The sequence below is a fragment of the Pseudomonas sp. Q11 genome (genome assembly GCF_024494355.1).
Classification (GTDB): Bacteria; Pseudomonadota; Gammaproteobacteria; order Pseudomonadales; family Pseudomonadaceae; genus Aquipseudomonas; species Aquipseudomonas hefeiensis.
Window position 1 is genome coordinate 285,127 of sequence record NZ_JAKNQY010000001.1, and the last position, 57,671, is coordinate 342,797.

The 57,671-nt window shown below is 61.1% G+C and carries 49 protein-coding genes and 1 pseudogene (1 of these 50 running past the window's edge); 23 read left to right on the plus strand and 27 right to left on the minus strand.

What is annotated here, in order from left to right; translation table 11 throughout:
• Positions 1-80: 80 nt before the first annotated feature.
• The 3 genes from MA884_RS01245 to MA884_RS01255 are packed head-to-tail and all read right to left on the minus strand — an operon-like array spanning position 81 to position 3,173.
• Positions 81-740: a TetR/AcrR family transcriptional regulator gene (locus MA884_RS01245; protein ID WP_256228579.1), complete on the minus strand. Its 660-nt coding sequence runs from the start codon at positions 738-740 to the stop codon at positions 81-83.
• Positions 740-1,711, minus strand: a complete 972-nt coding sequence (locus tag MA884_RS01250; RefSeq protein WP_256228580.1) for an alpha/beta hydrolase — start codon at positions 1,709-1,711, stop codon at positions 740-742. The genes MA884_RS01245 and MA884_RS01250 overlap by 1 nt, the downstream gene beginning before the upstream one ends.
• A gap of 19 nt (positions 1,712-1,730) precedes the next feature.
• Entirely contained in the window at positions 1,731-3,173 is a 1,443-nt protein-coding gene (locus MA884_RS01255) for a coniferyl aldehyde dehydrogenase (RefSeq protein ID WP_256228581.1), read from the minus strand.
• A gap of 422 nt (positions 3,174-3,595) precedes the next feature.
• On the opposite strand from MA884_RS01255, the pseudogene MA884_RS01260 reads away from it, so the two are divergent.
• Positions 3,596-3,760: pseudogene (locus MA884_RS01260) on the plus strand (GGDEF domain-containing protein); the annotation flags it as partial.
• A 96-nt stretch (positions 3,761-3,856) separates the two neighbouring features.
• Complete coding sequence (locus tag MA884_RS01265; protein WP_256228582.1) at positions 3,857-5,080, plus strand: zinc-dependent alcohol dehydrogenase; 1,224 nt, start codon at positions 3,857-3,859, stop codon at positions 5,078-5,080.
• An 86-nt stretch (positions 5,081-5,166) separates the two neighbouring features.
• On the opposite strand, the gene otnI is transcribed toward MA884_RS01265, so the two are convergent.
• From otnI to MA884_RS01290, 5 genes are read right to left on the minus strand one after another with little or no spacing between them, the layout of a single operon-like run.
• Positions 5,167-5,943: a 2-oxo-tetronate isomerase gene (otnI, locus tag MA884_RS01270; protein WP_256228583.1), complete on the minus strand. Its 777-nt coding sequence runs from the start codon at positions 5,941-5,943 to the stop codon at positions 5,167-5,169.
• A gap of 5 nt (positions 5,944-5,948) precedes the next feature.
• On the minus strand, positions 5,949-6,587 hold the full coding sequence (otnC, locus tag MA884_RS01275; protein WP_256228584.1) for a 3-oxo-tetronate 4-phosphate decarboxylase: 639 nt from the start codon (positions 6,585-6,587) through the stop codon (positions 5,949-5,951).
• Complete coding sequence (gene otnK, locus MA884_RS01280; RefSeq protein WP_256228585.1) at positions 6,584-7,855, minus strand: 3-oxo-tetronate kinase; 1,272 nt, start codon at positions 7,853-7,855, stop codon at positions 6,584-6,586. The genes otnC and otnK overlap by 4 nt, the downstream gene beginning before the upstream one ends.
• Positions 7,856-7,857: 2 nt before the next feature.
• On the minus strand, positions 7,858-8,766 hold the full coding sequence (ltnD, locus tag MA884_RS01285) for an L-threonate dehydrogenase (RefSeq protein WP_256228586.1): 909 nt from the start codon (positions 8,764-8,766) through the stop codon (positions 7,858-7,860).
• Positions 8,767-8,787: 21 nt separating this feature from the next.
• The gene (locus MA884_RS01290) at positions 8,788-9,504 is read right to left on the minus strand and encodes a FadR/GntR family transcriptional regulator (protein WP_256228587.1); all 717 of its coding nucleotides are present in this window, start codon (positions 9,502-9,504) and stop codon (positions 8,788-8,790) included.
• A 191-nt stretch (positions 9,505-9,695) separates the two neighbouring features.
• On the opposite strand from MA884_RS01290, the gene denD reads away from it, so the two are divergent.
• From denD to yghU, 6 genes are all read left to right on the plus strand, one after another.
• Complete coding sequence (gene denD / locus MA884_RS01295; RefSeq protein WP_256228588.1) at positions 9,696-10,652, plus strand: D-erythronate dehydrogenase; 957 nt, start codon at positions 9,696-9,698, stop codon at positions 10,650-10,652.
• Positions 10,653-10,711: 59 nt separating this feature from the next.
• Complete coding sequence (locus MA884_RS01300) at positions 10,712-12,118, plus strand: GntP family permease (protein WP_256228589.1); 1,407 nt, start codon at positions 10,712-10,714, stop codon at positions 12,116-12,118.
• A 263-nt stretch (positions 12,119-12,381) separates the two neighbouring features.
• Positions 12,382-13,152: an ABC transporter substrate-binding protein gene (locus tag MA884_RS01305; protein WP_256228590.1), complete on the plus strand. Its 771-nt coding sequence runs from the start codon at positions 12,382-12,384 to the stop codon at positions 13,150-13,152.
• A gap of 1 nt (position 13,153) precedes the next feature.
• Positions 13,154-14,497, plus strand: a complete 1,344-nt coding sequence (locus MA884_RS01310; protein ID WP_256228591.1) for a diguanylate cyclase — start codon at positions 13,154-13,156, stop codon at positions 14,495-14,497.
• 25 nt (positions 14,498-14,522) lie between these two features.
• A complete protein-coding gene (locus tag MA884_RS01315) occupies positions 14,523-15,257 on the plus strand; it encodes an ABC transporter substrate-binding protein (protein ID WP_256228592.1) in 735 nt (244 codons plus the stop codon).
• A 128-nt stretch (positions 15,258-15,385) separates the two neighbouring features.
• Positions 15,386-16,225 (plus strand): glutathione-dependent disulfide-bond oxidoreductase, encoded by an 840-nt coding sequence (yghU, locus tag MA884_RS01320; protein ID WP_256228593.1) that lies wholly within the window; start codon positions 15,386-15,388, stop codon positions 16,223-16,225.
• A 166-nt stretch (positions 16,226-16,391) separates the two neighbouring features.
• On the opposite strand, the gene dctM is transcribed toward yghU, so the two are convergent.
• The 4 genes from dctM to MA884_RS01340 all read right to left on the minus strand — a co-directional run bounded on the left by dctM (position 16,392) and on the right by MA884_RS01340 (position 20,408).
• Entirely contained in the window at positions 16,392-17,675 is a 1,284-nt protein-coding gene (gene dctM / locus MA884_RS01325; RefSeq protein ID WP_256228594.1) for a C4-dicarboxylate TRAP transporter large permease protein DctM, read from the minus strand.
• On the minus strand, positions 17,672-18,301 hold the full coding sequence (locus MA884_RS01330; protein ID WP_256228595.1) for a TRAP transporter small permease: 630 nt from the start codon (positions 18,299-18,301) through the stop codon (positions 17,672-17,674). Before MA884_RS01330 ends, dctM begins: the two co-directional genes overlap by 4 nt.
• A 58-nt stretch (positions 18,302-18,359) precedes the next feature.
• The gene (locus MA884_RS01335; RefSeq protein ID WP_256228597.1) at positions 18,360-19,367 is read right to left on the minus strand and encodes a TRAP transporter substrate-binding protein; all 1,008 of its coding nucleotides are present in this window, start codon (positions 19,365-19,367) and stop codon (positions 18,360-18,362) included.
• A 120-nt stretch (positions 19,368-19,487) separates the two neighbouring features.
• Complete coding sequence (locus tag MA884_RS01340) at positions 19,488-20,408, minus strand: LysR family transcriptional regulator (protein WP_256228598.1); 921 nt, start codon at positions 20,406-20,408, stop codon at positions 19,488-19,490.
• 182 nt (positions 20,409-20,590) lie between these two features.
• On the opposite strand from MA884_RS01340, the gene MA884_RS01345 reads away from it, so the two are divergent.
• From MA884_RS01345 to MA884_RS01360, 4 genes are all read left to right on the plus strand, one after another.
• Positions 20,591-21,793 (plus strand): CaiB/BaiF CoA-transferase family protein, encoded by a 1,203-nt coding sequence (locus MA884_RS01345; RefSeq protein ID WP_256228599.1) that lies wholly within the window; start codon positions 20,591-20,593, stop codon positions 21,791-21,793.
• 58 nt (positions 21,794-21,851) lie between these two features.
• A complete protein-coding gene (locus tag MA884_RS01350) occupies positions 21,852-22,766 on the plus strand; it encodes a hydroxymethylglutaryl-CoA lyase (protein ID WP_256228600.1) in 915 nt (304 codons plus the stop codon).
• A gap of 287 nt (positions 22,767-23,053) precedes the next feature.
• On the plus strand, positions 23,054-23,509 hold the full coding sequence (locus MA884_RS01355) for a (2Fe-2S)-binding protein (RefSeq protein WP_256228601.1): 456 nt from the start codon (positions 23,054-23,056) through the stop codon (positions 23,507-23,509).
• A gap of 42 nt (positions 23,510-23,551) precedes the next feature.
• The gene (locus MA884_RS01360) at positions 23,552-25,687 is read left to right on the plus strand and encodes a xanthine dehydrogenase family protein molybdopterin-binding subunit (protein ID WP_256228602.1); all 2,136 of its coding nucleotides are present in this window, start codon (positions 23,552-23,554) and stop codon (positions 25,685-25,687) included.
• 11 nt (positions 25,688-25,698) lie between these two features.
• On the opposite strand, the gene MA884_RS01365 is transcribed toward MA884_RS01360, so the two are convergent.
• Positions 25,699-26,607, minus strand: a complete 909-nt coding sequence (locus tag MA884_RS01365; protein ID WP_256228603.1) for a LysR family transcriptional regulator — start codon at positions 26,605-26,607, stop codon at positions 25,699-25,701.
• Between the two features lie 232 nt (positions 26,608-26,839).
• Here MA884_RS01365 and MA884_RS01370 point away from each other — a divergent pair, with 232 nt between their 5' ends.
• Positions 26,840-27,334 carry a DoxX family protein gene (locus tag MA884_RS01370; RefSeq protein WP_256228604.1) on the plus strand — a complete coding sequence of 165 codons (495 nt, stop codon included), beginning with the start codon at positions 26,840-26,842 and terminating at the stop codon, positions 27,332-27,334.
• Positions 27,335-27,341: 7 nt separating this feature from the next.
• Here the strand turns inward: MA884_RS01370 and MA884_RS01375 are convergent, their stop codons facing one another.
• The 7 genes from MA884_RS01375 to MA884_RS01405 form a co-directional block, all read right to left on the minus strand.
• The gene (locus tag MA884_RS01375; protein ID WP_256228605.1) at positions 27,342-28,661 is read right to left on the minus strand and encodes an NTP/NDP exchange transporter; all 1,320 of its coding nucleotides are present in this window, start codon (positions 28,659-28,661) and stop codon (positions 27,342-27,344) included.
• Positions 28,662-28,728: 67 nt separating this feature from the next.
• Positions 28,729-29,784 carry an oxidoreductase gene (locus MA884_RS01380; RefSeq protein WP_256228606.1) on the minus strand — a complete coding sequence of 352 codons (1,056 nt, stop codon included), beginning with the start codon at positions 29,782-29,784 and terminating at the stop codon, positions 28,729-28,731.
• A gap of 44 nt (positions 29,785-29,828) precedes the next feature.
• Positions 29,829-30,089: a DUF2790 domain-containing protein gene (locus MA884_RS01385; RefSeq protein ID WP_256228607.1), complete on the minus strand. Its 261-nt coding sequence runs from the start codon at positions 30,087-30,089 to the stop codon at positions 29,829-29,831.
• Positions 30,090-30,222: 133 nt separating this feature from the next.
• Positions 30,223-31,605, minus strand: coding sequence for a heavy metal sensor histidine kinase (locus tag MA884_RS01390; protein ID WP_256228608.1), 1,383 nt, complete (start codon positions 31,603-31,605; stop codon positions 30,223-30,225).
• The gene (locus MA884_RS01395) at positions 31,605-32,309 is read right to left on the minus strand and encodes a heavy metal response regulator transcription factor (RefSeq protein ID WP_256228609.1); all 705 of its coding nucleotides are present in this window, start codon (positions 32,307-32,309) and stop codon (positions 31,605-31,607) included. Before MA884_RS01395 ends, MA884_RS01390 begins: the two co-directional genes overlap by 1 nt.
• Before the next feature lie 178 nt (positions 32,310-32,487).
• Entirely contained in the window at positions 32,488-35,583 is a 3,096-nt protein-coding gene (locus tag MA884_RS01400) for an efflux RND transporter permease subunit (RefSeq protein WP_256228610.1), read from the minus strand.
• Positions 35,580-36,770, minus strand: a complete 1,191-nt coding sequence (locus MA884_RS01405; RefSeq protein WP_256228611.1) for an efflux RND transporter periplasmic adaptor subunit — start codon at positions 36,768-36,770, stop codon at positions 35,580-35,582. The genes MA884_RS01400 and MA884_RS01405 overlap by 4 nt, the downstream gene beginning before the upstream one ends.
• Positions 36,771-37,014: 244 nt before the next feature.
• Here MA884_RS01405 and MA884_RS01410 point away from each other — a divergent pair, with 244 nt between their 5' ends.
• The 3 genes from MA884_RS01410 to MA884_RS01420 are packed head-to-tail and all read left to right on the plus strand — an operon-like array spanning position 37,015 to position 39,885.
• Positions 37,015-37,836, plus strand: a complete 822-nt coding sequence (locus tag MA884_RS01410) for a MipA/OmpV family protein (protein WP_256228612.1) — start codon at positions 37,015-37,017, stop codon at positions 37,834-37,836.
• On the plus strand, positions 37,836-38,522 hold the full coding sequence (locus tag MA884_RS01415) for a response regulator transcription factor (RefSeq protein ID WP_256228613.1): 687 nt from the start codon (positions 37,836-37,838) through the stop codon (positions 38,520-38,522). Before MA884_RS01410 ends, MA884_RS01415 begins: the two co-directional genes overlap by 1 nt.
• Positions 38,491-39,885, plus strand: coding sequence for a HAMP domain-containing sensor histidine kinase (locus tag MA884_RS01420; RefSeq protein WP_256228614.1), 1,395 nt, complete (start codon positions 38,491-38,493; stop codon positions 39,883-39,885). Before MA884_RS01415 ends, MA884_RS01420 begins: the two co-directional genes overlap by 32 nt.
• Positions 39,886-39,924: 39 nt before the next feature.
• On the opposite strand, the gene MA884_RS01425 is transcribed toward MA884_RS01420, so the two are convergent.
• The 3 genes from MA884_RS01425 to MA884_RS01435 form a co-directional block, all read right to left on the minus strand.
• Positions 39,925-41,679 carry an acyl-CoA dehydrogenase gene (locus tag MA884_RS01425; protein ID WP_256228615.1) on the minus strand — a complete coding sequence of 585 codons (1,755 nt, stop codon included), beginning with the start codon at positions 41,677-41,679 and terminating at the stop codon, positions 39,925-39,927.
• Positions 41,680-41,736: 57 nt separating this feature from the next.
• On the minus strand, positions 41,737-42,978 hold the full coding sequence (locus MA884_RS01430) for a thiolase family protein (RefSeq protein WP_256228616.1): 1,242 nt from the start codon (positions 42,976-42,978) through the stop codon (positions 41,737-41,739).
• Positions 42,979-43,080: 102 nt separating this feature from the next.
• A complete protein-coding gene (locus MA884_RS01435) occupies positions 43,081-44,013 on the minus strand; it encodes a LysR family transcriptional regulator (RefSeq protein WP_256228618.1) in 933 nt (310 codons plus the stop codon).
• A gap of 122 nt (positions 44,014-44,135) precedes the next feature.
• On the opposite strand from MA884_RS01435, the gene MA884_RS01440 reads away from it, so the two are divergent.
• From MA884_RS01440 to MA884_RS01470, 7 genes are all read left to right on the plus strand, one after another.
• Positions 44,136-45,848: a dihydroxy-acid dehydratase gene (locus MA884_RS01440; protein WP_256228619.1), complete on the plus strand. Its 1,713-nt coding sequence runs from the start codon at positions 44,136-44,138 to the stop codon at positions 45,846-45,848.
• On the plus strand, positions 45,845-47,128 hold the full coding sequence (locus MA884_RS01445) for an aconitase X catalytic domain-containing protein (RefSeq protein ID WP_256228620.1): 1,284 nt from the start codon (positions 45,845-45,847) through the stop codon (positions 47,126-47,128). Before MA884_RS01440 ends, MA884_RS01445 begins: the two co-directional genes overlap by 4 nt.
• Positions 47,125-47,607: an aconitase X swivel domain-containing protein gene (locus tag MA884_RS01450; RefSeq protein ID WP_256228621.1), complete on the plus strand. Its 483-nt coding sequence runs from the start codon at positions 47,125-47,127 to the stop codon at positions 47,605-47,607. The genes MA884_RS01445 and MA884_RS01450 overlap by 4 nt, the downstream gene beginning before the upstream one ends.
• A gap of 31 nt (positions 47,608-47,638) precedes the next feature.
• Complete coding sequence (locus MA884_RS01455; protein WP_371134711.1) at positions 47,639-48,976, plus strand: FAD-dependent oxidoreductase; 1,338 nt, start codon at positions 47,639-47,641, stop codon at positions 48,974-48,976.
• A gap of 82 nt (positions 48,977-49,058) precedes the next feature.
• Positions 49,059-50,423, plus strand: a complete 1,365-nt coding sequence (locus MA884_RS01460; RefSeq protein WP_256228623.1) for an MFS transporter — start codon at positions 49,059-49,061, stop codon at positions 50,421-50,423.
• Positions 50,424-50,542: 119 nt separating this feature from the next.
• The gene (locus MA884_RS01465) at positions 50,543-51,772 is read left to right on the plus strand and encodes an OprD family porin (protein ID WP_256228624.1); all 1,230 of its coding nucleotides are present in this window, start codon (positions 50,543-50,545) and stop codon (positions 51,770-51,772) included.
• 52 nt (positions 51,773-51,824) lie between these two features.
• Positions 51,825-53,189, plus strand: a complete 1,365-nt coding sequence (locus MA884_RS01470) for an MFS transporter (protein ID WP_256228625.1) — start codon at positions 51,825-51,827, stop codon at positions 53,187-53,189.
• Positions 53,190-53,218: 29 nt separating this feature from the next.
• Here the strand turns inward: MA884_RS01470 and MA884_RS01475 are convergent, their stop codons facing one another.
• From MA884_RS01475 to MA884_RS01490, 4 genes are all read right to left on the minus strand, one after another.
• Positions 53,219-54,961: an OPT family oligopeptide transporter gene (locus MA884_RS01475; RefSeq protein WP_256228626.1), complete on the minus strand. Its 1,743-nt coding sequence runs from the start codon at positions 54,959-54,961 to the stop codon at positions 53,219-53,221.
• Between the two features lie 193 nt (positions 54,962-55,154).
• Entirely contained in the window at positions 55,155-55,850 is a 696-nt protein-coding gene (locus MA884_RS01480) for a tRNA (adenine(22)-N(1))-methyltransferase TrmK (protein ID WP_256228628.1), read from the minus strand.
• Between the two features lie 219 nt (positions 55,851-56,069).
• Positions 56,070-56,909, minus strand: coding sequence for an alpha/beta hydrolase (locus tag MA884_RS01485; protein ID WP_256228629.1), 840 nt, complete (start codon positions 56,907-56,909; stop codon positions 56,070-56,072).
• An 11-nt stretch (positions 56,910-56,920) separates the two neighbouring features.
• Positions 56,921-57,671: the 3' portion of a TonB-dependent siderophore receptor gene (locus MA884_RS01490; protein ID WP_256228630.1), read on the minus strand. The gene runs 1,631 nt beyond the window's last position; 751 of the gene's 2,382 nt are visible here — the last part of the coding sequence; the start codon falls outside the window, past its right edge; it ends in the stop codon at positions 56,921-56,923.

A 57,671-nucleotide genomic window follows, 5' to 3' on the forward strand; every position in this document is an offset into this window, starting at 1 on the left:
GTTGAATGTGCCTCAGTCATCGCGAGCAAGCTTTGCTCCCACAGGGGTCTTGTGGAGCGTGCAGCTGCCCCGGTGAGCGCTCACGGCTTGGGCACACGATGGATAAAGCAGCGGCCGAACAGGCCCAAGGTCACCTCGACCCGCTGCTCGATCTGCTCGTCGGACCAGCTCTGTTGCACCCCCAGGGTGAACAGCTTGAGCGGCTGGGAGATCAACAGCGAGTCGATCAACTCGACCGCTGACTCGACATCTTCGTCTGCCAGCAATCCCTTGCCGGCGGCCTTGCCCAGCCAGCCGCGCAACAGGCTCAGGCAGCGCTCGGCACCTTCCTGATACCAGATCCGGGCAAGGCCCGGCGCCGTCTCGCGCCCCTGGGCAGCCATCAGGTAGAGCCCCAGAGCTAAAGGCGACAGGGTCAGGCGCGCCCATAACGTCAGGTACATGCGCAACTCGCTGAGCAGATCCTCGGCGCAGTCGATGCCGCTCTCCAATAGCAGTTCCAGGGTAGACAAGTCCCTGGCCACCAGTTGCGAGAGCAATGCTTCCTTGCTCGCCACCAGCAGGTACAGGGTCTTCTTGGAGATCCCGGCGGTGCGGGCGATGGCATCCATGGTGACATTGGCAAAATTGCCGCTGCCAAGCGCCTGCGCCGCCGCATCCAACAGCGAGGTCATCTGCTCCTGACGGCTGCGTATCGGCGGACGACCGCGCCTGACGGGCTGCTCAGTGGTTTCAGTCATTACGGAGCCTGTTGATCAGCATGGTGCATATGTTCCGGTAGTGGTTTCACAGAGGTGCCCCGCTTAGCGCAGCCCGCCCTCGCAAACGCCTCGCGCAGGGAATCCTCGATGAGTTGCCAAGCCTCCTGCGCCGTGGCATCAGGCCCCAGATGGGTGAACATGTGGTCGCAGTCGGTGAACATTTTTTCGTTCACCACGACACCGGCCTGGCGCAATTTCTGCGCGTAGGCCTGACCCTCAGCACGCAGGATATCGTGCTCGGCGGTGATCAACGTTGTCGGGGGCATACCCTGCAATTGCTCGACCGTTGCCAGCAACGGCGATGCCAGAGGGTCGCGGGCATGGGCCGGATCGCTCAGGTAACAGCGATTGAAGAAGCGCATAAGGCCCGGGCCGAGCAAGGGTTTGTCACAAGTCGACAGCTTGAGTCCGGGATCCTCGGCTAAATCCAGGGCCGGATAGTCGATGACCTGATGCACCACCCGCAGCCGTTGGTGCTCCCGCGCGAGATTGGCCACACCGGTGGCCAGGTTACCGCCCGCGCTGTGCCCACCGACTGCAATGCGCTGTGGGTCGATGCCCAGGTTCGTGGCCTGTTCCGCCAGCCACTCAAGCACCGCAAAGCTCTGCCGCAAGCCGGCGGGAAAGGGAAACTCGGGGGCCAGGACATAATCCAGATTGACCACCAGGCAACCCAGGTTATGGGCCAACCGCCGGCAATAACTGTCGTCATGCTCCGGCACCCCGGCCACAAAGCCACCGCCATGCAGGTTCAGGTACACGGGCAGAGGTTCGCTGGACGGTGTCTGGGGCCAATAGAACAAGGCCCGGGCCGAGCCCCACGCCGTGGGGATGAGCTTCTCCTCGAACAGGCGCAACGGATACTGCGCCGCGTCGTAGGTGAACTTGGCTTTCATGCGCTTGGCAAAGGCGCGCAGCAGCCTGGCCTTGAGAGTTGGCAACACGTTCATGGTCAAACTCCTGGATGACTCAGTGGGCAGTCAGCAATTGGTCCAGCAGACCGTTGATCATTGCGCCGTAAGGCGCGCGCATCGCCAGGTTGGACTCACCGACCGCGCTCTGCACCACCACCGCTTTGGCATGGCTGAACGTACGGAAACCGTAGACACCGTGATAGGCGCCCATGCCGGAAGGACCGACACCGCCAAATGGCAGCGCCTCGAACAGCACATGACTCATGACATCGTTGACCACCACGCCGCCCGAAGTCGTGCGCTCCAGCACCTGCTGGCGTTCACCGGCGTCCTCGCCGAAGTAATAGGCGGCCAGAGGTCGAGGCTGACCGTTGACGTAGTCGATCGCCGTGGCGAAATCGCGGTAGGTCTTGATCGGCAACAGCGGACCGAAGATCTCCTCGCACAGCACCTGCATCTGCTCGGTGGCATCAAGCACCAACGTCGGAGCGATCTTGCGCGTCTGGCGATCGCCCAGGTCTTCCTGCGCCGGGTTGATCTCGATCAGCCGGGCGCCTTTGGCGCGGGCATCGGCGAGATAGCCCTGCAGGCGGTCGAAATTGCGTGGGTTGATGATGGAGGTGTAATCCGGGTTGCTGTGCAACGAGGGATACATGGCACCGACGAAACGCACCGCTTCGGCGACGAAGTCTTCCAGGCATTCTTCCGGCAGCAGCACGTAGTCCGGGGCCAGGCAGATTTGCCCGGCGTTGAAGGTCTTCACGGTCATGACCCGCTGTACCACCGTCGCCAGATCGGCGCTACGGGACACCAGCACTGGCGACTTGCCGCCCAGTTCCAGGGTCACCGGCACCAGATTGTCCGAGGCTGCACGCATGATGTGCCGAGCCACTGCCGTACCACCGGTAAAGATCAGGTGGTCGAAGGGTTGCGCACTGAACAGCGCGCCGACTTCGGCATCGCCCAGCACCGTGGTGAGTTCATTCTCGTCAAAATATCGGGCAATCAATTCGTCCAGCAATGCCGAGGTTCGCGGGGTCAGTTCCGAGGGCTTGAGCATGGCCCGGTTACCGGCGGCGAAGATACTCGCCAGCGGCCCGAACGCCAGGACGATGGGAAAATTCCACGGGCTGATCACGCCCACCACGCCCAACGGCTGGTACTCGACCCGCGCCTCGCTGCCAGGGAATGGTGCCGGATGCGATTGCGCTTGCATCCACTCGGCCAGGTGCTCACGACAATGCTTGAGGCTTGCCACCGAACCTGCGATATCGGACAGCAGCGTCTGCTCGCGACTGCGGTTGCCGAAGTCCGCCGACACCGCCGCGACGATGGCCTCACGATTATCCAGCAATAGTGCAATGGCCCGGTCGAGGCGATCGCGACGCAGCTCCAGGCTGGCCGGTCCGTCAACCAAGTGGGCCTGCTTCATCCGTGCGAGCAAGGCAGTGAGTTGTTCGGCGTCGATTGGCGCAGCGTGATGACCGGGAATGCTCATGGGGTGGGTTCCTGCTGGTTATATTGTTATTAGACAGCACTAAATACCAATTCGAGCAGACATCTTTGTCGACTCGCTGAGTGAGTATGCCAAAAAACAACGGAAAGGAAACCACTAGGTTTCTTAATTTACAAATACCACGACGCGTGGCTGAGAAGCCTATTAATAGGGGAGATTCCGATAATACCTGGTTAAGAGTGCCAAAAGACGCCCCCCCGGAGTGGATGTTCCTCATGGGCGGCGCAACACTGTTCACGACCAAAACTGCGGAAAAATTGGTTATCCATATCAATTAATACAGTTTTGATCGACGACCCTGATTTGCCTCAGCCCTACCCGCTCGGCCTGCTCCAGGATCTGCGCAGGTGTCGCATCCGCGGTGGGCATGATCAGGTTGTTCTCTGCATCTCCAAAATGCAGCTGTACAGGTGCTGTACAACGACCAGAGCATCCGCTTCACCATCAGCCTTGGGGTGGCTGACCTGAACCAACCCTCGACCGACCACGCCGACCTGATCGCCCGGGCCAACCAGGCGCTGTATACGTCCAAGAAAACCGGGCGCAATCGGGTGACGGTGCATCAGTAGGTAGACCGCCAGTCACGTGCCCCACTCTCTCTTCTGAACTTCCACCCACCCTCCCACCTCTGCCCTATATCACCACGCCACCAGAGGCAGGACATCATGAGAGCACTCACTTACCACGGCGCGCACAATGTGAAAGTCGACACGGTCCCCGACCCGGTCCTGGAGGACAGTGACGACATCATTCTGCGCGTTACGGCAACGGCCATTTGTGGTTCCGATCTGCACCTTTATCGCGGAAAAATCCCCGCTGTCGAGCACGGCGACATCTTCGGCCATGAGTTCATGGGGATCGTTGAAGAAGCAGGTTCAGCCGTGACCGCCGTTCAACCCGGCGATCGAGTGGTGGTTCCTTTCGTGATCGCCTGCGGCAGTTGTTTTTTCTGTCAGATGGATTTGTTCGCCGCTTGCGAAACGACCAACACGGGCCGTGGTGCGATTCTGAACAAGAAGGCAATCCCGCCCGGGGCGGCTCTGTTCGGTTTCAGCCATTTGTACGGCGGTATACCTGGCGGGCAAGCCGAGTACGTACGGGTGCCAAAGGCCAACACCGGGCCTTTCAAAGTGCCGGGCACCCTCTCGGATGAGAAGGTGCTGTTCCTCTCGGACATCTTGCCAACGGCTTTTCAAGCCGTCACCAACGCAGGGATCGGCAGCGGTTCGAGTATCGCTATCTATGGCGCCGGGCCGGTCGGCTTGTTGAGCGCCGCCTGCGCGCGGATGTTGGGCGCCGACCAGATTTTCATGGTCGATCATCACCCCTATCGTCTGGCCTATGCACAGAAAACCTATGGTGTGATTCCCATCAACTTTGATGAAGACGACGATCCGGCGGACACGATCATTCGTCAGACCGAGGGTATGCGGGGCGTGGACGGCGTGGTGGATGCCGTGGGTTTTGAAGCCAAAGGCAGCACCACCGAGACAGTGCTGGCTACGCTCAAACTCGAAGGCAGCAGCGGCAAGGCGTTACGCCAATGCATTGCAGCCGTCAGGCGCGGTGGGGTCGTAAGCGTACCGGGCGTCTATGCCGGTTTCATCCACGGCTTCCTGTTCGGCGACGCGTTCGACAAGGGCCTGACCTTCAAGATGGGCCAGACCCACGTGCAGCGATATCTTCCCGAGCTGCTTGGTCATATCGAGACCGGTCGCCTTAGCCCTGAGGTCATCATCAGCCATCGCATGTCCCTGGAACAGGCCGCCGAGGGCTACAAGTTATTCGACAAAAAACAGGAAGATTGCCGCAAGGTGATCCTGACACCCGACGAACCCGATATTGCCTTGCCGGTAGATGACGACCAGGCCGTTCTGCTGAGTACGTAAGCGCACTGATCAGGCGCCTGGGACGGGAGGGTCTGCATTCGTAGCATTCCCTCACGCCCTGCCTGGACGCCCCTCCCCCTCTCAGCTCAGCGCCACCGCGCAAACCAGCCCAGGCCATCCTCGGTCAGGCCGCGCGGGTTGTACTCGCAGCCGATCCAGCCGTCGTAGCCGGCCTCGTCGAGCAGTTTGAACAGGTACGGGTAGTTCACTTCACCCAGGTCCGGCTCGTGCCGATCCGGCACGCCGGCGATCTGGATATGCCCGACGCCGGCCTGGAAGCGCTGGAAACCGGCAATCAGATCGCCTTCCATGATTTGTGCATGGAACAGGTCCAGTTGCACGCGCAGATTCGGCTCGCCCAGTTCGGCCAGGATTGCATGGCCCTCGGTCTGGCGATTGATGAAGTAACCCGGAATCGAGCGGGTGTTGATCGGCTCGATCAGCAGCATCAGTTGGTGCTCGGCCAAACGTCGTGCGGCGTAACGCAGGTTTTCCAGATAGACCTCGCGCATGCGCGGACGCTGGCTCTCGTCACTCACCAGCCCGGCCATTGCGTGCAGCTTGGGGCAGCCCAGGGCGTGGGCATATTCAATGGCCCGGTCGACACTTTCGCGAAATTCCGCCTCGCGTCCCGGCAACGCCGCAATGCCGCGCTCGCCACCGGCAAAATCACCCGGCGGCAGATTGAATAGCACTTGGCTGAGCCCGTGCTCGGCCAAACGTTCGGCCAGCTCGGCCGGTGCGAACTCATAGGGAAACAGGTATTCCACGCCTTTGAAACCGGCCTTGGCGGCACGGCCGAAGCGATCCAGGAAAGGTGCGTCGTTGAACATCATGCTGAGGTTGGCAGCGAAACGGGGCATTGCAGTCACCATTGGGCGCCGAAGGTCTGGCGCAGTTCGTCGATTTGTTCGTCGTCCAACGCGCGTACCGGCTGCTGGCGCAGCAGCAAGTAGAGCTTGGCGGTTTCTTCGAGTTCTTCGATGGCGTAGGTGGCCGCCTCCAGGCTCTTGCCCGAAACGACCGGGCCGTGATTGGCCAGCAACACCGAGCTGTGCTGCCCGACCAGTCCGCGAATCGCCTCGCCCAGCTGCGGATCACCGGGCCGGTGGTACGGAATCAGCGGCAAGCGGCCGACGCGCATGACGAAGTAAGGCGTCAGCGGTGGCAGGCACGACGTAGCGTCCAGGCAATCCAGGCAGGACACCGCGGCCGAGTGCGTGCAATGCAAATGCACGATGGCACCCGAATCTTCGCGGCCTTCGTAGACGGCACGGTGCAGGAACGCTTCCTTGGAGGCAGGCTTGCCGGCCAGGTGGTTCCCTTGCCAGTCGAGCTTGGCGATGTCGGCCGGGTCCAGGCGACCGAGGCAGGCGTTGGTCGGTGTCAGTAGCCAGCCGTCGTCCAGTCGCACGCTGATATTCCCCGAGGAGCCAGGGCTGAGCCCACGAAGGTAGAGTGAACGGCCAATCTCGACGATCTCTTCGCGCAGTTGGCTTTCTTTCATGTCAGCATCTCCCAGGCCTTGATCATGAAGTCTGCGCTGCCAAAGTTACCGGACTTGAGCGCCAGGGTCAGCGGCCGACCGGATTGGCCGAGCGTCTGGGTCCAGGGCACGCCGGGGTCGATGCTCGGCCCGATGCGCAAACCTTCGATGCCCAGCGCGCCGACCACCGCGCCGGAGGTTTCGCCACCGGCGACCAGCAACTGGCCCACGCCCTGCTGTTCGACCAGCGCACGGGCAATCGCCGCCAGGGCCGATTCAATGCGCTCACCGACCTGCTGCGCACCGAACTGTTGTTGCACACGGCGTACCTCGTCGGCTGGACTGCTGGCATAGATCAACACCGGGCCCTGGTGGCCGGCAGCCCAGGCCAGGGCTTCAGCGACCAGTGCGTCACCGCGGGCCATCAGCTCGGCCGCCTCAAGACGAAAGGCGGGATAGAGCGCTGCCGCCTGCTCGATCTGGCCGAGGGTCGCTCGCGAACAGCTACCGCTGAGAATCGCCTGGCGCCCCCAACTCGCCTCCAGCCGACTGGCTTCGCCGTTGGCCTGCAACAGCCCCCTGGCCTGCCAATCCTGGGCCATGCCCAGCGCCAGCCCCGACCCAGCCGTGACCAGCGGCAGGTCGGCACAGGCGGCGCCGAGCACCTGCAAATCTTCATTATCGATAGCGTCGCTGATGGCGATGCCGACGCCCTCGGCGCGCAACGCGGCGATCCGCTGACGGGTCGTCTCGACGCCGGCGCGCAGGGTCCGGTAGTCGATCAGGCCGACCGGGTGGCGTGTTTGCGGTTGCAGCACGCGCAGCAGGTTGGCGTCACGCATGGGCGTGAGCGGATGGTCCTGCATCCCGCTTTCATTGAGCAGCACGTCATTGGCGAACAGGTAGCCGTTGAACACGCTGCGGCGGTTCTCCGGAAAGGCCGGACAGGCCACGGTGAAATCGCTGCCCAGGGCTTGAAGCAGGGCATCACTGACCGGGCCGATGTTGCCCTCGGCGGTGGAGTCGAACGTCGAGCAATACTTGAAGTAGAACTGTCGGCAGCCCTGCTGACGCAACCACTCCAGCGCCTGCAGCGACTGTGCGACAGCTTCCTCCGGCGCCAGGTTGCGCGACTTGAGCGCCACCACCAGGGCGTCGGCTTCGCCCACCGCCAAGGGGCCGTGTGGAACACCAATGGTCTGCACGGTGCGGGCGCCGCCACGCACGAGCATGCTGGCAAGGTCGGTCGCTCCGGTGAAGTCGTCGGCGATGCATCCGATCAGGGGCATGGTCAAATCTCCTCGTTGGCCGCGGCAGGCAGGCTGATACCGGGGAATATCTTCACCACGGCGATATCATCCTCGCGCCCCAGCCCGGAAGCCGACGCTTGCTTGAACATTTGGTGGGCGCTGGCGGTCAGCGGCAGCGGGAAGACCGCCTCCTGGGCGCTGTCGAGCACCAGGCCCAGATCCTTGACGAAAATATCCACCGCCGAACGCGGCCGGTAATCACCCGCCAGCAGATGCGGCACGCGGTTTTCGAACATCCAGGAATTGCCGGCACTGTGGCTGATCACCTCGTACAGCGCCTCGGGATCGCAGCCCTGGCGAATGCCATAGGCCATGGCTTCGGCCGCCGCCGCAATGTGAACCCCAGCGAGCAACTGGTTGACCAGCTTGATCTGCGAGCCCTGCCCGGCCTCTTCACCCAACCGATAGACCTTGGCGGCGACGGCGTCGAGTGCCGTCTGCGCCCGCTCGAAGCCCGCCTCCGGCCCGGAAGCCATGATGGTCAACTCACCCGCCTCGGCGCGCACCGCACCACCTGAAATCGGTGCATCGAGCATCAGCACCTGGTGCTCGGCCAAGCGCCCACTGATGCGCCGCGCAGCCGCCGCCGAAATGGTTGCACAGGCGATGACCACGGAACCCGGACGCAGCCGCGCGGCAATACCCTGCTCGCCGAACAGCAATTGCTCGGTTTGCGCGGCGTTGACCACCACGATGAACAGCAGGTCGCTGAGCGCGGCGCTGTCACTCAGGGCACTGACCGGCTGGCCACCCTCGGCGATGAAGGCCTGGCGCACGTCCTCACGGATGTCGTAGCCCCATACGGGCAGACCGGCGCGCAAAAGAGCGCGCGCCATGCCCAGGCCCATGGAGCCTAGGCCGACCACACCAATACTGGATATTGCTGTCACGGGTGAATCCTCTTGTGGTTGTTATCCGGACGCGTCGGCCTCGCTTCGCGCTTCGCGCAGGCGGACTTCGGCGTTGCGCAGGTGCGAGGAGGCCGCGGTACGTGCCGCCTCACTGTCACCAGCGGCGATGGCGGCGAGCAGCGCGTGGTGCTCCTGATCGACCTGACACATGTACTGGGCGTTACGCGCTTCGTTGCGACGGGTCACTCTGATCGCCTGTTGCAGCAGCTGGTGCAGAAAATCGATGGTTTCGAGAAAGTGCTGGTTACCGGTGGCGGCCACCACCGAACGGTGGAAGGCGAGGTCTTCGCGCACACCGTCTTCGCCGCGCTCGACCGCTTCGTCAAGCTCGGCCAAGGCGTTTTGCATCGCCCGCAGTTGCGCATTGGTGCGCCGCGCCGCGGCCAGTTCGGCGGCCTTGATCTCCAGCGCGCTGCGCAATTCGAGGATTTCCACCACGGCCTCGAAATTGCCCTGGGGCGGAGACAGGCGCAGCGCGACACTGGGATTGGGCACGACGAAGGTGCCGCTGCCCTGGCGCGAAGTGAGCATGCCTTCGCGCTTGAGCATCGAAATAGCCTCGCGCACCACCGTGCGGCTGACGCCGTACTGCTCGCACATCGCCTGTTCGGTGGGCAGGCGGTTACCGGCGGCCAACTGGCCGTCATGGACCGCCGCACTCAGGCGTTTGGCCAGCCGTTCGGCCAGCTTGGGGGTAACGTCGTTCAGACTGTCCACTCAGATTCTCCCGGCAATCGCCGCGCTGCCTTGCCACTCGCTGTGAGCAAGAAGAAAACACGCAACGGTTGCGTCCACGTTAAATTCATCATACAACATGACAACTGCTTGTCACCTGGTTCGTCAAATAACAAGAATACGGGGCGTTCGGCACCCTGCCCCGAATATTCTCCTTAAGCGGAGTGCAATACATGAAGATCCTGGTAACTGGCGGCGCTGGCTTTCTCGGCGCCCGCCTGATCGAAGCGCTGCTGGCGCCTACTGCAAGTGACTTGCTGCCCCCCGGCGCCAGCCTCGTCTCGGTCGACCTGGCACCCTGCCCCATCGATGACCCGCGGGTGGTGTCGCACACAGGCGACATCTGCGACCCGGCCTTTATCAAATCGCTGATCGGCCCAGAAACGTCCCTGGTCTATCACCTGGCCGCGATCGTCAGTGGTCAGGCCGAAGCTGATTTCGACCTTGGCATGCGGGTCAACTTCGATGCGACCCGCGCCCTGCTCGAAGCCTGCCGCCAGCAGGCCCAGGCACCGCGTTTCGTGTTCGCCAGCTCACTGGCAGTATTCGGCGGGCCGATGCCCGAGCAGATGCCCGAGGAACTCGCACCGCTGCCGCAATCGTCCTATGGGGCGCAGAAGGCAATGGCCGAACTGCTGATCAACGACTACTCGCGCAAAGGCTTCATCGATGGCCGGGTGTGTCGCCTGCCGACAATTTCCGTTCGCCCCGGCAAACCCAACGCAGCGGCCTCGTCATTTGCCAGTGGCATACTGCGCGAGCCGCTGGCCGGCGAGGCGAGCAACTGTCCAGTGCCGCTGGATACCCGCATGTGGCTGTCTTCGCCGCAGACCGTGGTCGATAACCTGGTCCACGCCGCGCGTCTGGACGGCCAGGCGCTTGGCCTGCGTCGGACCCTCAACCTGCCCGGCATCAGCGTGCGCGTCAGCGAAATGCTCGACAGTCTCGCTCGCGTCGGTGGCGAGGCCGCCCGCGCGCGGGTCAGCTTTGAGCCGGACGAGCGGATCCAGCGCATCGTCTGCAGCTGGCCCGGTGACTTCGACATCCAGCGGCCGCTGCAATTGGGCTTTCGCGGTGACGTCGATTTCGACAGCGTGGTAAGGGCGCACCAGCTCAGCATGAATCACTGACCCAGGCGGCACCTGGCGGTGCCGTCGTTCCATTCAATAACAACAAGAGTGATTACCCAATGGACGCAACTTCTATCGCCGGTCCCCAGCTGATGGTGAGCCTGGTCCTGGCCATCGTCATACTCATCGTGCTGGTTCTCAAGACCCGCATCCACGCCCTGCTGGCGCTGATCATCGCCGCCTCGATCGCCGGCCTGGGTGGCGGCATGGCGCCCGACGCGCTGGTCAAATCCATCACCACCGGCTTCGGTGCCACGCTGTCGACCATCGGCCTGGTCATCGGTTTCGGTGTGATGATGGGTCGCCTGCTGGAAGTCTCCGGCGCCGCCGAGCGGATGGCCTATACCTTCGTGCGCTGGCTGGGCAACAAGCGCGAAGAATGGGCGATGATGGTGACCGGCTACATCGTCTCGGTGCCGATCTTCTGCGATTCGGCATTCGTCATCCTCAACCCGTTGGTCCGTGCGCTGGCGCGCAACAGCGGCAAATCGATGCTGACCCTGGGCATCGCCCTGGCCAGCGGCCTGATGCTGACCCACCATGCGGTTCCGCCGACGCCGGGGCCGCTGGGGATTGCCGGTATTTTCAATATCGACGTGGGGTTGATGATTTTCTGGGGCGTGGTGTTCACCATTCCCGGCACCTTCGTGCTGGTGGCCTACGCCCGTTTTATGGGCCCACGCATCGAGGCGATGATCGCTCAAAGCGGTCAGAAGCCGGTCGAACCCGCCACCGCCTACCGTGAAGTGCTCGAACGTGCCGATGCCCGCGAGGCCGAGCTGCCGCCACTGTGGCTGTCGATGCTGCCCATCGTGCTGCCCATCGTGCTGATCTTCGCCAATACCCTGGTCGTCGCCCTCGGCAAACTCAACGGTGACAGCACCCTGACCCAGAGCCTGTTCGGTCAGATCATCGCTTTTGTCGGCAACCCGGTCATTGCCGTCGGCCTCGGGGTGGTCGCGGCGCTTTATGGCCTGGTGCCACGGCGCCCGCGTGAAGAAGTCATCGCGCATATGGAAAAAGGCGTGGAAAGCGCCGGCATCATCCTGTTGGTCACCGGCGCCGGGGGCGCGTTGGGTGCCGTGCTGCGCGACAGCGGTGCGGGCCAGTACATGGGCGAATGGGTCGCCACCTTGCCGCTGCCGGCCGTGCTGATCCCCTTCGTGATCGCGTCCTTGGTGCGTTTGATCCAGGGCAGCGGCACCGTGGCAATGATCACCGGCGCCTCGATTTCCGCACCGATCCTGGCCTCGATTCCCGACGTTAACATGGTCTTCGCCGCTCAGGCGGCGGCCATTGGCTCGATGGTCTTTGGCTACTTCAACGACAGTTATTTCTGGGTAGTCAACCGCATGCTCGGGGTCACCAACGCCAAGCACCAGATGCTGACCTGGTCCGTTCCGACCACGATCGGCTGGTTCACTTCCCTGCTCACCCTGTTGTTCTTCAACGCCATTCTCGGATAACCAAGCCGGGCACCGGGGCAGGAACTGATAAATCCTGCCCAGGTTTACCCCTTGCTCTTAGCGCCTGCTCATTCACCCACAGCCGTTGCGCAAGAACGTCCGCCATATTTACTCAACAGCTTCAGCGTCGGGACCCGCCCTGTTCAACACCCTCCCGGTTTCGACGGGTGACACTCAAGCGCCCACCGGCCCTGCCGATAACCATTGGAACGACGGTGCCTCCAGACCTCGTCGCCTCTGCCGGTTGCATAGGGTAATTCTCAATGACTTTGCCGCTTAACCGCCTTCTGATGTGCTGCGTCCTGATGTTCCTGGCTGCAAGCGGATCCGTGCCAGACGCTGCAGCAGAGGCGTCGCTGCGCATCGTTACCGAAGAACTGCCGCCCTATAACATGACGCAGAACGGGCGAGTGACCGGTATGAGCACCGAGGTGGTCCAGGCGGTGCTCAAGGAGGTCGGCGTGGAGGCGTCCATTCAGCCCATGCCTTGGGCGCGGGCATACGAACTGGCGCTCAATGAAAGTAACGTGTTGATCTATTCGATCGCCCGAACGCCTGCGCGCGAAGCACTTTTCCAGTGGGTCGGGGCCATCGCCCCGACCCAGTGGTACCTATACTCGCTGGCTGAGCGCCCGGTAAAACTCAACTCACTGGAGGACGCGCACGGTCACCAGATTGCCACCGTCAATCAGGACGTGGGTGAGCAATACCTGGTGTCAGAGGGTTTCCGCATTGGTAAAGACCTTCAGTCGAGCAACAAGTACGAACACAACTACCGCAAGCTCAAGGTCGATCATGTGGAGCTATGGATTTCCAATGAGCTCAACGCGCTGTACCTGACCCGCCAGAATGGCGAAGACCCGGATAAAGTGCTGGTCCGCTCGCTGGCGCTTCCCGAATTGAGCAGTCAGGATGGCTTGAGCATGGCGTTCAGTCGCAAGACGCCGGCCGCGACGGTCGAGAGATTCCGCTCTGCCCTTGAGACCATCCGCCGCAATGGCGTTTACGATGCCATCATGCGCAAGTGGTTATGACATGGCCGACGATTTTCGGACTGTCCCCATCCACCCGCCAAACACCAGGACGTTCAGCTCGCTGGGACGGCGTCTGGTTTTGGCTACGCTGTTGTTCTGCCTGTGCTTCACCCTGGCGATGGTCACGCTGCGTACCTGGCAGGCCTGGGAAAACAATCTGGCGCAGATGAATTCGGAGCTGGTCCTGATCGACCAGGTGTTCCAGAACACCTTGGCCCATGCCATTTGGGAAATGGACCGTGAGTCGCTGGACAAACAGATCACCAGCGTCGCGAAGGCGGCGCCGGTGGGTCGAGTGGTGTTGAACATTCTGCGGCCAGGACAATCGCCTGAAATCATCGAGTTCAATCGCTATGTCACCGATACATCTGGTGCGGCGCCGGTGGTGCATCGCCAGCTCGTCGCACAGCCCTACATCGGTGCCAACGAAAAGGTCGGTGAACTGACCATCGAGGGCGATAACAACCTGCTTTGGGAGCGTCTCTGGGACGAAGCACGCAGCATCGTCATCACTCAGGTGATCCAGTCGTTGCTGCTGGCCGGCCTGGTCATGACCATGTTCAACCGCCTGGTGACCGTACACGTTGTCCATATCGCCCGGCATCTGGGAAAACTCTCACCACAAACACTCAGCGTCCATCTCAAGCTGCTACGTTCGGTCCAGCGCCAGGACGAGTTGAGTCTGCTCGAGTCCAAAGTCAATGCACTGCAAGACAACCTCCACGCCCACTTGGAGCGCCAGCGCTCGGATGAACTGGCCCTTGCAGCCAACCGCGACCAGTTGGCCGAACTGGTCGAGGCGCGCACCTCGGAACTCAAGACCGCCAACCAGGCCCTCGAAGCGCTGTCGCGTCACGATGCCTTGACGGGCTTGGCCAACCGTCGTTATTTCGATGAACTGAAGGAGGTCGAATTCCGCCGTGCGATCCGCCACAACACCCCGCTGGCCGTGCTGATGTGCGATGTCGACTTCTTCAAGATCTACAACGACACCTACGGCCATATCAAGGGGGACGAGTGCTTGAAACAGATCGCCGGGGCCCTGCGCAGTGTATTCGGCCGCTCCGGCGAACTGACTGCTCGCCTGGGGGGTGAGGAGTTCGTCGTGGTGTTGCCCAATATCAACGCCAGCCAGGCATGCGAGGCAGCCCAGCGGCTTCGTGAAAGCCTGGCTGAACTTGAACTGCCCCATGGCGGCTCAGCGGTTTCGCCCTTTGTCACCTTGAGCATCGGCGTCGCCGAACTGGACACCGAAACCATGGACCACTTCGATCAAGTGCTGCAACGCGCCGACCAGGCGTTGTACCGAGCCAAACGCCAGGGACGCAATTGCGTCGCTTTATAAAACCATCGTGTGCAGCGAGGTCTGTATGCACTACCGCCTGATGCTCTGCTCTTGCATGCTCCTGACCCTGATCAGCGTGAAAAGTCACGCCGAGGCGATCGAAGTCGTGACCGAAGACTCCTTATACGCCTACCTGCGTGAAGGCGAGCTCGTCGGGCCGGGTACTCGAATAGCCGACGAGACGTTGAAGGGCGCAGGGATCAGCGATTATCGTATGTTGCTGTACCCATGGGCACGCGCCTACGAAAAGGCCTTGCATGAACCCAATGTGATGATTTTCCCGCTTGATCGCACGCCGGCCCGTGAGCAGATGTTCAAGTGGGTGGGCGAAATACATCGGGCGACGACCAAGCTGTACAAGCTGCGTGAGCGTGACGGCATAGCCGTTGACCGCCTTGAAGATGCCAAGCAATACAGCATAGGCGTGGTACGCAATGACACCAAGCAGGTTTACCTGCAGCAGAAAGGCTTCACCCGCCTGGTGATATCGGTGGACAACCACGACAATTTTCAAAAACTGCTGAATCATCAAGTCCAGTTGCTGCCGATGCCCGAGAACACTGCGCGCCTGATGAGCAAAGATGCCCAGGTGGATTTCACATCATTGGAAGAGGTCTTTTCCCTTGATGAACAACCCCACAGAGTTCACATGGCCTTTAGCCTGAGCACGCCAGACGAGATCGTCACCAGGGCTCAACGGGCTTTCGCGCAGCTCAAGGCTTCAGGCGAAGTGGACCGGATCATGACTCAAGAGCGTTAGCGGGCGGGCGTAATACTGTACTTGTGCGCGGGGTGATTTGCTGACGCTGACCCTCCTATGGCAGGCTTGAGCCAGAGTTTTTTCCGCGGTTCACGCGGTCACTGCAAATCGGCAATGAGGCACCTCCCATGAGCAAAGCGCCCTATGTACCGCCCAGAGTCTGGAAAGATAACGCCGCCTCTGGCGGCCAGTTCGCCAACATCAACCGCCCTACCGCCGGGCCGACCCATGAAAAAGCATTGCCGGTGGGCGAACATCCGTTGCAACTTTATTCACTGGCCACGCCCAATGGCGTGAAGGTGACCATCCTCCTGGAAGAGCTGCTGGCGCTGGGGCATACAGGCGCGGAATATGACGCCTGGTTGATTCGCATCAACGAGGGCGACCAGTTCTCCAGTGGTTTTGTCCAGATCAACCCGAACTCAAAAATTCCGGCATTGCTCGATCGCAGCGTGGAGCCACCGATCCGGGTTTTCGAGTCCGGTTCGATCCTGCTGTACCTGGCGGAAAAATTCGGTGCCTTCCTGCCCACCGATCCAGCCGGGCGCACCGAAACCCTGAACTGGCTGTTTTGGCAGATGGGCGCGGCCCCCTACTTGGGCGGAGGCTTTGGCCATTTCTACGCATACGCGCCCGATAAGCTTGAATACCCCATCAATCGCTTCACCATGGAAACCAAACGCCAGCTCGACGTCCTGGATCGCCGTCTTGGCGAAAGCCGATACCTGGCCACAGACAGCTATACCATCGCTGATATCGCGGTCTGGCCTTGGTACGGTCAATTGGTTCGCGACAACGTGTACTCGGCTGCCGAGTTCCTGGCTGCCCACGAATATACCCATGTGCAACGCTGGGCCGAGGAGATTGCCAATCGGCCGGCGGTGATCCGTGGGCAACGAGTCAACCGCACGTGGGGCGATGAAGCGAGCCAGGTGCCGGAGCGGCATCGGGCTGAAGATCTGGGTTGAAATATTTGGACCTATCCTTCCCGGCCACTTATCCAACCTCGGGGGTCCTGCCTGACCGTCCAGACGGTCCAGATGTTCTGAATACCGTTCTGGACCGTCAGCCTGCTCAATAGGATGCGCATCAATCAGCCCTGGATCTGCCACATACTGATTCTGGGCGCCCCCGTCAGCTCATACCCAACCAGTTCGGCAGCCCCAGGGAGATGGCCGGGATGTAAGTGATCACGATCAGAAACCCCAGCAGCAGCATTAACCACGGCCAGGCGGCTTTGATCACCTCGACCAACGGCATGCCGGTGACCGCCGACGTGACGAACAGATTGAGTCCCACCGGCGGAGTGATCAGGCCGATCTCCATGTTCACCACCATGATGATGCCCAGGTGGATTGGGTCGATGCCCAGTTGCATGGCGATTGGAAAGAGGATCGGTGCCAGGATCAGGATGATCGCCGAGGGCTCCATGAAGGCACCGGCCACCAGCAGCACGATGTTCACCACCAGCAGGAACTGCCAAGGTTGCAGGCCCATTTCAATCACCAGGGCGGTGATCGTTTGCGGAATCTGTTCAGTCGTCAGTACATGGGCGAAGAGCATGGCGTTGGCGATGATGAACATCAGCATGATGGTCAGCTTGCCGGACTCCAGCAGCACCTTTGGGCACTCGCGCAGGCTCATGTCCTTGTACACGAACAATGCCACGAAACCGGCGTAGACCGCCGCCACCGCAGCCGCTTCGGTCGGGGTGAACATGCCCGAGTAAATGCCGCCGAGGATGATCACCATCAACAGCAGACCCCAGATCGCCTTGCGTGCGGTCCTGAGCAGCTCACCGAAGCTGGCACGCGGCAAGGACGGCAGGTTCATTTTACGAGCGACGATATAGATCGCCACCATCAGCGTCACACCCAGCAACAAGCCCGGCACGACGCCAGCCATGAACAGCTTGCCGACCGACTGCTCGGTCGCCGCGGCGTACACCACCATGACGATTGACGGAGGGATCAGAATGCCCAGCGTACCGGCGTTGCAGACGATGCCGGCGCCGAAGGCTTGCGGGTAACCTGAACGAACCATGCCTGCGATGGCAATCGAGCCAACTGCCGCGACGGTTGCCGGCGACGAGCCGGACAGCGCGGCAAACAGCATGCAGGCCATCACCGCGGAAATCGCCAGCCCACCACGGATATGGCCGACACAGGCGTTGGCAAAATCAATCAGGCGCTGGGCCACGCCACCGGTGGTCATGAACGCGCCAGACAGCAGAAAGAACGGAATCGCCAGCAGCGTGTAGTGCTCGCTGGTTTCAAACAGTTTGATCGCCAGCGAGCGCACCGAGTCAGGGCTGAACAGCATGATCGTGATCGAACCGGCCAAGCCCAGCGATGCCGCGATCGGCACGCCAATGAACATCAGCACGAACAGCAGGATAAAGAGGAACAGGATGGTCATTGCTTGGGTTCCTCGTGCTCAGTCAGTTTCATCGCTTCGGCGGCCTCATCGGCCAGGCCGAGACCGGTCTGCTGGTTGCGCAGGATACGCACGAAGATTTCCAGGAAACGGATAAATACCATGGCATAGCCAAGGGGTACGATCAGCGTGATCTGCCATTGCTGGATGCCGTAATGACCGAGGTCTTCGGCACCGATGCCCGCATCAAACAAGGTCAGCATCCAGTCAAAACTGGCCAGCGCGATGAGCCCGGCATAACCCAGGCAGCACAGGCAAGCGATCAGGCCGATAATGCGTTGCACTGGCTTGCGCGCCAGCTTGACCAGGGCGTCGACACCAATATGGCCGGCGGTGCGTACGCCATAAGCCAGGCCAAAGAAAATCAACCAGGCGAACAGCGCCTTGGTCAGGGCCACACTCCAGGTCATCGATTGGGCCAGCCCGAGAATGACGTCGCCAATGGCGAACAGGATCTGGCTACCACCCAGAAACTCGCCCGCGCTATAGAACAAGGTGTAAGCGTTGTTGAGGATGACGTACGCAAAGGTCACAAGCGTCATGGCCGCCAGAAGAAAGGCGATAACGCCCTCCTCCAGCCGACGCCAGAGGTGATCGAAAGCCAACATGGAAAACTCCGGGAGAAGCCTTCGGTCACCCCGAACGGGCGACCGATGCTGGGGAACTTCAGTTAGATTGGTTGGCCGCCTGGGCCGCTTCGATCAGTTCGGTACCGATCTGGGTTTCGAATGCTTTCCAGGCTGGACGCACGGCGTTGCGCCAGGCATCACGTTGCTGCGGGGTCAGGCTGATGATCTCGCTCTTGCCTGAATCGATGATGCCCTGCTTGGCCTTCTGATTGAGCGCCTCAGCCTGCTTGTTCACTTCGACAGTGACCTCATCGATGATCTGCTCCAACTCATTGCGCACATCTACCGGCAAGCCATTCCAGAACTTGGTGTTGGTGATCAGCAGGTAGTTACCGATGGCATGGTTGGACTCGGTCATGTACTTCTGCACTTCATAGTATTTCTGGGAGTAGATGTTCGACCAGGGGTTGTCCTGAGCATTCACCACGCCGGTCTGCAGGCCCTGGTAGATCTCGGCGAACGCCATCTTGCGCGGTACCGCGCGCAATGCACTGTATTGCGCAGCCTGCAGGTCAGACGGCTGCACGCGGAACTTCTGCCCGCGCGCATCACTTGGCTTGACCAGCGGCTTGTTAGCGGTCAACTGGCGCATGCCGTTGAGCCAGTAGGCCAGCCCGGTGATGCCCTTGGCTTCCATTGACCTGAGCAGCGCCTTGCCTTTGTCCGACTGTTGAAAGCGCTGCGCCGCCGCTACGTCGTCGAACAGGAACATCAAGTCGAACAACTGCAATTGCTTGGTGTACTGCTCCAGTTTCGAGGGTGCCGGCGCCAACATCTGCACCTCTCCCAGCAGCAACGCTTCCATCTCCTTGCCATCGCCGTACAACGACGAATTGGAGTAGACCTGCACGTCGACTTTACCCGGCAGGCGCTCCTCCACTAACTTCTTGAACATCAGGGCGCCCTGCCCCTTGGGCGTGCTGTCGGCGGTGATGTGGGAGAACTTGATCAGAATCGGCTCGGCGGCCTGGGCAGACAACGCACCGACCAGGGCAAAGCTGGCAAGCAGGCCGGTCAGGCCAAGACGCACGGATGGATACTTCATGGAGAGCTCCTATTGTTGTTGTTCGAGCGGTGGGGACGCATCCCCCCTCAGTCCGTTTGGACTCTACCCCCCGGCCCTACGCGACTGAAATTCATATTTGAACAATGCTGCCTTCGGCTTTCACGAAGGCTTATTCATGGACGCTTCCCTTTGCTCGCTGGTAATCAGATGCTCGAGCATCTGGCGTGCCGTCATCGACAGCGCTTCCAGGCTGCGTACGGCGATCTTCAACTCGCGACGCGCCCAGGGATCGTCCAGCGCAATGACCCGCACATCGAGCGCCGGCAAATAGGTCCGCACGGCAAGTTCCGGCAGGATGCCGATCCCCATGCCGGTGTGGATCATCCGGCAAATGGCCTCGAAGCTGCGCACCTGGATACGCAGGCGCAATGGCGTGCCCAAATGACGCGCAGCCTGCTGCAGCAGGCTGTGCAACGAGGCGTCCTGCTGCAGGCCGATAAAGTCGTAGCCGACGGCGTCGCGCAGGCTGATGCTGCTGCGCTCGGCCAGCGGATGCTCGCGTGGGGTGACCAGCACCAACCGATCGTGGCGGTAGCTGAACACCTGCACCTCGTCGGCAGGCACATGCCCGGCGAAAATACCGATATCGGTCAGCCCTTCGCGCACCGCACGGATGGCTTCGCTGCTGACCCGCTCTTCCAGATCGATTTTGACCTGCGGGTGCAACCGGGTAAAAGCGCTGAGGTCCTCGGGCAAAAACTCGATCACCGCCGAGGTGTTGGCGTGAATACGCACATGTCCCTTGACCCCCTCGCTGAACTCGCTGAGGTCGGCATTGAGCTGCGCAAGGTTGTCCATCACATTGCGAGCGTGATGCAGCAAGGCATGCCCGGCCGGGGTCAGTTCGACGCCCTTGGGCTGACGGTAGAGCAAGGCGATTCCCAGCTGGTTTTCCAGGTCACTGACCCGTTTGCTCACCGCCGCCAGGGCCAGGTGCTCGCGCTCGGCGGCCTTGGTCAGGCTGCGCTCATCAGCGATGGCGACGAACAGCTTGAGAGTGACGAAATCGATACGACGCATAGGCGCGGCCTCCTGTCAGTCGAATATCACGACGTGCAGCACGATAAAGAACAGTTTCAAGGTTCTCACAGGTGGTGCTTCGCAGGATACGAAGCCTGGCTTGGTCATTGATCAATTGTTCAGTCCATGGGCCTGAGCCATCCTGCCTGACAAAGAACAGCGCACGACCCAAAGGTGCAGACATGACAGAACAACACGTAAGCAGCATGGCGCTGCAGGGCCTGAAGGTCCTGGAAATGGGCCAACTGATCGCGGGCCCCTTCGCCAGCAAGATGCTCGGTGAGTTTGGTGCCCAGGTGATCAAGATCGAGCCGCCGGGTGTTGGTGATCCGCTGCGCAAGTGGCGCAAGCTCAAGGACGGCACCTCGCTCTGGTGGCATGTGCAGTCGCGCAACAAGCAGTCCCTGACCCTCAACCTGAAGGCGGCGGAAGGTCAGGACATTGTCCGCCGGCTGGTTGCCGAAGCCGATGTACTGGTCGAGAACTTTCGTCCCGGCACTCTGGAAGGTTGGGGCCTGGGCTGGGAGACGCTGTCGAAGATCAACCCACGCCTGATCATGCTGCGCATCTCCGGCTACGGGCAGACCGGCCCCTATCGCGATCGCCCCGGCTTCGGGGTCATCGGCGAGGCCATGGGCGGCCTGCGCCACCTCACCGGTTATCCGGGTCAGGCACCGGTGCGAGTCGGCATCAGCCTGGGCGATTCGTTGTCTTCACTGTATGGCGTCATCGGCGTGCTTCTCGCTTTGCAGGAACGCCAGAACAGCGGCATGGGCCAGTTCATTGACGTGGCGCTGTACGAATCGGTGTTTGCGATGATGGAAAGCCTGGTGCCGGAGTACGACGCCTGCGGTTATATTCGCGAGCCCGCCGGCAGTGCCCTGCCGGGCATCACTCCGTCCAACTCCTATCCCTGCGGCGACGGTCATTTCGTATTGATTGCCGGCAATGGCGACAGTATCTACAAACGATTGATGCAACTGATCGGTCGCCAGGATCTGGCCGACGACCCGCGCCTGGCGCAGAACGACGGACGTGGCGAACACGCCGAGCGCATCGATGCGGCCATCGCCGAGTGGACCCTGCAACACGACCGGGACCAGGTCCTGGAGGCACTGAATCAGGCGTTGGTGCCGGCCGGTTTCCCCTACACCGCCGCCGATATCGTCCAGGACCCGCACTACCTGGCGCGCCAGATGATCGAGACCGTGCAAACCAGCGCCGGCGCGCTGAAAGTGCCGGGTGTACTGCCCAAACTCAGCCGCACCCCGGGTCGTCTCGGCGCCGGCGGCCCAGGGCTGGGCGAGCACACCGACGACCTGCTGGCGGGCCTGGGCCTGAGCGGCGAACAGGTCCGCGGCTTGCGCGAGCGAGGCATCATCTGAACAAGGGCACGCCTGCAAAAAAGCCTGCGCCCGTCATCGATACCCGGAGAACCGCCCCATGAGCAAACGCCTGTATATCCAGGAAGTCGTCACCCGCGACGGCTTCCAGAGCGAAGCCCAATTCATCCCCAGCGAAGACAAGATCGCCCTGATCGATCGCCTGGCGCAAACCGGCCTGGCGAAAATCGAAGTCACCTCCTTCACCTCGCCCAAGGCGATTCCCAGCCTGCGCGATGCCGAAGAGGTGATGCGCGGCATCCGTCGAGTGCCAGGGGTGGAATACTGCGTGCTGGTGCCCAACGTGAAAGGCTGTGAGCGGGCATTGGCCTGCGAGGTTGACGAAATCAACCTGGTGATGTCGGCCAGCGACAGCCACGGCGTGGCCAACCTGCGCATGACTGCCGAACAATCGCTCGAGCAGTTCCGTCAGATCATTGCCGTCAGCCAGGGTAGCGGCGTGTTCATCAACGCCTCATTGTCGACCGCCTTCGGCTGCCCGTTCGAAGGCCAGGTAGCCGAAGCGCGGGTCCATGAGCTGATCCAACGCTTGCTGGATATCGGCGTGCAGGGCGTGACCTTGTGTGACACCACTGGCATGGCCGATCCGGCGCAGGTCGCACGCATCTGCCGTGAAGCCCTGGCGCGCTGGCCGAAAACCCAGTTTACCCTGCACTTTCACAACACCCGAGGCATGGGACTGGCCAATGCCCTGGCGGCACTGGACGCCGGTGTTGATCGTTTCGATGCCTCGCTCGGTGGACTGGGCGGCTGTCCCTATGCGCCCGGTGCCAGCGGAAATATTTGCAGTGAGGATCTGGTACACATGTTCCAACGCATGGGGCTGGACACCGGCGTCGACCTGGACAAATTACTGGCAGCGGCGGCCACCCTGCCGACGCTGGTCGGCCACCCGGTGCCAGGGGCAATCCTCAAGGCCGGCAAGTCCGACCGACGCTATGCAAAAGCTCAATAGAAACACAGCCGGTAGCCTTGGCCCGAGGCTACCGCGCCGATAGGAGAGCGCCTCACGGCGCCCTCCAGCATCCGCCAATATTGTTATTGCGTCCTGCACAGACCATTCAAATCTGCTGGCTTTATAGCCAGAGCCCCTGCCTTGTAAGCTCCATCTCGATCCCCATTGGCGACAAAACCCTTGAGTCATTGCGGATTATCGATCCGGTTTGAACGCGACGGTGTCCATCGCCAATCAGTGTCTTCAATGTCGCCACGGATCTTCTCTTCGCAGACTGGGAGTCAACAATGAAGCTACAGGTCAATGAACGCGAACTGGAAGTGGATGCGCCCGCCGATATGCCGCTGTTGTGGGTCATTCGAGATCTCATGAGCATGACCGGCACCAAGTTCGGTTGCGGGATGGGCCTATGCGGCGCCTGCACCGTGCATATCGACGGCTCGCCCCAGCGCAGTTGCATCACGCCGGTCGGCGCCCTGGCCGGTAAAAAAATCACCACCATCGAAGGGCTGTCAGCCGATATCAGCCATCCGGTTCAGCGTGCCTGGACCGAACTGGATGTCGTCCAGTGCGGCTATTGCCAGTCCGGCCAGATCATGTCCGCCGTTGCATTGCTGGCCAGCAACCCCGCCCCCACCGACGCCGACATCGATCAGGCCATGGCCGGGAATATATGTCGCTGCGGTACGTACCAGCGCATTCGTTTGGCAATCCACCGCGCCGCCGAATTGAGCAAGGCCTGACCCCATCCTCTCAGCCACCTTTCAGCCAGGGAGTGCTCTGCAATGAATGCCGTGATTGTCTCTTCTCGTCGCAGTTTTCTTAAGTCTGGTGCCGTGCTCGGCAGTGGCCTGATTGTCGGTTTCACGGTGCCTGCCGGTAGACGCCTGATGGCGCAAGACCTCGAGTCCTCCGAGTTCGCGCCCAATGCATTTCTGCGCATAGCACCGGATGACAGCATCACTATTATGCTGGCTCATTCCGAGATGGGTCAGGGGGTCTGGACCACCCTGACCCTGCTCATCGCCGAAGAACTGGACGCTGACTGGAACACACTCAAGGTCGAGCATGCGCCGGCCGCCGCCGTCTATGCCAGCCCTCAGCGTGGGTTTCAGGCCACCGTCGGCTCTTCCAGCATTCGTGATGAGTTCGAGCGTTATCGCAGGGCGGGCGCAATGGCTCGGGCGCTGTTGATCCAGGCGGCTGCCATTCGTCTTGGCCAGCCACCCAGCGCATTACGCACAGAACATGGAGAGGTCATCGCCGGCAATACCCGTCTGCGTTATGGCGAACTGGCCGAACAGGCCGCCACACTCCCGGTGCCGGATCCAGCGACACTGTCCCTGAAAGATCCGGCTGCATGGACGCTGATCGGCAAGGGCGCCTTACGGCTGGACTCGCCAGAAAAGATCAGCGGTCGCGCGAAGTATGGCATCGACATCCAGTTCGACGGATTGCTCTGCGCCGTGGTTGCACGGGCGCCGACGCTCGGCGGCAGCGTCCGCACCTTCGATGCGACGCAGGCCAAGGCGCTGCCTGGCGTACGCCATGTGGTTCAGGTCCCCAGCGGCATTGCAGTCGTCGCTGATCATTACTGGGCAGCCAAGCGCGGGCGCGATGCGCTGCAAGTGCAGTGGGAGGCTGCAAGCGGCAGCGTCATCCTCGACAGCGACCAGCAACGTCAGGATTTAACCGCGCTGACCCACACACGGGGTCAAGTCGTCACGCAACGCGGCGAGGTGGACCACGCACAGAAGACTGCGGGCAAGGTCATCGAGATGGCGTACACCGTGCCCTACCTCGCGCACGCTACAATGGAGCCACTCAACTGCACCGTGAAGCTCAGCGACGACGGCTGTGACATCTGGGTCGGCAGCCAGATGCAAACGTTCAATCAACGAACCGCCGCAAAGATCACCGGTCTTGCCCCTGAGCAAATCCGTATTCACACCACGTTCCTGGGCGGCGGTTTTGGCAGGCGGGCCCTGCAGGATTTCATTGCCGAAGCGGTGGAGGTCGCCAAGGCGGTGAATGTGCCGGTGAAAACCCTCTGGAGCCGCGAGGACGACATGCAGGGTGGTTACTACCGTTCAGCCTTCGCACAACACCTGCGCGTTGCCTTGGGGCCGGACGGGCGACCGCTAGCCTGGTCGCAAACCACGGCGGGTCAGTCGATCTTTCCGGAGGCGCCGGGCATTCACCCGACATCGGTCGAAGGCATGAGCGACTCGCCCTACATCATGCGCAGCCCGGCCTATCGGGTCGAAGCGCACTCCCCCCGCTCGAACATTCCCGTGTGGTATTGGCGCTCCGTGGGACACAGCCACAACGCGTTCGTCATGGAGAGCGCGGTGGATGAACTGGCACACGCCGCCGGACAGGACCCACTGGCGTATCGGCGCCTGCTGCTTGAATCGGACCCACGGCACCTGGGCGTGTTGAACCTTGCTGCCGAACGCTTCGGTTGGGGGCGCACGCCAGCGCCGGGACGCGGTCACGGCCTCGCCGTGCATCAATCATTTGGCAGCTATTGTGCTCAGGCGGTGGAGGTTTCCATCGAAGCTGGGAATATCCGCGTTCATCGCGTGGTGTGCGCGATCGACTGCGGCATCCCGGTCAACCCTGACAACATCAAGGCACAGATGGAAAGCGCTATTGTCTTCGGTCTCAGCGCAGCGTTGTTCGGGCAGATGAGCATCAAGGAAGGCCGTATCCAACAGTCCAACTTTCACGATTACCGGGTACTGCGCATCAACGAAATGCCGCAGATCGAGGCGCATGTGCTGCCCAGCACCGAGAGCCCTGGCGGTGTGGGTGAACCCGCAACGCCCCCTATCGCTGCGGCGGTGGCCAACGCTGTCTTCGCGCTGACGGGGCAACGCTTGCGTGAACTGCCGTTGCGTCCATCGAGCAGTACATGAAGTGGATGACGTCAGGTCAGCGGGCCAAAGCGTTCGACATACAGGGCGCCCACCCACTCGACAAACACCTTGAGTCGCGGGGAGAGCTGGCGGTGATAGGGATACAACACCGAAACCGGGAGTCCGGGGCTGGGCCAATCGCCGAGGACCTCGACCAACTCACCTGACGCCAGGTATTGCTCCACGCGAAAGCGCGGCACCTGGATCAGTCCGCAGCCGTTCAACGCACAGCAGCAGTAAGACTCGGCATCATTCACTGAAATCCAGCCCCCCGGCTCCAGCTCGACCACTTGGCCGTCAATGACAAAGGTGAAGGGGTAGCGTATGTCGTGATTGCTGGCAAAGAAGCCCACGGCCTGGTGCTCAGCAAGCTGCTGTGGAAACGTCGGCGTGCCGTGTTCGGCCAGATAACCGGGGCTGGCACAGACGACTTCAGGCATCAACGCCAGTCGCTTGGCCACCAGCGAAGAATCACGCGGGTTACCTGCGCGTACCACGCAATCGACACCTTCGCTCACCAGGTCCACCAGCCGGTCACCGCTGCTGATAACCAGGTCGATTTCGGGGTAGCGCCGATGAAAATCCTGGATGTTCGGAAGGATGATCCGGGTCGCATGGGTCCCGTGCAAATCCAGACGCAAGGTGCCGCGCGGATTCGCCACGACGGTGCTGAGTGAAGACTCGGCGTCCTCCAGATCTGCGAGGACAGCCTTGCATCGTTCATAGAAGGCCTGGCCGTCGAGTGTCGGCCGCACCTGCCGGGTTGTACGCTCGAGCAGACGCGCACCGAGCTGCCGCTCCAGTTCCTTGATGGCCAGCGTCGCCGTAGCCCGCGGGATATTCAGACCATTGGCTGCACGAGTGAAACTGCCTTGCTCGATGATGCGGATGAACAGTTGCAAGGCATCGAATTTATCCATCGGGTGGCGCCCTTTTATTGCTGAGGGATGAACAGTCTTACCCGCGTTGCCTGACTAATCCATCCCTGCGAAGCAATCAGTATCACTTTTACGACGGCACAAGGTCCACCGTGCGCCGATTGTTTACGGGAGGTGAATTGTCATTGCAGTCACGTCGATTTATCCATCGGCAGGAAGACACCACACTGTCCTCGTCAACCTTTTGATAAAACGCCCCCAGGACATCATTCAGATGAAACCAACCTCTCATGCTCCCAACGCAGAACAGCCCTCGAAGCTGGTCATCCCGGCCCTGGGTATTTTTTATCAATGGGGCGAACCTCTCGCTTATGCGATGCTCAGGTTATGCCTGGGAATCATCATGGTGACCCATGGCTTGCCCAAGATATTGGGAACTTCACACGGCTCGATGGCGGACCCCATGGCGGGTTCGATTCACTTGATCGAAAACGTGCTGCATCTGCCATTCCCCGCGCTATTGGGCCTGTTCGTCGCCTGGCTTGAAGGCTTGGGTGGGTTGCTGCTGGCGCTAGGATTGGCCACCCGGCCATTGGCGGTGGCGATGGCCATACAGATGGCGTCGATCGCCTACATCCTTGGCCCGAACTGGCCCTGGATAGACCGTGGCATCGAATACCCGGTACTGATGGGCTTTCTTTTCACTTATATCGCCTTCAAGGGGGCCGGTCGTCACTCACTGGACCGGTTATGGGGCCGTGAATTCTGACGCCTGGTTATGTTTCAACGGCGCTGACGCCCACGCCCAGCGCCTGCTGCCGATTATCGGCACGCTGTCCCAGTTGCCATCCCAGATAGGCCCACAGCAGCGCGCAGCCAGCGCCAATCAGCGCCGCCAGGCCGGTGCCCTGCCCCAGCATGTCGAGCAGGCTCTTGGCCCAACCGCTCACCGCATCACCACCGCGATAAACCACGGTGTCGATGAAGTTCTTGGCCTTGTACTTACTTTCGGCATCCAAGGGGGCAAACAGCATTTCCCTACCCGGTCGGACGAATGCGTATTCACCGATTCGTCGCACGATCATCAATGCTGCAAGCAGCGCGAAACCAGGGGCCAGCGCAAGGCCCACGAACCCGATGCACATGAGCAGCGGCACGATCGCCAGTAACGCCCGCACCCCCAGCTTCGGCGCAATGCGCCCGGTGATGAACAACTGAGACACCAGGGCGCCTGCCTGCACGATGAAGTCAATGGTGCCGAAAACCCGGACCTGCGCTTCGCGACTCGGAAAATGTTCGGCCACCAGGCGAGCCTGTTCGAAGTAGAGAAAGGTGCTGACCGTCGCCAATAACACGACGAACCCGGCAATCCCTAGCAGGTAGGGTGACTTGAGTACCGCCGTCAAACCGCTGAACGGATTGCCCTGCAGTGGCTGCCCAGGGCTTTGCGTCGGTGCCGCACCAGGCCGACCAGCCCCGCCCTTTTCGCGCCAGCCCATCAGCGCCCGCTTCAATACAAACGTGACACCGAGCAACAGGGCCGCCAGAAACATCAACCCCGATGCGCCGATGGCATCAATGAGTGCCGCGCTCAGGGCCGGCCCCAGCAGGCCGCCGACGCTGGCGCCGGCAGCGATGAAGGCAAATAGACGCTTGGCCTGTTCACTGTCGAATACATCCGCCATCAGGCTCCAGGCCACGGACACCACGAACAGGTTATAAACCGATATCCACACGTAAAAAGTACGGGCCAGCCAGACGCTGTCCGATTGGAACTCGAACAGTTCAACGAACATCAGCAAGTTGATTCCGAAGAAGCCGTACACCCAATCGACCAGACGCAGGCGCGGGACCCGGGAACTGACCCAGGCAAACAACGGAACGGCCGCCAGCATCACCAGGAAAGTGGCAGTGAACAGCCATTGCAGGTTCTCCACGCCCGCCGCAATGCCCATCGATTCACGTATTGGGCGCAACATGAAATAGCCGGTGAAGAGGCAGAGAAACAACAAGAACCCGTACAGCGCCGGACGCAGCTCATCGTCATGGGCGTTAAGGGCGAGGCTCAGCCGATGCAAGTAGGAAGACGCACTCATGGAAACTCCTGAAAGGCGGCAACAGGCCAGAGTGGGCACGGAGCGGATTGCCGTGCCCAAGGTTTGATCAGCGGTAGGTGACGCCAGTCAGTCGCTCGGAGACGGTCCAGAGCCGTTCGGCATCCGCCTCATGGGTGGCGGACGGCGGCATCCTGGCGAAGCCCAGCGGGCCGCGTTTTTCCTCGTCGCCGGTCGGGCCGTAATAGGCACCGCCAACCGCCTCAGGCGCGGTGGCGGCATACAGCGTGGGCAGCGCCCCCTGTGCGGCTGAATGGTATTCGTCGCGATCCTTGGCCCATCGCTGGCCGAACTCGCTGTTCAGACCCGGACCACGCGCGACCAACTCAGTGACGGCGACGCCTGGATGCGCAGCGATACTGCGAATGTTCCAGCCCGCGTCTTCGCTGCGCTGCTGCAAGGCAAAAGTCCAGTGCAGGATCGCCAGTTTGGACTGCGCGTAGGCGACCAAAGGCTGGTACTGCTGCTCGGCCTGCAGGTCGTCGAAGTTCATGGCTCCACGAGCGGCGGCGATGCTGGAAAGGCTCACCACGCGGGCGTCCTGGCTTTGACGTAACAACGGCACCAGCAGGCCGGTCAGCGCGAAGTGCCCCAGGTAGTTGGTCGCCAACTGGAGCTCGAAGCCGTCCGCGGAGGTGCCCCGCTCAGGAGGCGCCATGACGGCGGCATTGTTGATCAACACATCCAGGCGCGGCAGTCTCTGATTGAGACGCTGGGCCAGGCTGCGTACCGATGAAAGATTGGCCAGATCCACGGCCTCGAACTGCACCTTGGCGTCGGGTACGGACTTTTTGATTTGCGCGATGGCCTGCGCGCCACGCTCCGGGTTGCGCGCAGCAATGATGACGTCGGCGCCGGCCCGCGCCAGTGCCAGTGCGTCCTCGTACCCCATGCCGCTCGTGCCGCCGGTGATCAGGACAATTCGACCTTTCTGGGACGGCATGTCGCGGGTCGACCAGTCCGGTTTCGGCGCGGCGCGACTGGACGCATCGATACTGACCGCGCTTAGCAGCACGGCACCAACGGTCAGTGTTCGAGCCAGTTTTACCAGTCGGCTCAAGGTATTCGAAAGGCCAGTTTCGGTTGCTGCAATTCTGATGCGCATGGTTGAGCTCTCTGTTTGGATGAAGAACCGGTACCGCAGAACGGTCACTGGAGCACGCACACCTCAGACTGCTTCAGAAAGCTGACGCGCTCGGTGACTCCTTGCGTATTCACGTAGGTCATCTTTGCGCGCACGACCTCGCACACCCGCGACTTCGGTTCTTCAATGCGGATGACCCTGGCGATGTCCAGCGGCATGCCATATTCGTAGGCAGGCACATCCGCTTTCTCTTCGGCAAACAGCGGCAAACCGCTCAGAGTGGTGAATGCCAGAAGACTGGCGATCGACACGTTTCGAATGTTCATAGTGGACTCCACGACTGTCCTTACCGGGATGGTCGTAGCACTCTAGGGAGGGGAGCCTGACGTCAAGGTGACTGCTGACTGACAGGAAGATGTCAAACGCCGGCGAGCCACGCCGGCCATCGGGTGATGGCGACTAGCGGGCTGCCTGGCTGGTCAGGGAAAATCCAAAGGTATTGAAGCCATTTTTGCTGTGGGCGAACACACGTCCACCGTGCATGGACGCTACTGCGCGCACAATGGACAGGCCCAGGCCATGGTGCGCGTCGCTTCGCGCCCGGGCGACATCGGCGCGATAGAAGCGCTCGAACAAGTGCTGCAGGTGCACGTCGTCAATGGGCTCACCGGCATTGGAAACGCTCACCCTGGCCTGCACGCCATGGCGTTCCAGGCCTACAGTGATGGTGCTCTGCGGCACCGCGTATCGCGCCGCGTTCTGCAGCAGATTGGCCAAAGAACGGTGAAAAAGGCGTCGGTCGATGCATACGCGCATGTCGCCGTTGATCACCACGTGCAGCTGTTTGTCGTGCAAGACGGGCTCCAGGTATTCCACCGTCTTTGACGCCTCCTCGTAGAGCGAGACATCACTGAGCTCGGTTGCACGCTGCCCGCTTTCAGCACCTGCCAGGAACAGCATGTCATTGACGATGGTGCCCATGCGTTCAAGCTCTTCCAGATTCGATTGCAGCAGATCCTGAAGCTCAGCCACATCACGCCCGTGCGCCAACGCGACCTGGGTCTGCCCGATCAGATTGGTCAGCGGTGTTCGCAACTCATGGGCCACATTGGCGTTGAACCCTTCGAGCTGGCACCAGGCGGCCTCCTGGCGAGCCAGGGCGCCGTTGAACGACACCGCCAACTCCTGCAATTCGCCAGGCAGCGACTCGGTGTCCAGTCGCTGCTTCGAATCCCCCGGCGGCAGGCTGTTGGCCTGACGGCTCAGCCGCCTGACCGGCCCCAGGCCGAAACGCGCGATCCAGTAACCCAGCAGCGCGACCAGTACGACGCCCAGCGCCGAAGTCAGGATCAGTGTCCTGGTGAAATGGTCCAGGGTCTTCATGAATGGCGTTGAATCGAGCCCCACGATAAAGCGCAACTCCGGGCGATTACCCATGGCGGAGATGGTCTTGACTTGCAGCACCATGGGACGATGCCGGTCGGGTATCGCCATGCTGAAGAATCCATCCGGGCGCTTGGACCAATCCTGGCCGTCCGGCATCGCCCCGCCATAGCTGTAGGCCGGGTCGTCAACCAGGACCCAATAACGCACCCGCTCATCCGTGGGCGTCAGGCCATCCAGCTTTTCACGCAAGCCGACCCAAAACGCCGGCGAATCGTATTTTGCGAGCACGGGATCAAGTACGGAATGGCGCAGGATCAACTCGTTTTGCATCTGATCTTCGAGCGATGTCTTCAAGGAACAGCGCAGCAGCGTCGCGCTGATCGCGGTGATCGCGGTGATCAGCATGACCGAAAGCGCAAACATCAGGGCGAGCCGCTTGGCTATTGATCCTTTCATCATGGCGTACCATTTTGTCTGCCATCGGCTTCACGGCTTTCCAGTACATAGCCCATGCCACGGACGGTATGCAGCAGCTTGCGTGGATAAGGCGCATCCACTTTAGCTCGCACACGCTTGATCGCAACTTCGACCACGTTGGCATCACTGTCGAAATTCATGTCCCAGACCTGCTCGGCAATCATCAGTTTGGAAAGGATCTCTCCCTGGTGCCGCGCCAGAAGGCTCAACAGACAGAACTCCTTGGCCGTCAGGTCCAGCCGCAGCCCGGCCCTGGTCACCTTTCGCGCTTGCAGGTCGACCTCCAGGTCGTCGATGCGCAGATGGGTCAGGTCAGCCGTGTCCGCGGTGCGACGACGGATCAATGCCTGGACGCGCGCGACCAGCTCGGCAAAGGAAAAGGGTTTGCCGAGGTAGTCATCAGCGCCCTCTCGCAGGCCCCTTACGCGATCATCCACCGTCCCCCTGGCCGACAACATGATGACCGGGGTTTTCTTCTGCTGGCGCAAGCCCTCCAGTACGCCATAACCGTCCTTGCCCGGTAACATGACATCCAGGATCACGACGTCATATTCCATTTCCAGCGCGTAGTGCAGCCCATCGATGCCGTTACTCGCCACATCAACAATGTAGCCGAGCTCACTCAGGCCACGATGCACATAGGAGGACGTCTTTTCTTCGTCCTCGACGATGAGCAAGCGCATCAGGTAATTCCTCTCGAGAAGCGGGACAACCAGGCAAACACAGGGGCCCAGGTTTGCATTATTTTTGCACAGGACCGGCAAGGTAGCCTGTAGGTACCACCCGCCAGTCTAGACAATCAAGGTGTCCGCAAACTGACCGCTTCCTGACATTCTTGTCAGAATAGCCTGACAAGCATGCTCAAAGGGCTGCGCAGGTGGCCCGTTCGGATCCCTTGGGTGTGTGTGGGCGGATCCACCGCTGGACATCATCCAGGCAGGTAAACACCACCGGTACCACCAGCAGGCTCAGCAACGTCGAAGTCACCAGCCCCCCCAGCACCACGATGGCCATTGGCGCCCGAAAACCCGGATCGGCGCCCCAGCCTAGCGCGATCGGCATCATGCCCGCCCCCATTGCCACCGTCGTCATGATGATGGGCCGGACCCGCTTGCTGCAGGCGTCGATGATCGCGTCCCAGCGATCCAGGCCATGGTGGCGGCGCGCCAGAATGATGTAGTCGATCAGCAGGATCGAGTTCTTCGTCGCAATCCCCATCAGCATGATCAGGCCGATCATCGATGGCATCGACAGCGCCGACTGGCTGGCGAAAAGCGCCAGGATCGCACCGGGAACGCAGAGCACGAGTGCGACGAGGACCGTCAGCGGTTGCACGAAATCCTTGAGCAACAACACCAGCACCATGTAGATGCACAACACGCCCGTCAGCATGGCGATACCGAAACCCGAGGCAAGCTCGCCCATTGCTTCGGCATCCCCCCTGGATGTCTGCACAACACCCGGCGGCAGGTCCCGCAAACTCGGCAGCGAAAGCACAGCCTGCTCGATGTCACCCAGCGGTTGGCCGTTCGTCTCGATTTCGAAATTGATGTTGCGCATGCGGTCGTAACGCACAATTTGCGCCGAGCCACTCCCGACTTCGAGGGTCGCGACGCTTTCCAACGGTACCGGGCCACGAGCGCCGGTTACCGGCAGACGCTTGAGTAGCTCGATGTCCTGACGAGCGGCAGCGGACAGGCGCACGACAATCGGCACTTGCCGCTCGCTGAAATTGAGCTTGGCCAGCTCCTGGTCATAGTCGCCAAGCGTGGCAACACGCAGCGTGTCAGCGATGTCCGCCGATGTCACGCCAAGGTCGGCCGCGCGCGCAAAGTCGGGCCGCACGATCAGTTCGGGACGTACCAGGCTGGCGTTCGAGGTGACCGCGCCAATCTGCGGGAGGGTACGCAACTCCCGCTCCACCTTCTGCGCGTGTCGGGCGAGCGCCGGACCCTCCTCGCCGGCGAGAACAAGCTGGTAGCTTTCCGACTCGTCCATTGCGACCTTGACACGCGCGCCGGGAAGGATGGCGAGTGCCTCACGCAGCTGGTTTTCGATCTGCTGCTTGCTCAGCCCGGGTCGGTCATTGCGGTGCGTCAGTTCAAGGGTCAAGACGGCCGTACGAACATTGGCGCCGGAACTGTCGGATTGCTCGGTCGGGTCGGCCGCAGCATTGCCAGCGCCGATGGCGGTATAAACCTTCTTCACATGCCGGTTTTGCTCGGCAATTCCTCGTGCCCGTTCGGCAAGCAGCAGCGTGTCATTCAGCTTGCTGCCGGGGGCGAGCGTCAGCGTCACTTGCGTGTGCCAGTCGTCGTCGGGTGGAATGAAGGTGCTCGGCAGCAATGGTGCAAGCAGCAGCGCGCCGACAAAAAACAGCGCCGCGGTGGCGAGCGTCAATACGCGATGGCCCAGGCACCAACGTACCCAGCACAGATACACGCTCACCCATCGTGACTTCTGGTGGGGTGGGTGCTTCGGTGTACGGAGCAGGTAGGCCGACATCATCGGCGTCAGCAGGCGAGCCACCACCAGGGAGAAGAACACAGCGGTCGCCGCCGTCCAGCCGAATTGAACGAAGAACTGACCGACAGTGCCGCTCATAAATGCGGTGGGCAGGAACACAGCGATGAGCGTGAACGTCGTGGCAATCACCGCCAACCCGATTTCGTCGGCAGCGTCCATGGCGGCCTGATAGGGTTTCTTACCCATCTGCAGATGGCGTCCGATGTTCTCGACTTCGACGATGGCATCGTCCACCAGAACGCCGATCACCAACGACAGTGACAGCAGCGTTACGGTGTTGAGGGTGAACCCCATCCAGTGCATCACGGCGAATGTCGGTATCGCCGAGAGAGGCAAAGCGACGGCCGAAACGAACGTCGCCCGCCAGTCCCGCAGAAACAGGAACACCACCAGCACCGCAAGCGCTGCCCCCTCGTAGAGCAAATGCAACGACCCGTCGTAGTTCTCGATCACCGGATCGACCCAGTTGAACGCCTGAGCAATGACGATACCGGGATGTCGGGCAATGAGCGTATCGAGCGCTGCGCGTACCCCTTTGTCGACGTCCACTTCACCGGCCCCTCTTGCACGGGCGATTTCAAAACCGACCACCGGCTTGCCGTTCAGCAGCGCCGCCGAGCGCGGTTCGGCGACGGTATCGGAGACAGTACCGACCTGGTCGAGCCGAATGCGCCGGCCATCGCTCAACGTGATCTCAAGCGCGGCAACCTCTTGCGCCGACTGCACGGTGGCGATGGTGCGCACTGTCTGCTCGACATCGCCCAGCTCGACCCTGCCGCCCGATACCTCTTGCTGGACGCGGCGCAGTTGACGAGAGATGTCCAAGGCCGAGGTGTTCAGGGCCAGAAGGCGAACCGGGTCCAGATCGATGCGTATTTCCCGGGTTACACCACCGACACGTGTGACTGCACCGACCCCGGGAACCGCCAGCAAGGTTTTGCTGAGGGTGTTGTCAACGAACCACGACAGTGACTCAGCCTCCATGTGGCTCGCGGAAACTGTGTAAGTCAGGATCGGAGAACTGACAAAGTCGACTTTTCTGATCACCGGGTCGCGCAAATCGGCCGGGAGATCGGCCCGTACCCGTGAAACCGCGTCGCGCACGTCATCGAGCGCTTCCTGCAGCGGTTTCTCCAGGCGAAACTCGACCGTGACTTGCGCATTGCCATCCGTCAACGTGCTCTGAATGTGCTTGACGCCCTGCACCGTCGCCAGGGAGTCCTCGATCCTGCGGACGACATCATTCTCCAGTTGTACGGGCGAAGCCCCTGGCAGCTCGACCGAGACGGTGACCATGGGAAAATCGATGTCGGGGAAGTTCTGGACCTTCATCGCCCGAAAACCCATCAGGCCTGCAAATGTCAGCAAGATAAACAACAGGATTGACGGCGTCGGATTGCGAATCGCCCACGACGATACATTAAGCCTCATGGCGCGCTCCGGCTCACTTCGCTGACGACAACCGAGCCGGAACCGGACGCTGCTCGCGCCGGCTCCACGGCGGGCGGTTCCTGGACGACCCGGACCAGATCGCCATCGCTGAGAAAGCCAACGCCGGCCACGACCACCTGGGCCGTCGCATCGATCCCGCCGCTGATTGCGATGCGATCCCCGGCACGCGGCCCCACCGTCACCCGTTTCTGGACAACCCTGGATGTCGGCCCTACTTGCAATACATAACTGAAACCGTCGCGTTGCAACACGGCACTCTGCGGTAACGTCAACAGGCGCGCCACGCCAACTTCAAAATCGCCCTGAGCAAACATGCCGGCACGCGCCGCGCCGTCCGCAGGCAGGTCGACGAACACCAAGCCGTTGCGGGTTTGCATATCGACCATGGGCGCGACCCTTCGCAGCGTGCCTTCGACTGGCGCGCCGCTGGCGAGGGTCACCCGTGCAGGCTGACCCGGCTTGAGTTTCACCAGCTCAGATGCCGCGACTTCTGCGCGCCACTCAAGTCGCGCGTTACGAATCAGACGAAACAGCTCTTCACCGGCAGGCAGTACGGCGCCAACCGTTGCGCTGCGGGCCGAAATCACGCCGTCGTCGGGCGCCAACACCCGAGTCTGGGCGAGGCGCAGGTGCTGCACCCTCTCCACCGCCCTGCTCGCTTTGAGTCGCGCGTGAGCCGTACGCTCTGCCGTCACGTACTGGTGAATCTGCTGGGCCGACAGCGCGCCGTCGGCTTGCAGCTCCCGGGCACGCTGGGCGTTGGCGGCGGCTTCAGCGAGTGTCGCACGCGCTTCGGCGGTCGCGGCGCGACTTTGCGACAGCTCGGCGGCCACCGTGTCAGATGCGAACACGGCGAGCACCTCGCCCCGCCGAACCAGGTCGCCGACATTCACTTTGACCTCGGCCAGTCGCAGACCATCCGCCTCGGTCCCGACACTGGCTTCCTGCCAAGCCATGATGTTGCCGTTTGCGCGGACCCGGATCGGTAGCATGGCCGGCTGGAGCGTCGTGACGGTCACCGTGAGCGCCGGCCTGGGCGACGCTTGCCCCTTACCGCGGTCGTGCGCCTCATTCGTGGGCCAGACTGCCAGCGCTGTCATCGCGCCAATGATTGAGCAAAGCGTCGTCACGACAATCAGTAACGTGTGCCGTGTTTTTCTTTTCATGGAGATCGAATTCCTGCGCAAGGTATCGCTGATCGCAACGCTCGCGGGGTGCTGGTCGGCGCGTCGCGCGCTGAGGCGTCACACTCCCATTTGGCGTGGTTGCCTCGGGGTGCCCACTATCGGATAGGGAACCTTTCGCGACTCTTACCAGGAAGAAAATCGATGCCGGTCGATGGGTAAGTGTCCAGTAAGAAGAACTTTTCGACGATAGGGTCGTTTTCATCCTATTGATCTGGAGAACCCCATGCATTGCACGCCCCTGTTTACCTCTACAGCTTCAAGTGCAACCCGGTTGAGCGCCACCTCGTCAGCCCTGGTGCTCGGTCTGTGCTCATCCATGGCCGCCCTCGCTGCTGAGTCCGCCAACGCCGAGTCGACTTCATCCTGGGGCCTTGGCATGGGGGCGGTCAGCAGCCAGCAACCGTACAAGGGCGTCGACCGTGAAAGCCAGGCCATACCGCTGATCTACTTTGAAAATGACTACGTGCGAGTATTTGGCCCTACCGCCGAGATCAAGCTGCCGGGTTTTACGATCAACGACTCCCAGCAACTGGATCTGAGCATCGTCGGTGAATACGACTTCAGTGGTTATGACGACGACGATGCCCGGTTCCTTGATGGCATGAGCGACCGTAAAGGTGGCTTCTGGGCGGGCGCCAAGGTCCAGTGGCGCAACCCTCTGGCCGATGTCAGCGCCCAGTGGCTGGCGGACGTATCGGGCAACAGCAAGGGCCAGCGCTTCACCCTGGGTCTGGAGAGATCCTGGCAATGGGGTGAACACCTCACGCTCACGCCACGAATGGCGGCGATATGGCAGGACCAGAAGTACGTTGATTATTATTTTGGCGTTCGCGAAAGTGAAGCTCGCATCGATCGAGCGGCCTATGATGGGAAATCCGGTCTCAGTACCGAACTTGGCGTTCGTGGAAACTATATGTTCGATGACCATCACTCCGTATTCCTTGACCTCAAGGCCACGAGCCTCGCCGATGAGATCAAGGACAGCCCGCTGGTAGACCGATCTACCGAAAACAGCGTGCTCTTCGGCTACCTGTACCGCTTCTGATGAGCCGCATTCTGTTGGTCGAAGACCACGAACGATTGGCGCATCTGGTGTGCAAAGGCCTGGCGAGCGCCGGCATCGCCGTCGACGTAGTCAATCGCATCGATGGCGCGTGGGCGGCTATCGGGCGGGTCCCGTACCAGGCGCTGATTCTTGATCGAGGGTTACCGGACGGCGACGGGCTCGTGTTGCTGCAGCGGTTGCGCAACGCCGGGCTTGGCGTGCCCTGCCTTGTCCTTACGGCGCGCGACGCGCTGCATGACCGTGTCGCAGGCCTTGATGCTGGGGCAGATGACTATTTGCCCAAGCCGTTCGCCATGGATGAGATGGTCGCGCGCGTGCGGGCCTTGCTAAGGCGTCCCGTGGACTGTCGTCCACTGGCGCCGAGTCATGGTGACCTGAGCCTGCAACCCGATATCGGCGTCATGAGCTGTGCCAGTCAAAGCATCCCTCTCGCGCCGGCGGAAATGCAGATCATGTTGTTGCTTTTGCGCAAGCCAGGGGAAATCGTGCGTCGCACCGCGATAGAAGCGGCAGGCTGGGGCTTGAGCGAAGCCGTCACGCCTAACGCACTGGATGTGGCGCTTCACCGGATCCGCCGCAAGCTGCTTGCCATTGGCTCCCGCCATCGAATTGTCAACCTCAGAGGTCTCGGATATGCCCTTCGTCAAGAGGACGTGGCGCAATAGCATCAGCTTCAAGGTGCTGCTCGCCTACATTGTCGGCGTGGGGTTGAGCATCCTGCTGATTGCATTGGGAGTGCTCGCACTCGTCACGTCAAAGAGCGATATTTTATTGACCACGGACGTCGCCGAACGCACCCATGAACTGGCCAGCAAGCTCCAGTTCGATGCCACTGGCCGGCCCATCGGATTCGACAGCAGTGAGGGTGACCGAGTCTGGACCTTCGACAGTCTGGGGCGGGAAATCGGCCTCCGCGTGCTGGATTCAACGGGCAATGTGGCCCTGACCTCCACCGAAGCGACGTTTTGGTCTTCCGTTGCAACGAATCCGCCATTGGAACAGCCGAGATTCAAATTCGAGCGTGAAGGCATCGTCATGTACGCCGCCACCGCGCCTGTCGAGCATCAAGGCAAGACCTGGTATCTACAGTTCGCCGCCAGCGAAAGGCTAATGGATTTGCTCCATGGGGGATTTGCCTGGCCATTCATGGGGGCCGGGATCGCGCTGTTCAGCCTGGTGCTGCTGTTCGTCTTCGGCGCCTGCGCTTACTTCACACTGGGCTACACCCTCAAACCCTTGCGTGAAGTGTCGGAGTCAGCGGCTGCCATCTCCCCTCGCTCCCTGCACTCCCGGTTGCAGGTAAAAACCGTGCCGTCCGAGGTCGAGCCGCTGGTCACCAGCTTCAATCAAGCGCTAGCGCGCCTGGAGCAGGGCTATCGTGTCCAGCAGGAGTTTCTTGCAACCGCAGCGCACGAGTTGAAAACACCGCTGGCGCTGATTCGCGCACAAATCGAACTGATGCACGACCATCACGCGCGCAACGCCCTGCTCAACGACGTGGCGCATATGACCCGGCAAGTTCACCAACTGCTGCACCTTACCGAAGCCAGTGAAGCGCAGAACTACAGTTTGGCCACGGTGGAAATAGCCGATGTCGCCCGGGAAGCCTCCGGCTATCTGCAGCGTATGGCCGAGGCCGTCGACGTACGTCTCGTTCTGGTTGACGAGACTACTGACGGCGGCCAATGGCAGGCCGATCGGAGCGCGCTCTTCACGTTGCTCAAGAATCTGCTGGAAAATGCCATTCAACATGCCCCCCGAAGTACTGAGGTCAGGATGCACGTCAGCGCGGGCGCACTCAGGGTGCGCGATTGGGGACCCGGCGTTGATCGCGAGCAATTGCCGCACTTATTCACTCGCTTCTGGCGGGGGCCGCATCGCCGTGATCACGGCGCGGGGCTTGGCCTGACTATCTGCCAGGAAATTGCCCGGGCCCATGGCTGGACGCTGTCTGCAAAGCGAGCGGAGCCGGGCCTGCTGTTTGAGTTGTCTCGGCCGGAGCGGTTGGATGACCCTGCCCGGCTTTGAGTACCCGCGCTCGTGCGAATACCCCGCCGGGCTCGCCCCTCAGATAAACGCCAGGGCAGCCCGGGCATCCACGATCGCAGCCAGATGCTGTGCCAGCCTGGACGGCAAGTAGTCGAAAAAGAACCCCGCGCTTTGCAGCTTGTCGGCACGCAGGGGATCCGCTTCAGGCAATGCCCTGGAGACCCGTGCTGCCCGCGCCCAGGACAGGGCCAGCAGCGTTACGCCACACAACTGAAGGAAATCCCCTGCGATTCGATAGGGGTATTCGCTGTCTTCCCGCGTCCGTTCGACCACTTCCTCGACCACCGCAGCCAGGGTATTGCAAAGACTGTCCAGGGCTGCGGCGAACCTCTGGCACTCAACCCATTCGCCACCCAGCCTCGCCTCTTCGCGCATCTGCGCCAGCAGCAAGCCAAACGCCCGGCCGTGGTCGCCCAGGACCTTGCGCAGCAGCAGGTCATTGGCCTGAATTTCGTTGCTGCCCTCATAGATCATCGCAATGCGACTGTCGCGCAAGGTCTGCTCAATGGCGAACTCGGCGACGTAACCGCAACCGCCGAACACTTGCAAGGAGCTGCTGGCTTGGCGAAAACCCTGCTCGGTAAAGAACGCCTTGATGATCGGCGTCAACAGGTGCGCCAGTTGACTGGCATGCTGCCGGGTCTGTAGCTCCACGGCATGCTCGGCCTGATCCAGCAAATGGGCGGCCCAATAGCCGATGGCTCGCATGCCTTGGCTGGCAGTGCGCAACTCCAGCAACACCCGGCGCATGGCCGGATGATAATGAATCGGGTCGGCAGCCTGCGCCTCCACCCCTTCGGGTCTCAGCGGTGCGCGCATCTGCAACCGCTCGGCGGCATATTTCCTTGCGTTCTGCCACGCCGCCTCGGCATGCCCCAAGCCTTGCAGCCCGACATGCAGGCGCGCCGAATTCATCATCACGAACATCGCCGCCAGGCCCTGATTGGCTTCGCCGATCAACCAGCCTTGAGCGCCATCGAACACCAGGGAACAGGTGGCACTTCCCTTGATACCCATCTTGTGTTCCAGGCCGTCGCAGCGCACACCGTTGGCCTGGCCATCGTCCAGTCGTTTGGGCACCAGGAACAGTGAGATGCCACGACTGCCCGACGGCGCATCTGGCAAGCGCGCCAACACCAGGTGCAGGATATTTTCCGTAAGGTCGTGCTCGCCGCCGGAGATAAACAGCTTGTTACCCTGCAGGCGATAGCTGCCATCTTCGCCAGGCTCGGCGCGACAGCGTAGCAGGCCGACATCACTGCCTGCCTGGGGCTCGGTCAAACACATGGTAGGCAGGGTTTGGCCACTGACGATCTCGGGCAGATACCGTTCCTGCAGCCAAGGTGCGCCATGGCTCTTGAGGCACAGGTATGCACCGTAGACGATGCCGGTGTACATGGCCCAGGCATGGTTGCTGGCATAGAGCATCTCTTGCAGCGCGGCATCGAGCAATTGCGGCAACCCCTGTCCACCCAGCGCCTCGCCACAAGCCAGCGCAGGCCAGCCACCGTCGACGTAAGCCTGATAGGCACTGGCAAAACCGTCCGGGGTACTGACCTGGCCTGCCTTCCAACGGCAGCCCTGGCGATCGCCGCTGCTGTTCAACGGCGCCAGCACGTTCTGACTGAAGCGGCCCGCCTCCTCCAGCACCTGCATCGCCAGCGGCAGATCAAGCGCTTCGAACGCCTGACAGCGACGCCATGTAGCGGGCGCCTGCAACCAGTGTTCGAACACAAATTGCATATCGCGCAGAGGTGCCTGGTAGCTCCACATAAATAACCTCGTCAGGGGTATAAAACGGACCACCCACCACTCAAGGCGGGCATAAACTCAGGCGTGGTACGCCGGATTCTCGATCAACAACCCCATGCCCTGGCCACCGCCTACACAAGCCGCGGCTATCCCGTAGCGCAGATTGTGCTGGCGCAACTGCCTGGCCAAGGTCATGACCAACCGCAAGCCGGTAGCCGCCAGTGGATGCCCGACGGCCAAAGAGCCACCCTGGACGTTGAGCCGGGTCTGATCCAGCTCCAACTCCTGCGCGACCGCCAGTACCTGGGCCGCCTGGGCTTCGTTGATCTCGAAACGACCAATGTCATCAAGACTCAATCCACTGCGTTGCAGCAACAGACGGATCGCGGGTGCCGGGCCAATGCCCATGAACTCAGGCGCCACACCGACCACCGCGCTGGCCAGCAAACGAGCCAGGGGCACACGCGTGCAGGCTGAGCCCCGTCCTACCAGGGCCGCCGCCGCGCCATCGACGACTGCGCAGCTGTTACCGGCGGTTTGTACGCCACCCACATGCAACGCCCGCAGGCGCGACAGAGCCGAGAAGTCAGTGGGTCGTGGATGGCTGTCCTGGGTGACGATACCGGTGCCACGCGGCAGCTTGATGCCCCTTGGCTGATAGCCTTCCAGTTCAAACACCTGGTTATCAATGGGTACGATCTCCTCACACCATGCGCCTGCGCGCTGTGCCTGCAAGGCTCGCTGATGACTGTCGCAGGCATAACGGTCCACCGCCTCGCGACACAGATCATAGCGTCGCGCCAGGTTGTCGGCGGTGGCGATCATGTCCAACCCGGGGGCCGGGTCGTACAGGGCTTCCCAGAGAAAATCCTTGAATTGCACCCCGCCACCGAGACGAAACCCGTCCCGGTGTGTGTAGGCGGCAATCGGATTGCGTGACATCGATTCACTGGCCACGCATAAGGCTAACTGAACGTCATCGCGCAACTGTCCAGCAGACTGGCGCAACAGCTCAAAGCCGGTGGCGCAGATGCGCTGCACCCCCAGCGCAGGAACCGTTTGCGCCACGCCGCTGTACAACCCGATGTGCCGTGGCAACAAATAGGCGTCAAAGCTGGCTTGGGCCATGGAGCCAGCCAGCACGCTGTCTACGGCCAGAGGATCGATGCCGGCCCGGGCCAGCACCTCACGACCGACCTTGATCCCAAGATCGATAGGCGAAACCTGGGCCAGGGCCCCACCAAGATCAACCCAGGGGGTGCGCACCGCATCGAAAATCGCCACATCGGCAAAGGCGCAATATTGCCCTGCACTGCTCACGCCCTGAGTTCCATGGCTTTTGCTCTCTCTTTGCGCACTTGAAGGTGAGCAAAAAACTAACCGGTCATTTTAGTTATGTCAATTAACCATTATCAAAATTAACTAAATCTGTATCTGGTCAGCGGGAGAGAAATCCTCGAGTAATTCAATGAAGGATTGTCGCAACCAGCGGTTGGCCGGGTCATGATGGAAACGCGTATGCCAGTAAAGGTGAATGTCGTATCCGCAAATATCCCATGGCAGCGGCACCAGGCGCACATCGGTGATGTCGGCAAACCTGCGTCCGACTGCCAAGGGTACAGTGGCGATCATGTCGGACTCGGCCACCAGAAACGGTACGCCCATAAACCGTGGCAGGCTGAAACGCACTCGACGGGTGATGCCGCGGCTCGCCAGCTCACGATCCAGCCCACTCATTCCACGCCCGTCAGGCTGGACCGCGACATGTAATGCACTCTGATACTGCTCGGCGCTCATGCTGTCACCGATGGTCGGATGATCGCGACGAACGATGCAGACAAACGAATGGCGATACAACGCACGATGCCGGATCGAGGTATTGAGCAAGCGTGGAAAATAGCCGATTGCCGCGTCCACCTCGCCGGCATCCAGCCCCTCCTCCAACTGCTCCGAGGACAACGCCAGGGTACGAATTCTTAATTGCGGCGCTTTACTGTCGAGCATTCGCATCAATCGGGGCAAGAACACCATCTCACCGATATCCGACATGCACAGCACCAACTGGCGCTCGGAGTGTTCGGCAACGAAACCGGTGGAGGGCAACACCTCGCTGCTGACCATCTCCAGGATCCGTTGCACCGGCTCGGCGATCTGCAGGGCTCTGGCCGTAGGTTGCATGCCACGTGCAGTGCGAATGAACAATGGGTCATCGAACAGCGTGCGCAACTTGGCCAAGGCGAAGCTCATGGCAGGCTGGCTGAGCCCCATGAGATCACCGGCCAGGGTCACGCTTTGCTTTTTGCGCAGCGCATCGAAGACTTTCAGCAGGTTGAGATCGACGTCCTTGATATCCATATTTTGGATTTTATCTATAAGTAAAATAAGGTTTTCGGATTCTAGGTCGAAGCCTAGACTCGGTACAAGATCGTTAAGGTAATTAACCGAATCGACATCTAATAAAAACAACGGAGCGAATCATGCCCAAGAAGCTACGCAGTAATTTCCCCTACGGATCCTACTTGTGGGCTGTGCGTGCCGCCCAGTGGCGCGCCTTGGGAATTGAGGAAAGCGAGCTGGAAAAACCGAAAATCGCCATCGTGAACTCGTCGTCGAACCTGGCGATTTGTTTCAGTCATCTGGATGGTATCGCTGCCAGCCTCAAGCAATCGATACGCGATGCCGGTGCGCTGCCCTTCGAAATTCGTACCGCCGCGCCCAGTGATTTCATCACCGGTGCCGGTGCGGGAGGCGCCTATATGCTCGCCGCCCGAGACCTCATCACCAACGATATTGAAGTAGCGGTTGAAGGCGCTCAGCTCGACGGCATGATCTGCCTGGCCTCTTGCGACAAAACAGTACCCGGCCAGTTGATGGCAGCCGCCCGGTTGAACATCCCGACGCTGATCGTTGTGTGCGGGTATCAGCCAAGCGGCGAATATAACGGCCGGCACGTCGATATCGAAGATGTATTCATCAGTTCCATGCACGTGGTCACCGGCAAATTGCCAGTCGAGGAACTGGCCGGCATGGCACGCAACGCCATCAAGGGGCCCGGGGTCTGTTCGGGCATGGGCACGGCCAACTCCATGCACCTGGTCTGTGAAGCCTTGGGCATGGCCTTGCCCGGCAGTTCCCCTATTGCAGCCAATAGCCCGCAGATGTTCGATTTCGTTCACCAGGCTGGCAAGCGCATCGTGGAAATGATCGAGGAAGATCTCAAGCCTCGCGACATCCTGACGCCTGCTGCCTTTGCCAACGCCGTTGCGACAATTCTCGCCGCGGGAGGCTCGGTCAACACCATCAAACATATGCAGGCGGTGGCGGCTGAAGGTGGCATTGACGTAGACGTGTACCAACTCTTCAGGGAACTGGGAAAAAAGATACCGGTGCTGGTCGGCGTACGACCAGTGGGCGAACACAGCATTGAGCAAATGGAAGCGGCAGGCGGTGGTCGCGGGCTGCTCAAGCGCCTTGAGCCTTTGCTGCACGGTGACGTGCTGACCGTCACCGGCAAAACCTTGACGCAAAACCTGTTGGGGGTAACCGTCAGCGACGACGAGGTGATCCGCCCGTTGCACACCCCCTTTGCCACCCAACCGGCCATCGTGATGCTGCGCGGCAACATTGCCCCGCAGGCAGGCATCGTCAAATACGGCATCGACCCGCGCAAGCCACGCCAGTTCAAGGGCCCCGCGATCTGCTTCGAGCGCTCCGCCGATGCCATCCAAGCGTTGCAGGACGGACGTATCCAGCCCGGCCATGTCGTGGTCATGCGTGGTGCCGGCGTACAGGGCGGTCCCGCCATGGGCGGTGGCGCCTCGAAGGTGGTGTTCGCCATTGACGGGGCCGGGCTGGGTGACCACGTGGCAATGCTGACCGACGGTCACCTTTCGGGGCTGGTGTGCAAAGGCCTGGTCGTGGCTGAGGTGGCTCCAGAAGCAGCCGTCGGCGGTCCTCTCGCACTGGTGGAGGACGGCGACATCATCGATATCGACCTGGATCTCAACACCCTTGACGCCAATATCAGCGAAACCCAAATGCAAGCCCGACGCGCCCGCTGGATACCTGCGGCCCCTCAGTTCGGTGGTGGCTGGCTGGATATATACCGCCACAATGTGTCCTCCATGGAACACGGTGCGGTGTTGATAAAGCCATTGGACATCACCCCGCCCGGGGAGCAACCGCAATGAAGTTGCGCGACGACGAAAAAGCCATGCTCGCTGGCGATCAAGGGCCGGCGGTGCAAAAAGCCATGGATTTGCTGGTGCGCTATGGCGAAGCCCTGGATGCGCAATGTCTGGTGGATACGCGAAATGTGGCCGGTACCATCGGAGCCACCACGCCCTTTCTGCGTCAGTACGCAGACCAAAATGGCGGCATGGATGCGGTGTTCAGCGAGTTCAACCTCGACAGCGCCGAATGGGTCAAGATTCCCCGGGTCAAGGTCCCGAGCAGCCACCTGCAGCAAGGCATCGACCCCCGGCACGCTGTACGCCAAGGCATCTCGCAAGACGTGGTCCGCATCTATGAAACAGGTCAGGCTTACAGCAGTGATCTGGGGGTACAACCCTTGAATACCTGTACGCCCTATCAGGTCGGCAACGTGCCGGTAAAGGGCGAACACTGCGCATGGATGGAATCCTCTGCGGTGATCTATATCAACTCGGTACTCGGTGCCCGCACCAATGCCGAAGGCCGGGAAAGCACGGGCGCGGCGATGCTGACCGGCAAGATCCCCTATTGGGGCCTGCACATCGAGGAGAACCGTCGCGGTACCCACCTGATCCAGCTGGACATAGAGGTAAGTACCACGGCTGACTGGGGGTTGCTCGGCTACTGGGTCGGTGAGCAGGTGCAGGACCGCATCCCGGTCATCCAGGGTTTGAGTCACCAGCCCAACCTGGCTCGCCTCAAGCATTTCGGGGCAGCGGCGGCTTCCAGTGGCGGGGTGGAAATGTATCACCTGGTTGGGGTGACACCTGAAGCCCAAACCAGCGAGCAGGCGTTTGGCGCGTCCCCGCCCCTGGCCACAATGCGCTTCGGCGAGGCCGAGCGGCGCTGGGCCTACGAGCAAGTCAATATCACCGCGCGTGATGACGAGATTGACTTCGTGATGCTCGGTTGCCCGCACTACAGCCTCGAACAACTCTGGGAGGTCTGCCAATTGCTGGAAGGCCAACGCCTGAGTCCGAATACCGAACTCTGGATATTTACGGCGGCGTCGATCAAACAGCTCGCCGATGTCGCCGGCTACACCCGCATCATCGAACAGGCCGGTGGGCATCTGATGACCGATACCTGCTCGGCCATTGGCAAGGTGGTTCCCACGGGCACACGGGTGGCGGCAGTCGATTCGGCCAAACAGGCGCACTACCTGCCTGCGATCATGGGTATCCAGACCTGGTTCGGCAGCACCGCCGATTGCGTTCAGGCCGCCATTGAGGGCCGTTGGAAAGGAGTATTGAGATGAGCACAACCTTCACCCTCACCGGCCGCAAGGTCGTAGGCGGCTGTTTCGAAGGCGAAGCACTGGTGACCCGGGACCGCATCTCCGGCTGGGGCGGCATCGACCCGCGCAGCGGCACCGTCATTGAGACCCGTCACGAACTCAAGGGCATCAGCTTCGCCGGCAAAGTGCTGGTGTTTCCCGGAGCCAAGGGCTCGTCCGGCTGGTCCTCGCAGTTCCATATCGCCCGTATCGCCGGCGTAGCCCCGGGCGCCATGTTGTTCAACGAAATGACCGCAAAAATGGGCCTTGGCGCCGTGGTCGTCCATGCGCCGGCCATGACCGACTTCACAGAGGATCCATTGAGCCGTATTCAAACCGGGGATTGGGTTCGCGTCGATGCCGACGCCGGGACCGTTGAAGTGACTCCGCGTCAACTGCAAACCGATCAGTTCATATCGCGACACCCGACCGGCCCGGAGCGAACGCGGGACCTGTCGTAACCGGAATCTGCCAGCCGCAACAACCGCTCCCGTGACCTTTGGTCATCGGGCTCGGGGTCGGCTGCCCTTTTTACATCTCAAAGGTAGTTTTATGGCTCATGTCATTCGCACGGTACGCCGTACCAGCGCCCCCACCGCTCAACGCTTGCAGGCCGACGTATGCATTGTCGGCGCGGGTATCTCCGGTATTTCCGCCGCTCTGGAGGCCGCAGCGCTCGGCAAACGCGTCGTGCTGTTCGATGCCCTGCCGATGCTCGGCGGCCAGGCGGTCGGCTCAATTATCGGGACGTTCTGCGGGTTGTTCTCCAATGGTCCGAACCGCCGGTTGCTGACCCACGGTATCGCCGACGACATCCTTCGTGACCTGGGCGCCTCGGGGGACTTGCATCAGGCCATTGGCCCCCTGACGACTGTTGTTTACTACGACGAAGTTGCCTTGGGCCGATGGATTGGCCAGAAAGTCCTCGACGCCGGGATCACCGTGGTGCTCGGTGCAGTGTTACGCGATGTAGTGCGCGAAGGTCCGCGGATCCGGGAAGTGGAACTGGCCACCCGCTACGGCGATGTGCGTGTCGCGGCCAACGGTTTTATCGACGCCAGCGGAGACGCGGCATTAGTCTGGAACGCCGGGCTTGCCTGTCGCGAGCCGGATACACCCATCTATGGCACCCAGATGTTCGTCCTTGAGCATATCAATGAAGCGTACTTGCCCACCCGCGCGCAATTCACCGAACGGGTCAAACAAAAGGCCAAAAGCTACGGTATCGAACGCGACGACGGACTGTTCTTTCAGTTCCCCGGGCGTGGCACCGCGGCCTTCAACATGACTCACATCGAAACGCCTCTGGATCCGGTGGCCGCTTCCCATGTCGCCATCGCCGGACGCCAGCAGGTGGACCTGGTGATCAACTTCCTTCAGTCGGAGTATCCCGAGGCCTACAGCAAGGCCAAGGTACGGGCATACGCGCTGCCAGGTATTCGCCAGACCCGCTGGATTGTCGGACATCATCATTTGACAACCGACGAAGTGCGGGCGGCGACGATATTTCCAGACGCGGTAGCCCGTACATCCTGGCCAGTGGAACTACACGGCAATACCAGTGGTTATCAGTGGGAGCCCTTTGGTGACGATCACATTCACAGTGTGCCGTTGCGCAGCATGCTTGCCGAGGGTAGCGATAACCTGGTCGTGGCCGGGCGCTGCATCGACGCTGACGCGGCCGCGCTGTCGAGTGTCCGGGTGATGGGCCCCTGTATCGCAATGGGGGCCGCTGCGGCCCATGCGCTGGACCTCGCGGGCCCCGATGGCAGGTTGAGTGACATACCCGCCCCGGCATTGCGCGAGCGGCTGGCGTTCAATCTGGAATAGTTCTGAAAGCAGTTCGACGCGCCCACCATTCAAACGGGGGGCGCCACTCCAACAAAAATAAAAAATGCAGTGGAGAACGCACATGTCACAGTCCCGCACCCTGGACGTAGCGGCGCTTATAGAAGGTCGCAAACTGTCACGCTTCAACTACGTGGTGATTCTGGTCTCGGTTCTGATCACCTTCCTCGATGGCTTCGATTTGCTGGTGCTGTCGCACACGGCCTCTTACATCGCCGATGAAGTCGGCCTGGACAAGATCCAGCTGGGCGAGATTTTCTCCATCGGCCTGCTGGGAATGATGCTCGGTGGATTCTTCTTCGGCTACCTGGGTGACCGAATCGGGCGGCGTCCCACCATTCTTCTTTCCACCTGCTCATTTGGGGTATTGACCTTACTGTTTGCCTTGGCCAACAGCTATGAGTCGCTGATGGTCCTGCGCTTTCTCAACGGCTTCGCCCTGGGCGCCATGTTGCCGTTGTGCTGGGCCTTGAACATTGAGTTCGTACCCAAGCGTTATCGCTCGACGGTGGTGACCATCATCATGGTCGGATTCAGTCTGGGCAGCGCGATGGCCGGCCCGATCACCGTCTGGCTGGCGCCGCATGTCGGTTGGCAGGGGGTGTTCGTGTTAGGTGGCGTACTGACCCTGGCCGCCAGCGTGCTGCTGTTTTTCACCCTGCCCGAATCGGTCCGGTTCCTGGCCAGCAAGCGTAAAGGCCCGGAAAAAATCACGGCAACGCTCAAGCGCATGGATTCGAGCCTGGATGTGCGACCTGGCGACCGCTTCGTCCTACTGGACGAGCCGGATCTGGGCCACAAGGAATTTCGGGTCAGCCAACTGTTTATCGGCCGCCTGAAATGGGTTACCCCGATGATCTGGCTGGGCTACTCCGCCAGTTCCATGGCCATGTACTTTCTCGCCTCGTGGAGCCCACTGGTCTATCAGTACGCAGGATTTGACCGCGCGACAGCTTCGTGGGTCAGCTCGATCGCCTCGTTCAGCGGCGCAATGGCGGGCTTGGCGATGATGCGTTTCGTCGATACCCGCGGCCCATATATGGTGATGATCTATCCGTTGCTGGCGTTGCCTTTCCTGCTGGTATTGGGCATCTCCGGCATGCAGGGCACCGCGTTCCTGATGCTGAGCCTGGTAGGGGCCGTGTTCGTCAAAGGCTCCCACTACGGCATCCTCAGTATCGCCGGGGTCTTCTACCCCAGCGCTATCCGCGCCAATGGTGCGGGCTGGGCCACCTCGATCGCCAAGATCGGTTCGATCCTTGGCCCATTGCTGGGCGCTTATGTACTGAACAGCGGAATGCCAGTGGTCAAGAGCTTCCTGGTCCTGGCCATCTGTCCGGCAATACTGGCCGCCTGTGCGTTCGCAATCGGTCACCTGACCCGCCACGACCTTGCGGTGGATCCATTGCCGGCACCGTCACAGACGTGACCGCCTGCCTCTGACCCACAAAACCTAGACCCATGCCTGCTGCGCCGCGTCGTCACCGACGCGGTCAGGCAAAACTCGCCCCGGATAATCTTCATCCCTCTCCTGAGAGCAATAAAAAAATGAACAGGAATCTACCCTTCTTCACCGCACTTGCACTCTTGTGTCACGGCAGCTACGCCCAGGCAGACTTTCTCAAGGACAGCAGCGCGACGTTGACCACGCGCAATTTCTATCTCAATCGCGACTTTCGCCAGAGTGGCGCGCCCCAGGCCAAGGCCGAAGAATGGACCCAAGGCTTCTTCGCCGAACTTCAGTCCGGCTACACCGAAGGTACCGTTGGATTTGGCCTCGATGCCTTGGGCGAACTGGGGATCAAGCTCGACTCGGGCCGAGGTCGACGGGGCACCGCACTGTTGCCCTACGGACCCGACAGCAACCAGCCAGTTGACGAGTACAGCGAACTGGGGCTGACGGCAAAAATGCGTCTGTCCCAGACCCGGCTCAAGGTAGGAACCCTGATGCCGATTCACCCGCTGGCGTATTACAGCGATACCCGACTACTGCCCTCGACCTTCACCGGCGCCTACCTGACGTCGAGCGAAGTCGAGAACTTGACCGTCACCGCAGCGAGGTTGACAGCGGCCAACGGCCGCGACTCTTCCAGTAATGACGACATCAGCTACGCCGGCCAGAGCAGCGATCATCTAGACCTGCTCGGCGGCGACTATACGCTGGGCAAGAACCTGACCCTGCGCTACCACCGAGGAGAGCTGCAGGACATCTACCGCCAGCACTTTTCCGGAGTGATTCACATACTGCCATTGGGAGAAGGCATGAGCCTGCGCTCCGACTTGCGCTACGTCGACAGTAGCGACACGGGCGCCGCAAAGGCCGGGAAGATCGACAACCGCAACTTCAATGGCATGTTCACCCTGACCGTCGGCGCCCAGCGATTCGCCGCGGCGTTTCAGCACCTGTCGGGAGACAGTGTGTATCCAGTGATCGACACCGGCACTCCGTATGTGGCGAACCTCGTCACCTATAACCCCTTCACCAAGGCCAACGAGAAATCCTGGCAACTGCGTTACGAATATGACTTCGCCGCGCTCGGCATACCAGGCCTGACGTTCATGACCCGATATGTGAAAGGCAGCGATATCCGCACCAGTACGGTAAACGACGGCAGTGAGTGGGAACGTGATACCGACCTGACCTACGTCTTCCAGAGCGGTGCACTGGAAGGCCTGAACCTGCGCTGGCGCAACGTCACGTACCGGTCCGGGGATGGCCTGACCCAGCAGCTCGATGAAAATCGCCTGATCGTCGGTTACACCTGGAAATTGTGGTGAGCCCGGCATACCGGAACACGCTCACTGGGGTCTTACTGTGTGGAGAGCAATCATGATTCCGTCACGCGCAATTGATGTCGCCGCCTTGATTGAGGGGCGCAAACTGTCGAGTTTCAACTATCTGATTATCTGTGTGTCGGTGCTGATCACCTTCCTTGATGGCTTTGACTTGCTGATGCTCTCCCATACCGCCGCCTACATGGCCGAGGAGATTGGCCTGGATAAACTGCAATTGGGCAACATCTTTTCCATCGGTTTGTTCGGCATGATGCTGGGTGGATTCTTTTTCGGTTATCTGGGTGACCGGATTGGCCGCCGCCCGACCATCATCCTGTCCACCAGCGCCTTTGGCCTGATGACCTTGCTGTTCACCTTGGCCGATAGTTACGCCTCGTTGCTGATCTTGCGCTTTCTCAATGGCTTTGCCTTGGGCGCCATGTTGCCACTTTGCTGGGCTTTGAATATCGAGTTTGTGCCCAAGCGCTACCGTGCAAGCGTGATCACCATCATCATGGTTGGCTTCAGCCTCGGCGGCGCGGTGGCCGGTCCCCTGACCGTGTGGATGGCGCCACACTACGGCTGGGCCAGCGTGTTTGCGCTGGGCGGCATCGCGACGTTGCTTTCCAGTGTGCTGTTGTTTTTCACCCTGCCAGAATCGGTGCGATTTCTGGTGAGCAAGCAAAGACGGCCGGAAACCGTGGCGCGGATCCTCAAGCGCCTGGATCCGGGCATCGATCTTCGCCCCGGGGATCGCTATTTTCTTGGCGATGAAATCGACATAGGCCACCAACCATTCCGTGTCGGGCAGTTGTTCATCGGCAAACTGAAATGGATCACGCCCATGATCTGGATTGGCTTCGGAGCAAGCTCCATGGCCATGTACTTTCTCGCGTCATGGAGCCCGCTGGTGTACCAGTACGCAGGCTTCGACCGGGCTACCGCGTCATGGGTGAGCTCCTTCGCGTCGTTCAGCGGCGCCATGGCCGGGCTCGTGTTGATGCGAGTGGTCGACACCCGGGGGCCCTACGCCGTAATGATATACCCCCTGCTGTCGTTACCCTTTTTGCTGGTCCTGGGCATCGGCGAACTGCAAGGTAATGCCTTTATTGCGCTGAGCCTGGTGGGCGCTATTTTCGTCAAGGGCAGCCACTACGGCATTACCAGTATCGCCGGGATTTTCTACCCCAGTGCCATTCGCGGCAACGGCGCCGGATGGGCAGCATCGATGGGTAAGATCGGCTCTGTATGCGGACCGTTACTCGGCGCCTATGTGCTCAACAGCGGCATGCCCGTGGTGAAGAGCTTCGCAGTACTGGCTCTGTGCCCTGCGGTACTTGGAGTGTGTGCCTATGTCGTGGCCCGCATTGATCGGCGCTCAACCGTGAACACCGAGCTTGTGACCACGTCGCAGCCCTAGAAAGACGGGTCGCCCGCCTTCCCCCACCCTCACCAATTCCCAACCATTTGCCACAACGATGCCCCCACCCCGGTAATGCTCTCCCCGGCAATCAACCCCGCCGCCGCGGTGATGGCAAAGCGTTCTGTAAGGCTCGGCCAGCGGCAGCTCACCAGCCAGGTGAGTACCGCGCCGAGGGCCATCATCAGCGACACCGAGGCCGGCAAGACGAACGCCAGGCCCAAAGCCGCCGTGCTGGGCAAGTAACGGGCCCGATGAGTGGGCAGTACGCTGTCGAGGATCCCCAACAGCACGCCGGCCACGGCACCGATGATGACCGCCCAACGAATGCTCGCTGACAGTGAGTCCAGACCCAGGGTCAGGGTTTGCGCCACGGCTTTCCAGGTGGCCACCGCCGGGGCTGGCCACTCTTGGGTGAGCAGCATCGATTGCGGGTCCGGGATCAGGGCCAGGTAGGCCAATACCCCAACGATGCTTCCGACGAAAATCCCCAGGGTCTGGGCGATCAACTGCTTGTGCGGTGTGGCGCCAATCGCCCGGCCCACCTTGAAGTCGTTCATCAAGTCCGTGCATTGACCCGCCGCACCGCCCGCGGTGTTGGCGCTCATCAAGTTGATCGGCACCTGTCCCGGGGCGACGATGCCAAAACTCAGCTGGGACAACTGCCCGATCGCACCGATGGGCGCAATGCCCGTGGCGCCGACCACCCTGGCCGCCACCGCCGCCAGGCAGATCGCCAAGGGAATGGTCAACAACGCCATCCAGGGGTTGATGCCAAACAACAGCGCTTGCAGGCTCACCACCAAAACGATTGCCACCAGGAAACCGGCGGCAGGTCCGGTCTTGGGCACCACCCAGGTCGCCCCGCCGCCCGCCTTGGTGGACGTGTGCAATGCCCACAAGCGAATCGCCAGGGAGGTCAGGGTCGAACATACCATCAGACTCACCCCCGGCCACAGTAACCACTCCACCAGCACCGCGAACTGCGGGCCGCTGCTGTCCGGCGGCAGTTGCACCAAGCCTTGCTCCAGCAGCCACGGCGCCAAGCCGCCCCATGCCAGCAAGGCGCCGAGCAGCAGGGTCAAGCCAACGCGAATCCCGATGATCCCGCCAAAACCTACCAACAACAGCGAAGGGTCAGCGGTAAACGTCAGGCGTTCCAACTGCGGGGTCGGCGACCAGCGCGGGAAAGCCCACATGAAGGTATCGACCCATTTGACCAGCCCGGACAGCAGCGCGGCGCTAAGCAATACCTTCAAGCGCTTCGCCGCTTCGTGGCCGTGGTTGTAGATATGCAGAAGGGTTTCCAGGGTCGCCATGCCCTCGGGGAATTTCAGCGCTTTGTCATTGAGCAGCGAGGGTCGCAGGTACCAGGCGATCCACACCCCCAGGAAGCTCACCGAGAACACCCAGGCGATCATCGGGACGACGTCCAACTGTTGACCGGTCAGCAAGGTGTAGGCCGGGATGGGCGCAACCAGCCCACCGGAAATGATTGACGCAGCGGCTGAGGCCACGGTCTGGTTGATGTTGCTTTCGTGCAGTGTCCAGGGCAGTTGCGCGTTGGAGCGCTTGGCCAGGCCTTGCCAGATGCCATAGCCGATCAGCAAGGCAATGATCGACATGTTGAACGACCAGCCGATCTTGAGGCCGGCGTACACATTGGAAGGCGTCAACAGGATACCGATCACGATTCCCGTACCGACCGCTCGCAGGCTGAGCTCACGTTCGACAGGGTAATCCAGGGCGATTGTTGGCGAGGTTGGGTGCATGCGAATTCCTTATCGGCAATGAGACAGCGCGATCACTCAACGCGGCGACTTAACAAGTGAGCGCTGCATTGGCGGAAGGTTCACATGACAGGGACAAGCCCTTGCAAGCGCTTAACGCTCATATCGAGGTTTTCCCGGGGCGGTTGCGGGCTCGACGAGGGATGTTTGCTTTGTGATTCTCCGTGTATCAGGCTCAAGCCAGCAGCTCGGTGATCCAGCGGGTTTGCACAGCGATGTCCTGTACCTTCTGCTCAGGTACGGCGTGCCGCGCCCGGGTGAAGTGAGTCAGGGTCCGCTGTTTGAGGCGCAGCATGCGCTGCCACTTGGCGAGGAACGCCGGGCTGCGGGCTCGCATCTGCAATGGTCCGAAGTACAGCTCCTGCGCGGTGTACGTCACCGGCCCGGCGCGCTCGGCGACGATGATTTCGTAGTAGAAGCGGTTTTCCCGCAGCACTTCTTCAAAGCAGATGCGATAACCATTTTCCATCAGCCATTGACGCAGTGGCTGCTCGCCGCCGTTGGGCTGCAGGATCAGCCGTTCCTGGCCGTTCAGGCGTGCCTTGCCGCCGGCGAGAATGTCGCGGATCGTCTCGCCGCCCATGCCGCACAGGCTGACTGCCGTGATCCCGTCTTCCGGCTCGATCGCCGCCAGGCCGTCGGCCAGGCGCACAATGACCTGCCGGGTAAAACCGTTCTCGCGCACAGTGCGTTCGGCCGAACGAAACGGGGTCAACGCCACCTCGCCAGCCACTGCCGCCGCAATCACACCACGGCGCATCAATGCCACCGGCAGGTAGCCGTGATCCGAGCCGATATCGGCCAGGCGCGCACCTGCCGGAACATGCGCGGCCACACGCTCCAGGCGCTGGGACAATGTCTGTTCGTTCAACTGCTGCTCCTGTTCATCATCCCTATCTGGATCAAGCCTGAGCCTCTACCGTCCCCTCTGACTCGGTCACTGGCGACAACGACAATGCAGTCATCAATACCCCGTGGCCGCTCAAAAATCATGTTCACATGGTACATAGATGCCACATGCAATCAAAATCGTTGAACGTGGGCCGGGGATCATCAAGCTCGACCCGGCCCAGCCTTGATTGGCCGCCGTTCAGAAGCGCCGGGTACTGAGCAGCTCATCGAGCACCCGCGTGGGGACACGAAACGGCACCGACATGTGATCCTCGCCCGGCTCGATCTGGAAATCGCTACGCAGCCCATACTGCGATAGCGCCTGCAGGCGTAACTGCAAGGCTCGGGCGTCCTGGATTTCCTGCACCATGTCGCGCTCGCCCAACAGCAACGTCAGGCTGCTGTGGGTCAGGTCCACTTGCCCGGCATGCGCCCGCTTTGTGAAGGCGCGCTCGGGCGCCAACAGGTAACGGTCGAGCCACCACAGGCTCGGGCTCACCGCCACAACATGCTGGAACAGCGCCGGACGGGTGAACAGCGCGTAGACGCCGAACATGCCACCGAAAGAATGCCCGACCAAACTGCGCTGGTCCTGATCGACCTTGAAGCGTTCGTTCACCCTCGGCATCAGGCGCTGTTCGATGAAATCGAGGAACAGATCCTGGCCACCTTGTGGTGGATTGTTGCGCGCCTGCGGCACGGGCGGTGATAGGTCGAAGGCGCGACGCACGAAATCCAGCGGCGTGTCGCTCGGGTAGCCAATGGCGACCAGAATCGAACCACGCAGCCGATCCTGCGCGCGCTTGGCGGCATGGAAAGCCGGGAAATAGGCGTTGCCGTCAAGCAGGTAGATCACCGGGTAACCGCCGGTGAAAGGCACATCACCTTCAGGCAGGCTGATCATGATGCGGTAATCACGCCCTTGCGCGCTTTTCATCATCCATTGCTCGGTGCCATCCAGTGTCACTGGCTCCGCATGGGCGAACGAGACACCCATCAGCAGCATGGCACTCAACCACTTGAACAAAATACCCATCATCGTCTCATTCCTCACCAGCGATAGCTCAGGCTGGTGACGACGCTGCGCGCCTCCCCCCGGTAGCAGTAACCTTCCTGGCAATTGATGTAGCGTTTGTCGGACAGGTTGCGACCATTCAACGCCAGGCGCACACCGTCCAGGCCGCCACCGAAGTCGTAATGCACACCGGCATCGACCAAGGTGTAATCCTCGTTTTTCACCGTGTTTGCCGCGTCACCGTAGTTGCTGCCGGTGTAGCGCGCACCGACGGACATGCCCAGGCCCATGGGCAGGCGGTAATCCAGCCAGAGCGACGCCAGATGACGGGGCACGTTCATCGGTTCCTTGCCTTCATTGCCGTCGTTGCTGCGAGTGACTTCGGGATCGTTGTAGCTATAGCTGGCCGTCATCTTCATGCGGTCGCTGAGGTCGGACACCGCCTCCAATTCCAGACCACGCGAGACCTGCTCTCCGGTCTGAATGCTGTTGAGGGGGTTCGACAGGTCACGGGTGCGTACATTGGTTTGTGTCAGGTGGTAGAGGGAGGCCGTCAGCAAGGTGCTGGAGCCCGGCGGCTGATATTTGAGGCCTACTTCGTACTGCTCGCCCTTGGTTGGTTTAAAGGGTTCACCACTGGCGTTCGTGCCACTCTCGGGCAGGAACGAGGTCGCGTAACTGGCGTAGGGCGCCAGGCCATTGTCGAACAGGTAGAGCGCACCGACCTGCCCCGTGGTCGCCGAATCGCGGGTCCTGCTGTTGACGTCGCTCAGGTTGTTCGTTCGA

Excerpts from the sequence above, each read along its gene's own strand:
- MA884_RS01245 (WP_256228579.1), bottom strand. The coding sequence starts at position 740 with ATGACTGAAACCACTGAGCAGCCCGTCAGGCGCGGTCGTCCGCCGATA.
- MA884_RS01250 (WP_256228580.1), bottom strand. The coding sequence starts at position 1,711 with ATGAACGTGTTGCCAACTCTCAAGGCCAGGCTGCTGCGCGCCTTTGCC.
- MA884_RS01255 (WP_256228581.1), bottom strand. The coding sequence starts at position 3,173 with ATGAGCATTCCCGGTCATCACGCTGCGCCAATCGACGCCGAACAACTC.
- MA884_RS01265 (WP_256228582.1), top strand. The coding sequence starts at position 3,857 with ATGAGAGCACTCACTTACCACGGCGCGCACAATGTGAAAGTCGACACG.
- otnI (WP_256228583.1), bottom strand. The coding sequence starts at position 5,943 with ATGCCCCGTTTCGCTGCCAACCTCAGCATGATGTTCAACGACGCACCT.
- otnC (WP_256228584.1), bottom strand. The coding sequence starts at position 6,587 with ATGAAAGAAAGCCAACTGCGCGAAGAGATCGTCGAGATTGGCCGTTCA.
- otnK (WP_256228585.1), bottom strand. The coding sequence starts at position 7,855 with ATGCCCCTGATCGGATGCATCGCCGACGACTTCACCGGAGCGACCGAC.
- denD (WP_256228588.1), top strand. The coding sequence starts at position 9,696 with ATGAAGATCCTGGTAACTGGCGGCGCTGGCTTTCTCGGCGCCCGCCTG.
- MA884_RS01300 (WP_256228589.1), top strand. The coding sequence starts at position 10,712 with ATGGACGCAACTTCTATCGCCGGTCCCCAGCTGATGGTGAGCCTGGTC.
- MA884_RS01305 (WP_256228590.1), top strand. The coding sequence starts at position 12,382 with ATGACTTTGCCGCTTAACCGCCTTCTGATGTGCTGCGTCCTGATGTTC.
- MA884_RS01310 (WP_256228591.1), top strand. The coding sequence starts at position 13,154 with ATGGCCGACGATTTTCGGACTGTCCCCATCCACCCGCCAAACACCAGG.
- MA884_RS01315 (WP_256228592.1), top strand. The coding sequence starts at position 14,523 with ATGCACTACCGCCTGATGCTCTGCTCTTGCATGCTCCTGACCCTGATC.
- yghU (WP_256228593.1), top strand. The coding sequence starts at position 15,386 with ATGAGCAAAGCGCCCTATGTACCGCCCAGAGTCTGGAAAGATAACGCC.
- dctM (WP_256228594.1), bottom strand. The coding sequence starts at position 17,675 with ATGACCATCCTGTTCCTCTTTATCCTGCTGTTCGTGCTGATGTTCATT.
- MA884_RS01330 (WP_256228595.1), bottom strand. The coding sequence starts at position 18,301 with ATGTTGGCTTTCGATCACCTCTGGCGTCGGCTGGAGGAGGGCGTTATC.
- MA884_RS01335 (WP_256228597.1), bottom strand. The coding sequence starts at position 19,367 with ATGAAGTATCCATCCGTGCGTCTTGGCCTGACCGGCCTGCTTGCCAGC.
- MA884_RS01340 (WP_256228598.1), bottom strand. The coding sequence starts at position 20,408 with ATGCGTCGTATCGATTTCGTCACTCTCAAGCTGTTCGTCGCCATCGCT.
- MA884_RS01345 (WP_256228599.1), top strand. The coding sequence starts at position 20,591 with ATGACAGAACAACACGTAAGCAGCATGGCGCTGCAGGGCCTGAAGGTC.
- MA884_RS01350 (WP_256228600.1), top strand. The coding sequence starts at position 21,852 with ATGAGCAAACGCCTGTATATCCAGGAAGTCGTCACCCGCGACGGCTTC.
- MA884_RS01355 (WP_256228601.1), top strand. The coding sequence starts at position 23,054 with ATGAAGCTACAGGTCAATGAACGCGAACTGGAAGTGGATGCGCCCGCC.
- MA884_RS01360 (WP_256228602.1), top strand. The coding sequence starts at position 23,552 with ATGAATGCCGTGATTGTCTCTTCTCGTCGCAGTTTTCTTAAGTCTGGT.
- MA884_RS01365 (WP_256228603.1), bottom strand. The coding sequence starts at position 26,607 with ATGGATAAATTCGATGCCTTGCAACTGTTCATCCGCATCATCGAGCAA.
- MA884_RS01370 (WP_256228604.1), top strand. The coding sequence starts at position 26,840 with ATGAAACCAACCTCTCATGCTCCCAACGCAGAACAGCCCTCGAAGCTG.
- MA884_RS01375 (WP_256228605.1), bottom strand. The coding sequence starts at position 28,661 with ATGAGTGCGTCTTCCTACTTGCATCGGCTGAGCCTCGCCCTTAACGCC.
- MA884_RS01380 (WP_256228606.1), bottom strand. The coding sequence starts at position 29,784 with ATGCGCATCAGAATTGCAGCAACCGAAACTGGCCTTTCGAATACCTTG.
- MA884_RS01385 (WP_256228607.1), bottom strand. The coding sequence starts at position 30,089 with ATGAACATTCGAAACGTGTCGATCGCCAGTCTTCTGGCATTCACCACT.
- MA884_RS01390 (WP_256228608.1), bottom strand. The coding sequence starts at position 31,605 with ATGAAAGGATCAATAGCCAAGCGGCTCGCCCTGATGTTTGCGCTTTCG.
- MA884_RS01395 (WP_256228609.1), bottom strand. The coding sequence starts at position 32,309 with ATGCGCTTGCTCATCGTCGAGGACGAAGAAAAGACGTCCTCCTATGTG.
- MA884_RS01400 (WP_256228610.1), bottom strand. The coding sequence starts at position 35,583 with ATGAGGCTTAATGTATCGTCGTGGGCGATTCGCAATCCGACGCCGTCA.
- MA884_RS01405 (WP_256228611.1), bottom strand. The coding sequence starts at position 36,770 with ATGAAAAGAAAAACACGGCACACGTTACTGATTGTCGTGACGACGCTT.
- MA884_RS01410 (WP_256228612.1), top strand. The coding sequence starts at position 37,015 with ATGCATTGCACGCCCCTGTTTACCTCTACAGCTTCAAGTGCAACCCGG.
- MA884_RS01415 (WP_256228613.1), top strand. The coding sequence starts at position 37,836 with ATGAGCCGCATTCTGTTGGTCGAAGACCACGAACGATTGGCGCATCTG.
- MA884_RS01420 (WP_256228614.1), top strand. The coding sequence starts at position 38,491 with ATGCCCTTCGTCAAGAGGACGTGGCGCAATAGCATCAGCTTCAAGGTG.
- MA884_RS01425 (WP_256228615.1), bottom strand. The coding sequence starts at position 41,679 with ATGTGGAGCTACCAGGCACCTCTGCGCGATATGCAATTTGTGTTCGAA.
- MA884_RS01435 (WP_256228618.1), bottom strand. The coding sequence starts at position 44,013 with ATGGATATCAAGGACGTCGATCTCAACCTGCTGAAAGTCTTCGATGCG.
- MA884_RS01440 (WP_256228619.1), top strand. The coding sequence starts at position 44,136 with ATGCCCAAGAAGCTACGCAGTAATTTCCCCTACGGATCCTACTTGTGG.
- MA884_RS01445 (WP_256228620.1), top strand. The coding sequence starts at position 45,845 with ATGAAGTTGCGCGACGACGAAAAAGCCATGCTCGCTGGCGATCAAGGG.
- MA884_RS01450 (WP_256228621.1), top strand. The coding sequence starts at position 47,125 with ATGAGCACAACCTTCACCCTCACCGGCCGCAAGGTCGTAGGCGGCTGT.
- MA884_RS01460 (WP_256228623.1), top strand. The coding sequence starts at position 49,059 with ATGTCACAGTCCCGCACCCTGGACGTAGCGGCGCTTATAGAAGGTCGC.
- MA884_RS01465 (WP_256228624.1), top strand. The coding sequence starts at position 50,543 with ATGAACAGGAATCTACCCTTCTTCACCGCACTTGCACTCTTGTGTCAC.
- MA884_RS01470 (WP_256228625.1), top strand. The coding sequence starts at position 51,825 with ATGATTCCGTCACGCGCAATTGATGTCGCCGCCTTGATTGAGGGGCGC.
- MA884_RS01475 (WP_256228626.1), bottom strand. The coding sequence starts at position 54,961 with ATGCACCCAACCTCGCCAACAATCGCCCTGGATTACCCTGTCGAACGT.
- MA884_RS01485 (WP_256228629.1), bottom strand. The coding sequence starts at position 56,909 with ATGATGGGTATTTTGTTCAAGTGGTTGAGTGCCATGCTGCTGATGGGT.